The organism is Actinomadura kijaniata (genome assembly GCF_014138665.1).
Classification (GTDB): Bacteria; Actinomycetota; Actinomycetes; order Streptosporangiales; family Streptosporangiaceae; genus Spirillospora; species Spirillospora kijaniata.
Window position 1 is genome coordinate 225442 of sequence record NZ_JACJIA010000012.1, and the last position, 55411, is coordinate 280852.

59 protein-coding genes and 1 tRNA gene (2 of these 60 running past the window's edge) are annotated in these 55411 nt (G+C 71.4%); 29 read left to right on the top strand and 31 right to left on the bottom strand.

The features are described from left to right. On the bottom strand, positions 1–107 hold the start of the coding sequence (locus HNR61_RS36110) for an SDR family NAD(P)-dependent oxidoreductase (protein WP_182847627.1). 652 nt of this gene lie to the left of the window's left edge; only the first 107 of its 759 coding nucleotides appear in the window; the start codon lies at positions 105–107; the stop codon falls past the left edge of the window. A gap of 172 nt (positions 108–279) precedes the next feature. Between HNR61_RS36110 and mshA the strand changes: the two genes are divergently transcribed. From mshA to HNR61_RS36125, 3 genes are all read left to right on the top strand, one after another. Continuing rightward, positions 280–1590, top strand: a complete 1311-nt coding sequence (gene mshA, locus HNR61_RS36115; protein ID WP_182847628.1) for a D-inositol-3-phosphate glycosyltransferase — start codon at positions 280–282, stop codon at positions 1588–1590. A gap of 82 nt (positions 1591–1672) precedes the next feature. Next, positions 1673–2164 carry a type III secretion system chaperone family protein gene (locus tag HNR61_RS36120; RefSeq protein WP_182847629.1) on the top strand — a complete coding sequence of 164 codons (492 nt, stop codon included), beginning with the start codon at positions 1673–1675 and terminating at the stop codon, positions 2162–2164. A gap of 36 nt (positions 2165–2200) precedes the next feature. Then, positions 2201–2953 (top strand): phosphoglyceromutase, encoded by a 753-nt coding sequence (locus HNR61_RS36125; protein ID WP_067816865.1) that lies wholly within the window; start codon positions 2201–2203, stop codon positions 2951–2953. Positions 2954–3007: 54 nt separating this feature from the next. Here HNR61_RS36125 and HNR61_RS36130 read toward each other — a convergent pair whose 3' ends face one another. The 3 genes from HNR61_RS36130 to phoU all read right to left on the bottom strand — a co-directional run bounded on the left by HNR61_RS36130 (position 3008) and on the right by phoU (position 6080). Continuing rightward, on the bottom strand, positions 3008–4687 hold the full coding sequence (locus tag HNR61_RS36130; protein WP_182847630.1) for an alpha/beta fold hydrolase: 1680 nt from the start codon (positions 4685–4687) through the stop codon (positions 3008–3010). A gap of 73 nt (positions 4688–4760) precedes the next feature. Beyond that, positions 4761–5315 carry a TetR/AcrR family transcriptional regulator gene (locus HNR61_RS36135; RefSeq protein WP_182847631.1) on the bottom strand — a complete coding sequence of 185 codons (555 nt, stop codon included), beginning with the start codon at positions 5313–5315 and terminating at the stop codon, positions 4761–4763. Between the two features lie 102 nt (positions 5316–5417). Then, positions 5418–6080 carry a phosphate signaling complex protein PhoU gene (gene phoU / locus HNR61_RS36140; protein WP_182847632.1) on the bottom strand — a complete coding sequence of 221 codons (663 nt, stop codon included), beginning with the start codon at positions 6078–6080 and terminating at the stop codon, positions 5418–5420. A gap of 201 nt (positions 6081–6281) precedes the next feature. Here phoU and HNR61_RS36145 point away from each other — a divergent pair, with 201 nt between their 5' ends. Next, positions 6282–7439, top strand: a complete 1158-nt coding sequence (locus HNR61_RS36145) for a sensor histidine kinase (RefSeq protein ID WP_312898268.1) — start codon at positions 6282–6284, stop codon at positions 7437–7439. A gap of 64 nt (positions 7440–7503) precedes the next feature. Then, the gene (locus HNR61_RS36150) at positions 7504–8175 is read left to right on the top strand and encodes a winged helix-turn-helix domain-containing protein (protein ID WP_501162088.1); all 672 of its coding nucleotides are present in this window, start codon (positions 7504–7506) and stop codon (positions 8173–8175) included. Here HNR61_RS36150 and HNR61_RS36155 read toward each other — a convergent pair. Further along, the gene (locus tag HNR61_RS36155; protein ID WP_182847633.1) at positions 8157–9074 is read right to left on the bottom strand and encodes a LysR family transcriptional regulator; all 918 of its coding nucleotides are present in this window, start codon (positions 9072–9074) and stop codon (positions 8157–8159) included. The two genes, HNR61_RS36150 and HNR61_RS36155, sit on opposite strands and share 19 nt — an antisense overlap. 75 nt (positions 9075–9149) lie before the next feature. On the opposite strand from HNR61_RS36155, the gene HNR61_RS36160 reads away from it, so the two are divergent. Continuing rightward, positions 9150–9788, top strand: a complete 639-nt coding sequence (locus tag HNR61_RS36160; RefSeq protein ID WP_182847634.1) for a DUF6152 family protein — start codon at positions 9150–9152, stop codon at positions 9786–9788. Positions 9789–9791: 3 nt separating this feature from the next. After that, positions 9792–10265 (top strand): hypothetical protein, encoded by a 474-nt coding sequence (locus tag HNR61_RS36165; protein ID WP_182847635.1) that lies wholly within the window; start codon positions 9792–9794, stop codon positions 10263–10265. Positions 10266–10353: 88 nt separating this feature from the next. Here the strand turns inward: HNR61_RS36165 and HNR61_RS36170 are convergent, their stop codons facing one another. Further along, entirely contained in the window at positions 10354–11337 is a 984-nt protein-coding gene (locus tag HNR61_RS36170) for a copper chaperone PCu(A)C (RefSeq protein WP_182847636.1), read from the bottom strand. A 122-nt stretch (positions 11338–11459) separates the two neighbouring features. Continuing rightward, positions 11460–12206: a hypothetical protein gene (locus HNR61_RS36175; RefSeq protein WP_182847637.1), complete on the bottom strand. Its 747-nt coding sequence runs from the start codon at positions 12204–12206 to the stop codon at positions 11460–11462. Positions 12207–12561: 355 nt separating this feature from the next. On the opposite strand from HNR61_RS36175, the gene HNR61_RS36180 reads away from it, so the two are divergent. Together HNR61_RS36180 and ispF are read left to right on the top strand one after the other, a co-directional pair. Beyond that, positions 12562–13044, top strand: coding sequence for a CarD family transcriptional regulator (locus HNR61_RS36180; protein ID WP_067816896.1), 483 nt, complete (start codon positions 12562–12564; stop codon positions 13042–13044). Between the two features lie 23 nt (positions 13045–13067). Beyond that, a complete protein-coding gene (ispF, locus tag HNR61_RS36185) occupies positions 13068–13538 on the top strand; it encodes a 2-C-methyl-D-erythritol 2,4-cyclodiphosphate synthase (protein ID WP_067816898.1) in 471 nt (156 codons plus the stop codon). Positions 13539–13555: 17 nt separating this feature from the next. Here ispF and HNR61_RS36190 read toward each other — a convergent pair whose 3' ends face one another. After that, a complete protein-coding gene (locus tag HNR61_RS36190; RefSeq protein ID WP_182847638.1) occupies positions 13556–14476 on the bottom strand; it encodes a DUF2637 domain-containing protein in 921 nt (306 codons plus the stop codon). A gap of 221 nt (positions 14477–14697) precedes the next feature. Here HNR61_RS36190 and HNR61_RS36195 point away from each other — a divergent pair, with 221 nt between their 5' ends. The 6 genes from HNR61_RS36195 (at position 14698) to HNR61_RS36220 (ending at position 19098) form a co-directional block, all read left to right on the top strand. Then, on the top strand, positions 14698–15468 hold the full coding sequence (locus HNR61_RS36195; protein ID WP_182847639.1) for a DUF6585 family protein: 771 nt from the start codon (positions 14698–14700) through the stop codon (positions 15466–15468). A 35-nt stretch (positions 15469–15503) separates the two neighbouring features. Beyond that, entirely contained in the window at positions 15504–15890 is a 387-nt protein-coding gene (locus HNR61_RS36200) for a PPOX class F420-dependent oxidoreductase (protein WP_182847640.1), read from the top strand. Positions 15891–15927: 37 nt separating this feature from the next. Continuing rightward, entirely contained in the window at positions 15928–17322 is a 1395-nt protein-coding gene (gene cysS, locus HNR61_RS36205) for a cysteine--tRNA ligase (RefSeq protein ID WP_182847641.1), read from the top strand. A gap of 71 nt (positions 17323–17393) precedes the next feature. Continuing rightward, positions 17394–17963 (top strand): Clp protease N-terminal domain-containing protein, encoded by a 570-nt coding sequence (locus HNR61_RS36210; protein ID WP_182847642.1) that lies wholly within the window; start codon positions 17394–17396, stop codon positions 17961–17963. A gap of 86 nt (positions 17964–18049) precedes the next feature. After that, positions 18050–18967 carry a 23S rRNA (guanosine(2251)-2'-O)-methyltransferase RlmB gene (gene rlmB, locus HNR61_RS36215; protein WP_182847643.1) on the top strand — a complete coding sequence of 306 codons (918 nt, stop codon included), beginning with the start codon at positions 18050–18052 and terminating at the stop codon, positions 18965–18967. A gap of 58 nt (positions 18968–19025) precedes the next feature. Continuing rightward, a tRNA-Thr gene (locus tag HNR61_RS36220) sits at positions 19026–19098 on the top strand. 80 nt (positions 19099–19178) lie between these two features. Here HNR61_RS36220 and HNR61_RS36225 read toward each other — a convergent pair. The 15 genes from HNR61_RS36225 to HNR61_RS36295 all read right to left on the bottom strand — a co-directional run bounded on the left by HNR61_RS36225 (position 19179) and on the right by HNR61_RS36295 (position 32110). Then, the gene (locus HNR61_RS36225; RefSeq protein WP_182847644.1) at positions 19179–20489 is read right to left on the bottom strand and encodes a site-specific integrase; all 1311 of its coding nucleotides are present in this window, start codon (positions 20487–20489) and stop codon (positions 19179–19181) included. Next, complete coding sequence (locus tag HNR61_RS36230) at positions 20489–20674, bottom strand: helix-turn-helix domain-containing protein (RefSeq protein ID WP_182847645.1); 186 nt, start codon at positions 20672–20674, stop codon at positions 20489–20491. The genes HNR61_RS36225 and HNR61_RS36230 overlap by 1 nt, the downstream gene beginning before the upstream one ends. After that, a complete protein-coding gene (locus HNR61_RS36235) occupies positions 20671–22026 on the bottom strand; it encodes a replication initiator (RefSeq protein WP_182847705.1) in 1356 nt (451 codons plus the stop codon). The genes HNR61_RS36230 and HNR61_RS36235 overlap by 4 nt, the downstream gene beginning before the upstream one ends. Before the next feature lie 142 nt (positions 22027–22168). Further along, complete coding sequence (locus tag HNR61_RS36240; protein ID WP_157419849.1) at positions 22169–22324, bottom strand: hypothetical protein; 156 nt, start codon at positions 22322–22324, stop codon at positions 22169–22171. A gap of 13 nt (positions 22325–22337) precedes the next feature. Next, complete coding sequence (locus HNR61_RS36245; protein WP_182847646.1) at positions 22338–22622, bottom strand: hypothetical protein; 285 nt, start codon at positions 22620–22622, stop codon at positions 22338–22340. Then, positions 22622–23014: a hypothetical protein gene (locus HNR61_RS36250; RefSeq protein WP_182847647.1), complete on the bottom strand. Its 393-nt coding sequence runs from the start codon at positions 23012–23014 to the stop codon at positions 22622–22624. Before HNR61_RS36250 ends, HNR61_RS36245 begins: the two co-directional genes overlap by 1 nt. 18 nt (positions 23015–23032) lie before the next feature. Next, entirely contained in the window at positions 23033–23821 is a 789-nt protein-coding gene (locus tag HNR61_RS36255) for a DUF2637 domain-containing protein (protein ID WP_182847648.1), read from the bottom strand. Further along, positions 23818–24009: a hypothetical protein gene (locus HNR61_RS36260; protein WP_182847649.1), complete on the bottom strand. Its 192-nt coding sequence runs from the start codon at positions 24007–24009 to the stop codon at positions 23818–23820. The genes HNR61_RS36255 and HNR61_RS36260 overlap by 4 nt, the downstream gene beginning before the upstream one ends. A gap of 199 nt (positions 24010–24208) precedes the next feature. Next, complete coding sequence (locus HNR61_RS36265; protein WP_182847650.1) at positions 24209–25561, bottom strand: FtsK/SpoIIIE domain-containing protein; 1353 nt, start codon at positions 25559–25561, stop codon at positions 24209–24211. 11 nt (positions 25562–25572) lie between these two features. Beyond that, positions 25573–25935 carry an SCO3933 family regulatory protein gene (locus HNR61_RS36270; protein WP_182847651.1) on the bottom strand — a complete coding sequence of 121 codons (363 nt, stop codon included), beginning with the start codon at positions 25933–25935 and terminating at the stop codon, positions 25573–25575. Between the two features lie 131 nt (positions 25936–26066). Continuing rightward, positions 26067–26891, bottom strand: a complete 825-nt coding sequence (locus HNR61_RS36275; RefSeq protein WP_182847652.1) for a protein phosphatase 2C domain-containing protein — start codon at positions 26889–26891, stop codon at positions 26067–26069. A gap of 12 nt (positions 26892–26903) precedes the next feature. After that, positions 26904–27746, bottom strand: coding sequence for a sigma-70 RNA polymerase sigma factor region 4 domain-containing protein (locus HNR61_RS36280; RefSeq protein WP_182847653.1), 843 nt, complete (start codon positions 27744–27746; stop codon positions 26904–26906). Positions 27747–28140: 394 nt separating this feature from the next. After that, positions 28141–28536, bottom strand: coding sequence for an ATP-binding protein (locus HNR61_RS36285; RefSeq protein WP_246444598.1), 396 nt, complete (start codon positions 28534–28536; stop codon positions 28141–28143). Positions 28537–28614: 78 nt separating this feature from the next. Continuing rightward, a complete protein-coding gene (locus HNR61_RS36290) occupies positions 28615–29424 on the bottom strand; it encodes a Scr1 family TA system antitoxin-like transcriptional regulator (RefSeq protein ID WP_182847654.1) in 810 nt (269 codons plus the stop codon). A 217-nt stretch (positions 29425–29641) separates the two neighbouring features. After that, positions 29642–32110: an nSTAND3 domain-containing NTPase gene (locus HNR61_RS36295; RefSeq protein ID WP_182847655.1), complete on the bottom strand. Its 2469-nt coding sequence runs from the start codon at positions 32108–32110 to the stop codon at positions 29642–29644. A gap of 724 nt (positions 32111–32834) precedes the next feature. Here HNR61_RS36295 and HNR61_RS36300 point away from each other — a divergent pair. After that, positions 32835–33377, top strand: a complete 543-nt coding sequence (locus HNR61_RS36300) for a hypothetical protein (protein WP_182847656.1) — start codon at positions 32835–32837, stop codon at positions 33375–33377. Positions 33378–33497: 120 nt separating this feature from the next. Here HNR61_RS36300 and HNR61_RS36305 read toward each other — a convergent pair whose 3' ends face one another. Both HNR61_RS36305 and HNR61_RS36310 read right to left on the bottom strand, forming a co-directional pair. Further along, positions 33498–34337: a phenylalanine 4-monooxygenase gene (locus HNR61_RS36305; RefSeq protein ID WP_182847657.1), complete on the bottom strand. Its 840-nt coding sequence runs from the start codon at positions 34335–34337 to the stop codon at positions 33498–33500. Between the two features lie 44 nt (positions 34338–34381). After that, positions 34382–34975, bottom strand: a complete 594-nt coding sequence (locus tag HNR61_RS36310) for a hypothetical protein (RefSeq protein WP_182847658.1) — start codon at positions 34973–34975, stop codon at positions 34382–34384. Between the two features lie 73 nt (positions 34976–35048). On the opposite strand from HNR61_RS36310, the gene HNR61_RS36315 reads away from it, so the two are divergent. Then, positions 35049–35699: a dihydrofolate reductase family protein gene (locus HNR61_RS36315; protein ID WP_182847659.1), complete on the top strand. Its 651-nt coding sequence runs from the start codon at positions 35049–35051 to the stop codon at positions 35697–35699. Position 35700: 1 nt separating this feature from the next. Here the strand turns inward: HNR61_RS36315 and folP are convergent, their stop codons facing one another. Then, on the bottom strand, positions 35701–36609 hold the full coding sequence (folP, locus tag HNR61_RS36320; RefSeq protein ID WP_246444511.1) for a dihydropteroate synthase: 909 nt from the start codon (positions 36607–36609) through the stop codon (positions 35701–35703). Positions 36610–36667: 58 nt separating this feature from the next. Next, complete coding sequence (locus tag HNR61_RS36325) at positions 36668–38335, bottom strand: FAD-binding dehydrogenase (RefSeq protein ID WP_182847660.1); 1668 nt, start codon at positions 38333–38335, stop codon at positions 36668–36670. Positions 38336–38412: 77 nt separating this feature from the next. Between HNR61_RS36325 and HNR61_RS48600 the strand changes: the two genes are divergently transcribed. The 6 genes from HNR61_RS48600 to HNR61_RS36355 all read left to right on the top strand — a co-directional run bounded on the left by HNR61_RS48600 (position 38413) and on the right by HNR61_RS36355 (position 45568). Continuing rightward, positions 38413–39552, top strand: a complete 1140-nt coding sequence (locus tag HNR61_RS48600; RefSeq protein WP_312898270.1) for a hypothetical protein — start codon at positions 38413–38415, stop codon at positions 39550–39552. Between the two features lie 366 nt (positions 39553–39918). Then, on the top strand, positions 39919–40398 hold the full coding sequence (locus tag HNR61_RS47015; protein WP_246444513.1) for a DUF485 domain-containing protein: 480 nt from the start codon (positions 39919–39921) through the stop codon (positions 40396–40398). Continuing rightward, complete coding sequence (locus HNR61_RS36340) at positions 40386–42101, top strand: monocarboxylic acid transporter (protein WP_218009687.1); 1716 nt, start codon at positions 40386–40388, stop codon at positions 42099–42101. Before HNR61_RS47015 ends, HNR61_RS36340 begins: the two co-directional genes overlap by 13 nt. Before the next feature lie 171 nt (positions 42102–42272). After that, positions 42273–42731, top strand: coding sequence for a hypothetical protein (locus HNR61_RS36345; protein ID WP_182847662.1), 459 nt, complete (start codon positions 42273–42275; stop codon positions 42729–42731). A 216-nt stretch (positions 42732–42947) separates the two neighbouring features. After that, the gene (locus HNR61_RS36350; RefSeq protein ID WP_220510208.1) at positions 42948–45149 is read left to right on the top strand and encodes a S8 family peptidase; all 2202 of its coding nucleotides are present in this window, start codon (positions 42948–42950) and stop codon (positions 45147–45149) included. 101 nt (positions 45150–45250) lie between these two features. Beyond that, positions 45251–45568, top strand: a complete 318-nt coding sequence (locus HNR61_RS36355; protein WP_220510209.1) for an SHOCT domain-containing protein — start codon at positions 45251–45253, stop codon at positions 45566–45568. Between the two features lie 22 nt (positions 45569–45590). Here the strand turns inward: HNR61_RS36355 and HNR61_RS36360 are convergent, their stop codons facing one another. Continuing rightward, a complete protein-coding gene (locus tag HNR61_RS36360; RefSeq protein ID WP_067816989.1) occupies positions 45591–46160 on the bottom strand; it encodes a MarR family winged helix-turn-helix transcriptional regulator in 570 nt (189 codons plus the stop codon). Positions 46161–46496: 336 nt separating this feature from the next. On the opposite strand from HNR61_RS36360, the gene HNR61_RS36365 reads away from it, so the two are divergent. The 3 genes from HNR61_RS36365 to HNR61_RS36375 all read left to right on the top strand — a co-directional run bounded on the left by HNR61_RS36365 (position 46497) and on the right by HNR61_RS36375 (position 48762). Further along, positions 46497–46817 (top strand): DUF3263 domain-containing protein, encoded by a 321-nt coding sequence (locus HNR61_RS36365; protein WP_182847663.1) that lies wholly within the window; start codon positions 46497–46499, stop codon positions 46815–46817. A 19-nt stretch (positions 46818–46836) separates the two neighbouring features. Further along, the gene (gene otsB / locus HNR61_RS36370) at positions 46837–47658 is read left to right on the top strand and encodes a trehalose-phosphatase (RefSeq protein ID WP_182847664.1); all 822 of its coding nucleotides are present in this window, start codon (positions 46837–46839) and stop codon (positions 47656–47658) included. Between the two features lie 135 nt (positions 47659–47793). Continuing rightward, positions 47794–48762, top strand: a complete 969-nt coding sequence (locus tag HNR61_RS36375; RefSeq protein ID WP_182847665.1) for a hypothetical protein — start codon at positions 47794–47796, stop codon at positions 48760–48762. 161 nt (positions 48763–48923) lie between these two features. On the opposite strand, the gene HNR61_RS36380 is transcribed toward HNR61_RS36375, so the two are convergent. Next, entirely contained in the window at positions 48924–49532 is a 609-nt protein-coding gene (locus tag HNR61_RS36380; RefSeq protein ID WP_182847666.1) for a PadR family transcriptional regulator, read from the bottom strand. Between the two features lie 190 nt (positions 49533–49722). Between HNR61_RS36380 and HNR61_RS36385 the strand changes: the two genes are divergently transcribed. After that, positions 49723–50973, top strand: coding sequence for an FAD-dependent oxidoreductase (locus HNR61_RS36385; RefSeq protein ID WP_220510210.1), 1251 nt, complete (start codon positions 49723–49725; stop codon positions 50971–50973). Between the two features lie 33 nt (positions 50974–51006). On the opposite strand, the gene HNR61_RS49560 is transcribed toward HNR61_RS36385, so the two are convergent. After that, positions 51007–53061 (bottom strand): serine/threonine-protein kinase, encoded by a 2055-nt coding sequence (locus HNR61_RS49560; protein ID WP_376770294.1) that lies wholly within the window; start codon positions 53059–53061, stop codon positions 51007–51009. A 125-nt stretch (positions 53062–53186) separates the two neighbouring features. On the opposite strand from HNR61_RS49560, the gene HNR61_RS36395 reads away from it, so the two are divergent. Beyond that, on the top strand, positions 53187–53738 hold the full coding sequence (locus HNR61_RS36395; RefSeq protein WP_067817007.1) for an RNA polymerase sigma factor: 552 nt from the start codon (positions 53187–53189) through the stop codon (positions 53736–53738). A 101-nt stretch (positions 53739–53839) separates the two neighbouring features. Continuing rightward, entirely contained in the window at positions 53840–54847 is a 1008-nt protein-coding gene (locus HNR61_RS36400; RefSeq protein ID WP_182847668.1) for a sulfotransferase family protein, read from the top strand. Between the two features lie 235 nt (positions 54848–55082). On the opposite strand, the gene HNR61_RS36405 is transcribed toward HNR61_RS36400, so the two are convergent. Then, on the bottom strand, positions 55083–55411 hold the 3' portion of the coding sequence (locus HNR61_RS36405; RefSeq protein WP_182847669.1) for an SEL1-like repeat protein. Its footprint extends 853 nt past the window's final position; the window shows 329 of its 1182 coding nt (coding positions 854–1182); its start codon lies beyond the right edge, outside the window; it ends in the stop codon at positions 55083–55085.

Below are 55411 nucleotides of genomic sequence, written 5' to 3' on the forward strand. Positions count from 1 at the left end.
CGCCGCCGGGCCGCCAGCACGACGTTGAACCCCTCGGCCGCCAGGCGCCGCGCCGTGGCCGCGCCGATACCACTGCTCGCTCCGGTAACCACCGCCGTCTTCCGCATGCGCACAGCTTTCCAGAACCGCCGCGACGGCCCGCGCACCGGGGTCAACCGCAGGTCATCGCGGGGTCAACGCGGGTGATGACCGTCACGCCCGGCCACCGCGACGGTTGATCGCCCACGTGCGGGAACACCTGACACCCTGGATAGGTTGCACTACCGGAGGTGGTGTCCGGTGTCGCGTCGTATCAGCCGGGTTGCGACGATCAGTGTTCATACTTCGCCCCTCGACCAACCGGGCACGGGCGACGCGGGCGGGATGAACGTCTACGTCGTCGAGGTCGCCAAGCGCCTCGCCGACCGGGGCGTCGAGGTCGACATCTTCACCCGGGCCACCTCGCGCGCCCTGCCGCCGGTCGTCGAGCTGGTCCCCGGCGTGCTCGTCCGCAACGTCGTGGCGGGCCCGTTCGAGGAGCTCGACAAGGCCGAGCTGCCGCGCCAGCTGTGCGGGTTCACCTCCGAGGTCCTGCGCACCGAGGCCGCCCACGACCCCGGCCACTACGACCTGCTGCACACCCACTACTGGCTCTCCGGCCAGGCGGGCTGGGCCGCCAAGCAGCGCTGGGGCGTCCCGCTCGTGCACTCCATGCACACCATGGCCAAGGTCAAGAACGCCGCGCTGGCCGAGGGCGACAAGCCCGAGCCCGCCGAACGCGTCCTCGGCGAGGAGCAGGTCGTCGAGTCCGCCGACCGGCTGGTCGCCAACACCGCCAAGGAGGCCCGCGAGCTGATCGGGCTGTACGGCGCCGACCCCGCCCGCGTCGCGACCGTCAGCCCCGGCGCGGACCTGTCGCTGTTCCAGCCCGAGTCCCTGATCGCCCGCAGCACCGGCCTGCTCCCGCACCGCACCGCCCCCGCGCGCCGCCGCCTCGGCCTGCCCCGCGACGCCTACGTCCTGCTGTTCGTGGGCCGCATCCAGCCGCTCAAGGCCCCCGACGTCCTCCTGCACGCCGCCGCCCGCATGCTGCGGGCCGACCCGTCGCTGCGGTCGCGGCTGGTCGTCGCCGTGGTCGGCGGCCCGTCCGGCTCCGGCCGCGAACGCCCCGAGGGCCTGCAACGCCTGGCCGCCGAGCTGGGCATCGCCGACGTCGTCCGCTTCGAGCCGCCCTGTCCCCAGCGCGAGCTGGCCGACTGGTACCGCGCCGCCGACGTGACGGTCGTCCCCTCGCACAACGAGTCGTTCGGCCTGGTCGCCGTGGAGTCCCAGGCGTGCGGCACCCCGGTCGTCGCGGCGGCCGTGGGCGGCCTGTGCACCGCCGTCAACGACGGCGAGTCCGGCCTGCTGATCAAGGGCCACGACCCGGCCGACTACGCCGCCGCCCTGCGCCGCCTGCACGACGAGCCCGGCCTGCACGCCCGCCTGGCCCGCGGCGCGGTCCGCCACGGCCGCGCGTTCGGCTGGGACGCCACCGTGGACCGCCTGCTGGAGGTGTATACCGGGGCGATGGACGAGAGGACCTCCCGCGTCATGGAGATCTCCGCGTGAGCGCGCTGGAAGGGCGAAACGATCACAGCGACGGGGGAAGGCGGCGCCTTGGAGCGCCCTGGAAGCGAGCGGGAGGCACCGCGTGAGTGAGTACGGCGAGATCATCGAGGCGGCCCTGAAGTCCGCCGAGCTGGAATACGACGAGCCGCGTCCGGGCGCGTTCTTCGTCAAGCTGCCCGGTCAGCACAAGCTCGCCACCATGACGTGGCTGATCGTGGGCGACCACAGCCTGCACGTGGAGGCGTTCTTCTGCCGCCGGCCCGACGAGAACCACGCGGAGTTCTACCGCTTCCTCCTCGAACGCAACGGCCGGATGTACGGCGTCTCGTTCGCCCTGGACGAGACCGGCGACGTCTACCTGGTCGGCAGGCTGCCCCTCGCCGCCATCACCGCCGACGAGATCGACCGCGTCCTCGGCTGCGTGCTGACCTACTCCGACGAGAACTTCGACAAGGCCCTGGAGCGCGGCTTCAAGACCTCCATCCAGAAGGAGTGGGACTGGCGGGTGAAGCGCGGCGAGAGCCTGGCGAACCTGCGGGCGTTCGCGTCCTTCGCGGACCCGGCGAACCGCTGACCGGGGTTCGGGACCGGGACCGATAAGCTCTGGGCCATGGCGACCCTGGTATTGCTCCGGCATGGCGAAAGCGTGTGGAACGCGGAGGGCCTGTTCACCGGCTGGGTGGACGTCGACCTGTCCGCCAAGGGGGAGAGTGAGGCGACCAAGGGCGGCGACCTGCTGCTCGACGCCGACATCACTCCCGACGTGGTGCACACCTCGCTGCTGAAGCGGGCGATCCGCACCGCCAACATCGCGCTCGACGTGGCCGACCTGCTCTGGATCCCGGTCCGGCGCTCCTGGCGGCTCAACGAGCGCCACTACGGCGCGCTGCAGGGCAAGAACAAGGCCCAGACGCGCGAGGAGTTCGGCGAGGAGCAGTTCATGGTCTGGCGCCGCTCCTACGACACCCCGCCGCCGCCGATCAAGGACGACGACCCGCTGTCCCAGGTCAACGACCTGCGTTACGCGTCGCTGCCGTCCGAGCTGATCCCGCGCACCGAGTGCCTGGCCGACGTCGTGGACCGTCTGCTGCCGTACTGGTACGACTCGATCGTCCCCGACCTGGCCGCGAACAAGACCGTCCTGGTCGCCGCCCACGGCAACTCCCTGCGCGCCATGGTCAAGCACCTGGACAACGTCTCCGACGAGGACATCGTGGGCCTGAACATCCCCACGGGCATCCCGCTGGTGTACGAGCTGGACGACGACTTCGCCCCGCTGAAGCGCGGCGGCGAGTACCTCGACCCGGTCGCCGCGAAGGCCGCCATCGAGGCGGTCAAGAACCAGGGCGCCAAGAAGAAGTGACCCACCGACCACGATCGGACGGCCCCGCACCGAAAGGCGCGGGGCCGTCCGCGTTCAGGGCCGCCGGGCGGACGTCCCGGCGGCTTCGTCGAGGGTCCGCGCCACGGCTTCGGGCGCCGTCAGGTGCGGGCAGTGGCCGCCCCCGGGAACGGTGACGATCCGGACGTTCCCACCGGGCGGGGGAGCGTCGGAGCCGCCGGTGACGACGGTCACCGGGAGATCCAGTGCCGCGAGGGCCCGGCGGGACGCCTCGGGGGCGCGGTTCGCGGCGCGGACGGCCGCCGTCGCCCGGCGGAACGCGCCGGGGCGGCGCAGCAGCGCGGCGGCGGTCTCCACGGCCTCGTCGCGGGGGACGCCCAGGGCGGCGGCGAGGCGTTCGGGGGCGGCCCGGCGCGGGACGGCGGGCGCGCGGACGAGGAACGGCGGGGCGACCAGCACCAGGCCGCCGATCCGTTCCGGATGGCGCCGCGCGTAACGCAGCGCCGGTGCGCAGGCGGAGGCGTGCGCCGTCAGGACCGGCCGGTCCAGCGGGGCCAGCAGCGCGTCCAGCCAGGCGTCCGCGGACGTGCCGGCCGCGCCGGAACGCCCCAGGCCGGGCAGGTCCGCCGTCAGGAAGGCGCCCTCCAGGCGGTGTGCCACCCGCGCCCAGGAGTCGGTGGTCAGCGGCGCGCCCGGCAGCAGCACGTGCGCAGGGCGCGTCCGGTCGCCCGCCATCCAGGTGCGGGCCCCGGCGACGTCGTGGAAGCCGTGCGGGACGTCGGGCGCGGGGACCGCGCCGAACCGCGTCGCGACCAGATGGTCGGCCCAGTCGCGCAGCACCCGCTCGACGGGCGGCGGAGTCAGGCCGTGGAACTCGGCGAACAGGTGCGCCGGGCCGGTCGGGTAGCGCTCCTCGGACAGGAACGGCAGCGTCTCCGGATCCGCCCCGGTCAGAGCGCGCGGCAACGCCCGCAGCAGGCCCACCGGAACGTGGCCGCGCGGCGCGCGCACGCCCGTGTGCCCGGCGAGCAGCCGCAGCAGGCCGGGCAGTTCGGGGGTGTCCTCGTCGAGGACCCAGTAGGCGCCGCCCGCCGTGCCCGGGTCCTCCGGCAGCGCCGCCAGGAAACGGGCGAAGTACTCCAGTTCGACGACGGGCACGAACGTGCGCGGCCCGCCCGGGGCCAGCGGCAGCCGCCCGTTCCACAGGTCGGCGACCACCGAGGCCAGGCCGATGTACTGGCCGGGACCGGCGATCGTGGACGGGTTGGCGACCGTCAGCGGGAGGCCGAGTTCGGCGGCCAGGGCCCGCACGGCGGCGTCGCCCTCGCGCTTGGTGGCCTCGTAGGCGCCCAGCCGGGCCCCGTCGTCGTCGCGGGCGCTCACCCGGTAGCCGCTCAGGTGGACCAGCCGGCGCGGGGCCCGGCGTCCGGCGGTCCAGCGCGCGGCGTTGAGCGCGCCGGTGACGTTGGCGGCCCGCGCCTCGGCGAGGTCGAGCCCGAACGCGTAGCGGGCCGCGCAGTTGTAGACGTCGCGGACGTCGGGCAGCCCCTCGATCCCGAGGCCGGGCCGGGTGATGTCGGCGGTGACGACGGTGAGGCCGCCGGTGTCCACGCCCTGTCCGGCCAGCCACGCGCGCAGCGGCCCGTCGGAGCGGCGCACGGCGGCGGCCACCGTGCGGCCCTGGCGCAGCAGTTCGGCGACGAGCGCGCGGCCGACGAAACCGGTCGCGCCGAGGACGAGCGAGTCGGGGGACATGGAACTCCTTAAATAGACCGGTCTACATATTTTGAGGACGAAAAAAGGCCCGCCCCCACGGCGGGCGGGCCGGTCAGAGCAGGGCGGAGACCGCCTTCGCGGCCCGGTCCAGCGGCGTGCGGCTCTGGTGGGCGCGGGCCAGGACCAGCGCGCCCTCGACCAGTGCCAGGATCGCCGTGGCGGTCTCGGCCGGTGCGGGGTGGCCGTCGGCGGCGAGCCGACCCGCCAGCGCGTCCTCCCACCCGGCGTACACCTCCGAGCACGCCGCCCGCAGCTCGGAGCTGGTCGCGGCCATCTCCAGCGCCACGGTCGCCACCGGGCACCCCTTGCGCCAACCGGACGCCTCCAGCCGGTCGCCCAGGATCCCCAGCAGGGCCGTCATGCGTTCGGCGGTGCCGTCGCCCGGCAGGTCGGCCATCAGGCGGGTGATCTCCCGGCCGCCGCGCCGCACCGACTCCTCGACGAGCTGGTCCTTGCCGCCGGGGAAGTGGAAGTAGAGCGAGCCCTTCGGGGCGCCGCTGGCCGCGATCACCTGGTTGAGCCCGGCGTTGAAGTAGCCGCCGGACTCGATGAGGTCGCGCGCGGCGTCCAGCAGCCTGGCCCGGGTCTGCTCGCCCTTCTGTCCCATGCCGAGAAAAATAGACCGGTCGTCATATTTCCACAAGCCGGGATGAGGCGAGGGCCCGGTCCCGGTGGGCCGGGACCGGGCCCTCGCGGGCGGGAGGAAGGTTCAGGAATTTTCGATGATCTCCTGCGGGCGCTGGCCCGTCACCAGGTAGACCACGTGCTCGCCCACCGTCACCGCGTGGTCGGCGAACCGTTCGAAGTAGCGCCCGGCCAGCGTGATGTCGATCGCGGGCTCGACGCCGTGCTTCCACTTCGGGGACAGCAGGATGTCGAACAGCTTGCGGTGCAGGCGGTCCATCGCGTCGTCGTCGGCGTCCAGCTCCAGGCCCATCTCGACGTCCTTGGACGCGATCACGCTGCCCGCCTTGGCGACCATGCGCTCGGCGATCTGCCCCATCTCCAGGACCGTGGACTGCAGCTCCGGCGGGACGGCGGTCTCGGGGTGGCGGCGCCGCGCGGTCTTGGCGATGTGCACCGCCAGGTCGCCCATGCGCTCCAGGTCGGCGCTCATCCGCAGCGTCGTGATCACGGTGCGCAGGTCCCCGGCGACCGGCTGCTGCCGGGCCATCAGATCGAAGACCGTCTCCTCGATCTCGGTGTCGATCTTGTTGATCTGCTCGTCGGCACTGATGACCTCCTCCGACAGCCGCAGGTCGGCGTCCAGCAGCGCGGTCACCGAACGGGCCATGGCGGAGCGGACCAGCCGGGTCATCTCCACGAGCTTGTCGGAGAGGGCGTCGAGCTCCTCATGGTAGGCGTCGCGCAATTTCGAGTGTCCCTTGGTGCGAGTGGTGACGGTGAGGTCGTTGCGGTCGAAGGGGGATCAGCCGGGCGTACTCGCCCACGCCACAGCCTGCACCATGGCCGTGAACTCGCCCGGATGGCAAGGTGAACTTTGGGCGAACTGGGTCGCGTTATGCCCGCCTGTGGTGCGGGAACATCCTGTAACGCACTTACGATCCCATGTGTGGAGGTCGAGATAGTCGCAGGTCTGACCGCCCTCGCCGGGTTGGCCGTGGGACTTGCGACGGGATTGGCGGTGCGTGTGAGCGAGCGGGCCCAGCAGGCCGTACCCACGGCGACGATCCAGGGCGGTCTGCCGCCCGGGATCGCGTCGGTACTGAGCGTGCTGCGTTCCTCGGCCGTGGTCGTGGACGGGGAGGACCGCGTCGTCCGCGCGAGTTCGGCCGCCCGCGCGTTCGGGATGGTCGCCGGCGACCGGCTCGTCGTCGACGAGCTGCTCGCGCTGGCCCGCCTGGTCCGCCGGGACGGCGAGATCCGCGAGACCGAGATCCAGGTCGTCCCGTCGCCCGCCCGGGGCCGCACCGAGGGCCGCTGGTTCGCCGTGCGCGTCGCGCCGCTCGGCTCGCACGGCCTGGTGCTCGTGCTGGCCGAGGACCTGACCGAGATGCGCCGCGTGGAGGCCATCCGCCGCGACTTCGTCGCCAACGTCAGCCACGAGCTGAAGACCCCGGTCGGCGCGCTGTCGCTGCTGGCCGAGACCGTCGAGAACGCCGCCGACGACCCCGAGGCCGTGCGCCGCTTCGCCGGGCGCATGCAGCACGAGTCGGTCCGGCTCACCAACCTGGTGCAGGACCTGATGACCCTGTCGCGCGTGCAGGGCGACGAGCCGCTGCCCGACATGCGCGCGGTCTCCCTCGACGAGGTCGTCGCCGAGGCCCTCGACCGGGCGCAGACCAAGGCCGCCGCCCGCGACATCGAGATCGTCACCGGGGGCCAGGACGGGCTGACGGTCCGCGGCGACGACGACCTGCTGGTCACCGCCGTGCGCAACCTGATCGACAACGCCGCCGCCTACAGCCCCGAGGGCACCCGCGTCGTGGTCGCCACCCGGCAGACCGACGACGGCCAGGTCGAGATCAACGTCACCGACCAGGGCATCGGGATCCCCGAGGGCGACCTGGAACGGATCTTCGAGCGCTTCTACCGGGTCGATCCGGCCCGGTCCCGCCAGACCGGCGGCACCGGACTCGGGCTCGCCATCGTCAAGCACGTCACCACCAAGCACGGCGGAGAGGTCACCGTCTGGAGCAAGGAGGGCTCCGGCTCGACGTTCACCATCCGGCTGCCGCTGCTGAACCCGCCGACCCCCCCGAACCCCTGACCGCGGCCCCACCCCACCCGGTTGGCCGCTCGAAGAACCGCCAGGAGGCAACACCGTGACCCGCGTGCTCGTCGTGGAAGACGAGGAGTCCTTCAGCGACGCACTGTCGTACAACCTCCGCAAGGAGGGGTTCGAGGTGGCCGTCGCGGCAACCGGCCCCGACGCGCTGGACATCTTCGACCGCAACGGGGCCGACCTCGTGCTGCTCGACCTGATGCTGCCCGGCCTGCCCGGCACCGAGGTCTGCCGGGAGCTGCGCGCCCGCTCCAACGTCCCGGTGATCATGCTGACCGCCAAGGACAGCGAGGTCGACAAGGTCGTCGGCCTGGAACTGGGCGCCGACGACTACGTCACCAAGCCGTTCTCCACCCGGGAGCTGATCGCCCGGATGCGCGCGGTGCTGCGCCGCCAGGGCGACGTCGAGGAGCTCGCCCCGGCGGTGCTGGAGGCGGGCCCGGTCCGGATGGACGTCGAGCGCCATGTCGTCAGCGTCAACGGCGGGCCCGTGCAGCTCCCGCTCAAGGAGTTCGAGCTGCTGGAGGTGCTGCTGCGCAACGCGGGCCGCGTGCTGACCCGCATGCAGCTGATCGACCGCGTCTGGGGCGCCGACTACGTCGGCGACACCAAGACCCTCGACGTCCACATCAAGCGCCTCCGCGCCAAGATCGAGGAGGCCCCGTCCACCCCGCGCCACATCGTCACGGTGCGCGGCCTGGGCTACAAGTTCGAGCCCTGACCGGCCCGCCCCGCGTCCGCGCCCGGACGCGGGGCCACCGAACGGAAGCCCCGCACGGCGGGGTTCGGGTCGCCGCGCCGCCACGCCAGGTGCAGCGACACGCCGTGGACGTCCGGGGACAGCCGCCGGAAGACCACGTCGTCGCGGCGGGACCCCGCGGCGACCGCCCACGGGACGATCGACACCCCGATCCCCGCGGCGACCAGGCCGACGATGGTCTGCATCTGCACGGCCTCCTGCACGACGCGCACCTCGAACCCGGCGGCGCGGGCCGCCCGCGTGATCGCCGCGTGCAGCGCCGTCCCCAGCTCGCGGGGGAACAGCACGAACCCCTCGTCCGCGAGCGCCGGCAACGGCAGCGGGTCGCGGTGGGCGTGCGGGTGGGTGCGGGGGAGCGCCGCCAGCAGCCGCCCCCGGAACAGCTCGCGCGTCTCCAGCCCGTCCCGGTGGACGGGCGCGTACAGGACCCCGACGTCCAGGGTGCCCTCGGCCAGCTCCTCGGCCTGCCGGGCGCTCGGCAGCTCCCGCAGGTCCAGCTCCACGCCCGGATAGCGGTCCCGGAACCGCCGCAGGACCGGCGGCAGCAGGGTGTGGGCCGCCGACCCGACGAACCCGACCACCAGCCTCCCGCTCTCCCCGCGGCCGAGCCGCCGCGCCGCCAGCACCGCGCGGTCGGCGTGCTCCAGGCTGCGCCGGGCCTCGGCCACGAACGCCTCGCCCGCCGGAGTGATCCGCACCTCCCGGGTGGTGCGCTCGAACAGCAGGACGCCCAGCTCCTCCTCGACCCTGCGGACCTGCCTGCTGAGCTGCGGCTGGCTCAGCCCGCACCGCTGCGCCGCCCGCGCGAAGTGCAGCTCCTCGGCGAGCGCCACGAGGGAACGGAAGTGGTCGAGATTCATGGCCGATCCGCATCACGTCATGTCCACCGGGCGATGGTCGCGGCCCGGGGGCGCCCATCGTTGATCTTTTGCAGTATGCGTCATGTCGCCCTCGCGGCCGCCCTCGCCGTCCTCACCCTGTGGACGGGGCCCGCCGCGCTCGCCCACCACGGCTGGGAGGAGTTCCAGACCTCCCGGCCGCTCTACCTCTCCGGCACCGTCACCCAGGTCCGCTGGGGCAACCCCCACCCCGAGGTCCGGGTGCGGCCGGCCGTCCCGGTCACCCTCCCCGGCTCCCTCGCCACGCGCCCCATCCCCCGGGAGCTGGAGGAGATCGGCGGCCGGGACGTGCTGCGCCGGACCACCGCCCACCCCGGCCCGGCCACGGAGGTCACGCTGATCCTCGCGCCGCTGGAGCGGCTCTCCGCCTGGGGGATGCCCGACCGGGTCCGCCCCGGCGAGCGGATCGAGGTCGTCGGCTACCCGCACCGCGAGGAGGAGACCGAGTTCCGGCCCGAACTGCTGGTCCGGCAGGACGGCCGCGCGATCCGCCAGCGTTCGGTGCCCCTGCCCGGCACCGACGGCGCCACCACGGGCGACTCCACCACGGGCGGCTCCGCACCCCGCCCGGACGCCTCGTCCGGCGGGGCCGTGAACCCGGTCCCGTGGATCGTCGGCGGGCTCGGCGTGCTGGCCGCCGCGGGCGGCGCGGCGTACCTGGTCCGCAGGGGCTGACCGGTGGACCTCCTGCGCTGGCTGGAGCAGACCGCGCCGGCCGAGGCGGTCCGCTCGACGCCGTGGGCGTACTCCTCGCTGGAGATCGTCCACCTGGTCGGCCTCGCGCTGCTGGTCGGCCCGGCGGTGACGTTCGACCTGCGGCTGCTGGGGGTGGGCCGCCGTCTGCTCGCGGTCCCGGCGGCCGCGCGGCTCCTGCTGCCGACGGCGCGGTGGGGCTTCGCCCTCGCGGCGGTCTCGGGGGCCGCCATGTTCGCGTCGGGGGCCGTCGAGGTCGCCGGCAGCGGCGCGGCGCCGGTCAAGTTCGCCCTGCTGGGGGTCGCGCTGGTGAACGTCCTGGCGTTCCACCGGGGCGTCTACCGGACGGTCGGCGTCTGGGGCGACACCGCGCCCGCCGCGGCGCGGGCCGCCGCCGTCGTCTCCCTCGCCACCTGGGCCGGGGTCGTCGCCTGCGGGCGGCTGATCGCCTACACCTGAGGCGGAACGGCCCGGAGAAGCCGAACGGCCCGCGCGGCGGATGCCGCGCGGGCCGTTCGGCGTGCGGTCGCTCGGCGACCCCGGTGGCTCAGTGGCCGGCCGGTGCCCCGGGCGCCGGAGACGACGGGGCCGGAGTGCCGCCGTGCTCCGGCTTCTGCTCCTCACCGCGGGGGTGGTGGCCGCCCCCGTCGGTCTTCTCGGACTCGGCGGACGCGCCCGGGAGCGGGGTGCCGTTGGACACCGCGGCGTAGGAGGCGTACTCGTTCTGCTGCGGGATGACCGGGACGGTCAGCGTGATGCTGCCCGCGTTCTGGAACCGCAGCGTGACCTTGATGGTCTCACCGCCCAGCAGCTGGCGCTTGAGACCGGTCAGCACCACCAGCGGGGCCTTGCCCGGAGACGGCACCGGGGCCGGCTCCGCCGCGGGGGAGGCGGTGTTGGACGAGGGCGCCGACGGGGAGCCGCTCGCGGTCGGCGTGGCGCCCTGGCCGGTCGGCTCCGGCGTCGCGGCCGGGCTGCCGTTGCCGGTCGGCCTGGCCGTCGGGCTGCCGGTGGCGTTCGGGCTGCCGGTGGTGTTCGGGCTGGGCGAGTCGCCCGGCTTGGCGGACTTCTTGTCCGTCGGCTTGGCCGAGCCGGACGGGGAGCCGGACGGGGAGGCGGCCGCGGCGGCCGAGTCGCCCACCAGCGTGGTCAGCACGCCCTCACCGGACGGGCGGGCGGGCGGCAACGTCACGGCGCCACCGGTGATCTTCACCTGCTCGAAGTCCGGGGCCTCGACACCGGTCAGCTGGTCCTGGGCCTTCACCTGGTTGATGAGCGCGGCGTACAGCGGCAGGTCGCTGCCCGACCCGAACGACTGGCCGGGCTTGGGGCCGAGCACGAACAGGTTGCGGATCTCGATGTGCGCGTTCGCCGGCTTGTCGGCCGGCACGTAGGCGTTGACCGCCTCGGTCAGCCGGGTGGGCGCGGCGGTCTGGGGCTCCTGGCCGGCGCCGCAGCCGGAAAGCACCGGCGCGATGGCGACGGCGCCCGCGATGGCGAACGCGACCACTCGACGGCTGTTTCGGATCACGGCGTCGATTCTCCTCGCGAAAGGGTCTTGGGAAGAGGTGTGGCATTTCGGCGAGAGAAACGCCAGGGGAAGCGTAGCGAGACCTGGCGGTCCCCCTGACGGCGGGGCTGGTTTTGCCCCGGTCAGCTCTCCGTCAGCTTCTTGATCTTTGCCTGGAGCTCGGGGGTCGGGCGGGCGTCGCGGACGATGTCGGTGACCGTTCCGACCGTGTCCACCAGCACCAGGGTCACGCCGGTGGGACGGCCGGGCGCGTAGGCGCCGGCCAGCAGCCCCCGGTCGTCGCGGACGCGCTGCATGGATCCGGCGTGCACCTCCCGTCCGAGCGTCTGGAGCTCCCGGGACATCCGCTCGCCGGTGACCCCGCCGTAGGGGTGGCCGACCAGCCAGAAGTTGAGCTGGAACGGCTGGGTCCGCGCGGCCAGGTCGGCGATGGTGCGGGCGCACCCGCAGCCCGGCGCGGCGATCCCGATCACACCGGGGTGGATCGCCTCGCGCGCGGAGACCTCGGTGGGGCGTCCCTCCACGACCGTGACCCTGCCCTCCGGCAGCGGCCCGCCGACCTCGCCGGGCTTGCCGGTGGGGTGCGGGTTCAGCAACGCCGCCGTCGGCCGGGGCATGGGCCGGGGCCCGAACGTCGTCAGCAGCACCCCGCTGACCAGCGCGACCAGCAGCGCTCCCGCGATGATCGGGATCGCCACCCCGAACCGGGTGACCGGGCCGAACACCCGGCGCAGCCGGGCCCGCCGCCGGTCGCGGCGCCGCTCGCGGTGGTAGGCGAGCACGTCGCGGTGGAGATCGCGGGGGTCGTCGGGCACCACGATGTCGACATGGGGGAGCCCGTAGTCGTCGGGGTCGCCGTCTGGCCTCACGCCGCACCTCACCGTCCCTGCGACCGGTCCGCGCCCGTTCCGCGTCTGTTCCGCGCCCGTCCTCTGCCCGTTCCGTGCCCTCCCGGGCGCTTCGTACCCGCGCGGTCCGGCATGTTCACCTTCCAGTATGGGCCGCCCGCGGGCTGCGGTCAGGGGGTCGGCGGGAAGCGCCGGCCACCCCCTTAACGATCATTGTGCGATCTTCATATCCTGCTGAAACGAGTCCCAGACGCACCATTAATCGCCTTTGTCAAGACCCCAATTAGGGGGTTGACCTGCGCATATGTCGTGAACGCCGGTGCGGTCACCGGCGAGCCCGTGCTATCCTGGGTGTAGCGGAAGGGGTACTTGTCACATGACTTTCCAGGTCGGCGACACCGTCGTCTACCCCCACCATGGGGCTGCTCGGATCGAGGCCATCGAGACTCGCACCATCAAGGGTGAGGAAAGGACCTATCTGGTCCTGAAGGTCGACAAGGGCGACCTGACTGTTCGCGTTCCGGTCGAGAACGTCGAGGACGTGGGTGTTCGCGACGTCGTCGGCCAGGAGGGCCTGGACAAGGTGTTCGAGGTGCTGCGCGCACCCTACACCGAGGAGCCGACCAACTGGTCGCGGCGCTACAAGGCCAATCTGGAGAAGCTCGCCTCCGGTGACGTCAACAAGGTCGCCGAGGTCGTCCGGGACCTGTGGCGGCGCGACAAGGAGCGCGGCCTGTCGGCGGGCGAGAAGCGCATGCTCGCCAAGGCGCGCCAGATCCTGGTGAGCGAGCTCGCCCTGGCCGAGAAGACCAACGAGGACAAGGCCGAGGCCCTCCTCGACGAGGTCCTGGCCGGCTGAGCTTGCGCGCACGGCTTCCACGGGTGGGCGTCGGAACCGACGTCCACCCGTTCGCTTCCACCGACCGTCCCCTCTGGTGCGCGGGCCTGGAGTGGCCCGGCGAGGGGCCGGGGCTGGAGGGCCACTCCGACGGCGACGTGGCCGCCCACGCGGCCTGCGACGCCCTCCTGTCGGCCTGTGGCCTGGGCGACCTGGGCGCGGTCTTCGGCACCGCCGACCCGCGCTGGTCGGGCGCGTCGGGCGTCACGCTGCTGCGCGAGGTGGCCCGCCTGGTCGACGAGGCCGGTTACGAGATCGGCAACGTCGCCGTCCAGGTGATCGGCAACCGCCCGAAGATCAGCAAGCGGCGCGCCGAGGCCGAGAAGACCCTGTCGGAGGCCCTGGGCGGCGCGACCGTCACGGTCTCCGGCACCACGACCGACGGCCTCGGCCTGACCGGCCGGGGCGAGGGCCTGGCCGCGATCGCCAACGCCCTGGTCGTCGCCCGCGCCTGAGCGCGCCGGCCGCCCGGTCAGTCGCCGGGCGGCGTCGGGGAGCTGCGCAGCGACTCCGACGGCGGGTTCCAGTCCCAGATCGGCAGATCGTCCGCGGTGTCGCCGGCACCGCGGCGGTGACGGCCGCGCCCGCCGTGGTCGGCGTCGCCCCCGTCGGGATCCTCGGCACGGTCCACCGCCGGAACGTCGTCATCGTCGTCGTCCGCCGGCGTCGCCGGCGGCGGCGGCACCAGGTCCGGCCGCGTCGCGCTCGTCACGGGGACGAGTTCGTCGGTGTCGTCGTCGGCGTTGTGATCGGCGTCATGGTCGGCGGAGGTCTCCGGGGCCTCGGGGGCGTCCGGGGCGTGGCCGTCGCGGACGAGTTCCACGTCCGTGGGCAGCGACGCGGGGGGCGGTGACGCGGGCGGCCTCTCCGGCTCGGCGCGCTCGACGATCCGCACATGGGCCCCCTCGACCGGGGTGGGGCGGATCCGGCCCGACGGGCGCGGCAGCCGCAGATGCCTGATCATGGTGAGCCAGAGCCAGACCGCCAGCACCAGCGCCGCGTGCGGCGCGACCGCCACGCCCGCCCGCAGCCGGTCCTGCGGCAGCGACGCGAACCCCCACACCGCGTGCTGCACGCTGAGCGCCGCGCCGCCCGCGAACAGCGCCACCAGCACCAGCCACCGCAGCGCCCGCGACCACCACGGGGCGTGCCGCGCCACCAGCAGCGCCAGCACCACGACCACCAGCAGCACGTCCGCCATGACCGGGTAGACGGGGGCCCAGCGTTCCCCGACCCGGCCCGCCACGGCCAGGTCGCGCAACGCGTCGTAGGTCACCGCGAACGAGCCGGCCGCCACCACGGCGACGGCCGTCCCGGTGACGGCGGTGAGGACCCGGCGCTGCGCCGGGGTGTGCCGGGAGCCCTCCTGCGGGCTCGACGGGTCAGGGGACATCGCGCACTCGTCTCGGGGGGAAGGCGGCTACGGGACGTTACGGAAGGGAGCGTAACCACCTTGCCCGCGGATTACTCCTGTCGCCCGCACGGTCGTGCGTTATGGACCGATACGTCCCGTCGGAACGGTCGTCGTCCCGCAGACCGGCGTCCCGGATCGGTCAGCCGAGGCTGTCCTCTTTCGGGGATTTTCGACCGTGTCGCGCGGGTAGGCGGTTGTTCGTGCCTACTCCGCGCAGCCTTCCCGGCCGGGCGGTCGGGCCGCGGCTCGGCACCCTGGTGCGGGAGTTCGACGCCCGGCCCGCCCGCCGCCGCGCGCTGGCGTGGCTGACCCTGCTCGGCCTGGCCGGGATCGCGCTGGTCCCGGCCGCCGCGGTGTACCTGACCTCCGGGCGGCCGCTGCTGGGCGTTCCGGCGGCGCTGCTGGCGGCCGGCTACCTGGGCGCGGTCGCCTGGATCCTGGCGCGCGGCGCGCTGCGGGGCCGCGACACCGTCGTGCGCCTGCACGAGGGCGGCCTGACCGTGACCGGATCCGGTCTGCGCGGCGCGTACCTGTGGGACGAGCTGACCGAGGTGACCGTCTCGGGCGTGCGCCGCTCCCACCGCGCCCGCACCCGCTGGCGCTGCGTCCTCACCGCCGTCGACGGGCGGACGCTGACGCTCGGTGACGGCCTGCCGGACGTCGGCGACCTCGCCGGGACGGTCGTCGCGGAGGTCGCGCGCCGCCTCGTCCCCCGCGTGCTGGGCGTGGTCGGGTCGGGCGGGACCGTGCGGTTCGGCCCGTTCGCGGTCGGCCCGGACGGGGTGGCCAAGGACGGGCGGCGGCTGCCCTGGCCCGCCGTCCGCGAGGTGGTGGTCGGCAACGGCCTGGTCGTCGTCCGCTCCCACGACGGCACCGGCGACCTGGTCGCGATGGCCGGGGAGACCCCCAACGCCGTCGTGCTCGCCGAGGTCTGCCACCGCCGCGCCCGGTCGCCCCGCCGCATGGGATGATCTCCCCGACGGCCACGACGACCAGGGGGACGACCATGGCGGACGCGCTGAACGACAAGGCCCGCGAGCTGTTCGACGGCACCAACTTCGTCACGCTCTCGACGATCGAGCCCGACGGCCACCCGCAGTCCAGCGTGGTGTGGGCCAGGACGGACGGCGACGACGTCGTGTTCTCCACGGTCAAGGGCCGCCGCAAGCACGGCAACCTCACCCGCGACCCGCGCGTGACGCTGTGCGTGTTCGACCAGGAGAACCCCTACGCCTACGCCGAGGTCCGGGGCACCGCCACGATCGTCGACGACCCCGAGGGCGCGCTGATCCAGGAGCTGTCGCACAAGTACACCGGGCAGCCCTGGAAGGAGCACGGCCCGGCCGAACGCGTGATCGTGCGGGTCTCGCCGGTCAAGGTCTACACGCGTTAGAACGCGCGTCCCGGCGCGGATCCAATAACCTGAACCCGTGAGCCTGCGCCTTTACGACACCAGCACCCGTACCGTCCGCACGTTCGAGCCCCTGGAAGAGGGCCGCGTGGGGATGTACGTGTGTGGTGCGACGCCGCAGGCCGCCCCGCACATCGGCCACCTCCGCTCCGGCGTCATCTACGACGTGCTGCTGAGGTGGCTGCGGCGGTCGGGATACGGAGTCACGTTCGTCCGCAACGTCACCGACATCGACGACAAGATCATCAACGTGGCCGCCGAGACCGGCGCGCCGTGGTTCGCCGTCGCCGAGGGCAACCTGCGGGTCTTCACCCGCGGCTACGACACCCTGGGCTGCCTGCCGCCGACCATCGAGCCGCGCGCCACCGGGCACGTCCCGGAGATGATCGTGCTGATGCGGCGGCTGATCGAACGCGGCCACGCCTACGCGGCCGGCGGCGACGTCTACTTCGACGTCCCGTCCTGGGCCGAGCGCTACGGCGCGCTGTCCAACCAGAAGATCGAGAACATGCGCGACCCGAAGGACGTGCCGAACTCCGACTGCAAGCGCAGCCCGCTCGACTTCGCGCTGTGGAAGGGCGTCAAGCCCGGCGAGCCCTCCTGGGAGACCCCGTGGGGCGACGGCCGTCCCGGCTGGCACCTGGAGTGCTCGGCGATGGCCACCAAGTACCTGGGGTCGACGTTCGACATCCACGGCGGCGGCATGGACCTGATCTTCCCGCACCACGAGAACGAGATCGCCCAGTCGCAGGCGGCCGGGGACGGCTTCGCCCGGTACTGGATGCACAACGGGCTGCTCACGGTGGACGGCGAGAAGATGAGCAAGTCCGTCGGCAACGTCGTGCTGCTGACCGACCTGCTCGACCGCGCCCGCCCCGCCGAGGTCCGCTACTACCTGGCGTCGGCGCACTACCGGTCGCTGATGGACTACACCGACGCGGCGCTCGCCGAGGCGGTGACCGCCTACCAGCGGATCGAGGGCTTCGTGACCCGCGCCGCCGAGGTCGTCGGGGCCGGGACGCCCGGCGAGCCGCCGGCGGCGTTCGTCCAGGCGATGAACGACGACCTCGGCGTCCCGCAGGCGCTGGCCGTCGTGCACGAGACCGTCCGGGAGGGCAACAGCGCCCTGGCGTCCGACGACAAGGACGCCGTCGCCCGGCACCTGGCGGCGGTGCGCGCCATGACCGACGCGCTCGGCCTGGACCCGCTGTCGCCGCAGTGGGCCGGGGCGGGCGAGGACGACCTCAAGCCGGTCGTGGACGCCCTGGTCCGGGTGGCCCTGGAGCAGCGGCAGGCCGCCCGCGCCCGCAAGGACTACGCCGCCGCCGACGCCATCCGCGACGGCCTGACCGCCGCCGGGATCGTCGTGGAGGACACCCCGCACGGCCCCCGCTGGGAGCTCAAGCGAGGCTGACTGGCCGGGTGGGGGATCGGCGCGTACGGTCGAGGGACCGGCCCACGTCGATCCCCACGAGGTGGTCACCAGTGTTCGAGCGGTTCACCGACCGTGCCCGGCAGGTCATCGTGGCGGCCCAGGAGGAGTCCCGGCTGCTGGCCCACGCCCACATCGGCACCGAGCACCTCCTGCTCGGGCTCTGGCGCGACCCGGACCCCGCGTTCGCCGAGGCCCTGCGTCCCGCCGAGGTCGATCTGCCGACCCTCCGCGCGAGGGTCGAGGAGCTCGTCGGCCGGGGCGAGGCGGCGGCGCCCGACCACGTCCCGTTCACGCCGCGCGCCAAACACGTCCTGGAGCTCAGCCTCCGCGAGGCCAAGGCGCTGCGCCACGACTCCATCGACTCCGGGCACATCATGCTCGGCCTGCTGCGCGAGGCCAACGGCGTGGCCGCGCGGATCCTCGGCGGGCTCGGCGCGGACCTGCCGTCGGTGCGGGACCGGATCATCCTCGCCCTGGGCGGCGGCCGGCCCACGGCGTTCCGGCAGCCGTTCCGGACCCGCGACACCGACCGGCGCCTCACCGCGATCGAGGAACGCCTCGCCTCCGTCGAGTCCCTGCTCCACGAGGTCCTCAAACGCCTGGAGTCTCCGCGTCAGTGACGTCGCACTCCCCGGCGCCCCATAAAATCGGATGTTTGGGGGCCGTCCGCAACGGGGGCGAGCCGCAACCGTCGCGAAGGACGAACATGGCCAAACGCAAGGGCAAGGGACCCACTCCCAAGGCCGAGGACCGGCACTGGCACGGCAAGCGCCAGAAGGCGCGTGCCGCCAAGAACGCGCGCCGCACCGGCACGACCACCGCGGGGCCCGCCGCCCGCCAGGTCAAGGACGACAAGCCGGTCCGTTCGGGCCGTCCCGCCGGCGCCCGCCGCGCCAACGGCGAGGTCCCCGAGCTGGTCACCGGCCGCAATCCGGTCGTCGAGGCCCTGCGCGCCAAGGTCCCCGGCACCGCCCTCTACGTGAGCGAGGGCCGCGACGACCGCGTCCGCGAGGCCATCCAGATCGCCACCGACCGGGGCATCCCGCTGCTGGAGGCGGGCAAGCCCGAGCTGGACCGCCTCACCGACGGCGCGGTCCACCAGGGCATCGCGCTCCAGGTGAAGCCCTACCGCTACGCCCACCCCGACGACCTGACGCGCGGCACGGCCCCCCTGATCGTCGTGCTGGACGGCATCACCGACCCGCGCAACCTGGGCGCGATCGTGCGTTCCGCCTCGGCGTTCGGCGCGGCCGGCGTGGTCATCCCCGAACGCCGCGCGGCGGGCGTCACCGCCGGCGCGTGGAAGACGTCCGCGGGCACCCTGGCGAGCCTCCCGGTGGCCCAGACCACGAACCTGTCCCGCCAGCTGAAGGCGTACCAGAAGGCGGGCTTCTTCGTGGTGGGCCTGGCCGCCGACGGCACGGCGACGGTCGCCGACGTCGAGGTGGCCACGGGCCCGATCGTGCTGGTGGTGGGCTCGGAGGGCAAGGGCCTGGGCCGCCTGGTCTCGGAGACCTGCGACCTGCTGGTCAACATCCCGATGCCGGGCCACGCCGAGTCCCTGAACGCCGGGGTGGCGGCGGGCATCGCCCTCTACGAGATCTCCCGCCTCCGCACCTCCTGACCGACCCGATTCCGAGAAGCGCCGACCCCCCGTCGTCGACTACCATGCCTTCGGGCCCGCCGGCGTAGCTCAATTGGCAGAGCACTTGTCTTGTAAACAAGGGGTTAGGGGTTCAAGTCCCCTCGCCGGCTCTCCAGCACAGAGCCCCCTTCCGATCAAGGAAGGGGGCTCTTTTGGTCCTCGTACAGCAGCGAAGTACAGCTACAGCGGCTTATCCGTCCTGCTCAGCGGACCACCCGAGGTGCTCGCCGAGCTGCTTGAGCGCCGCCCGCGTGCTCTCGGACGGCACCTCGGTGTAGACCTCCATCGTGATGCTGATCTTGCTGTGCCGGAGGATCTGCATGGCCACGCGCGGGTGAACGTCCAGCGCCGCCAGGAGCTTGCCGCACGTGTGCCGGGTGTCGTGGACCCGGATCACCTTGACGCCCGCAGCGACGCACCGCGAGGCGAAGGCACGGTTGACGTTGCGCGGCTCCACCGGACGACCGGTGCGCGTCGTGAAGACGAAACCGCCCTCGTCCCACTCCTTCCCGGCTGCTTCCCTGGCGGCCTTCTGCTGTTCCTGACGGACACGCAGCGCCGTCGCGCACAGGCCGGGCAGCGGCAGAACATCGGTCGAACCATCGGTCTTGGTCCGCTCCTTGTGGATCAGAACGCCCCGAACCCGCTGGAGCTGCCAACCAATGGCCAATTCCTCCCGGTCGAAATCGACCTCATCCCAGAGAAGCCCGAACACCTCGCCTTTGCGCATTCCCATCACGAGGATGAGGACCCACGCGGCATACAGCGGATCATTGACCTCCCGCGTGTATTCAAGAAAACGGCGAGCCTCCTCCACGGTCCAGGTCGACGCCTTCCGGCCCCGCTTCCGCGTGGCCGGGACCTTGGCGAGGCCCGCGACGTTGCGGGAGATGATCTCCTCGGACATCGCGTTGTTGAGCGCGTTCCGCAGTGTGTTGCGCGCCAGCCTGATGGTCTGGCGGCTGGGGAAGTCCTCGCAGCACTGGCCCAGGGCGCAGCAGCGTTGCCGTCTGCGCGGGTCCTTGTGTTCCTTGGGACGCTTCGCGTCCTTGCCCTGCGCGCAGCACTGGCAGGTACTGGGGATCTTGTTGAGCCAGGTCTGAACGTCCCGCACGTTGAGCTTGTCGAGCCGCTTCCTGCCCAGACCCGGGATGATGTAGAGCCGGGACATGGTCTCGTAGTTGTCGTAGGTGGCCGGTTCGCGGTTGGGCTTGACCACGTCCCGCAGCCAGTACGTCAGGTATTCGGCGACGGCCGGCACCTTCGTGGGGATGGGGCGCGTCTTGGCTTCCGCGAGGAGCTTGACGTACTTGTCGTGGACCTCTTCACGGGTCTTGCCGTAGACCCACCGGCGCTTTCTCTCCCCGGCGGGAGTGGTGACCCAGATGTAGGCCGCGTAGCGACCCCGGTAGGGGAAGATCGACCCTTCACCGTTGGCACGGCTCCGGCGGCGAGGCTTGCCCTTCTGCGCGGCCTCCTCCGGTTCTTCCGTCTTGGTCATCAGGCGGCCTCTTCCATGTCCATGAACTCTGCGAGGCAGGCGGCGAGCGCTTCGGCGGGAACGAGACGGCGGCGGCCGATCCTGATCGTGCGGAGCTGGTTGGAGCGGATGAGGTTGTAGATCGTCCAGCGGCTCACGCGGAGGCGTTCGGCGGCTTCGTCGACGGTCAGGACGAGGTCGTTCATGCGGTGTCCCTTCGGTCGGTAACCAGCTCTGGGAGAGGCGTTCCGGTGAGGGCAGCGGTCAGGAGGGCGTCGCCGGGTGAGAGGCCGTGTCCGGCGTAGCGCCAGTGCGCGACGACGAGGACCTGGTCGTCGTCCTCGAAGGGCAGGCGGCCGGTGGTGATCTCGCGTTGTTGCTGGTTGTGGGCCATGCGCGCTTGGCGGAGTGCGCCCAGGGTGGTGGAGTAGCGGCGCGACTTGGTGGAGAAGTGGCCCCGGAAGCCGAGCATGTGTGCCCACTCGGCCAGCCGCAGATCAGCCAGCTCCTCTAGGCCGCCCAGACGCAAGCATTCGGCGATGAGCCGTCGAGCGTGGGTGGTGACCGGGAGGGCATCCAGGTTGTCGGAGGGGTGGATGCGCCGGTCCAGGGTGCCGACGCATTCGGCGGCTTTGGTGGCGTACTTGGCGATGTAGCCCGCTACCGCCTGGTCGGTGAGATCCCCGCTGCTGGTGATCGGGCGGATGTCGATCTGTGTGCCCCAGGTCAAGGCGCGGGCGGGGACGCCGGGTGCGGCCGGGGTGGGGACGGTGACGGCGCGGGCGGCGTGGTCGACGGCGTGGGCCAGGTGCTCGAAGGTGGCCCACGGCGGCGGGGTGGAGGTGGGTCCGTGGGGTCCGTCCAGGCGGACGACGGCGTGGAAGTGGACCACGCCGCGCCGTTGGTATTCGGCGACCTTGGCGAACGAGACCGTCAGCACCTCGCGCAGCTCGGTCAGGGTGAGTCCAGCGGTTTTGGCGATGCGTCGCCGCAGCGCCATGGTGAAGCGCCGCCACAGCTCCGGCGCCAGAGCGTTGAACAGCACCGAGCCGGTGTAGTCGTAGCAGTCGCCGCACAACGGCTGCCCCAATGCCGGGTCGTCGGCGGCGTGCCGGGTAGTGCACGACAGCGGCCGTCCGTGCGGGCAGGTTCCGGCGTTGCGGCGCGGGTGACAGGGCATCACCGCGCCGCTCTTCTCCCGTCGCGTGTGGACCGGGCCGAACGAGGGTGCGGTGAGGGTGACGAACGCGGCCGGGTGGGTGGTGACCGTCTGGGGGACGCCTTTGCCGCCGACCAGTCCGGCGCGCACGAGTTGATAGGTGTCGGCGCGGTAGGTCTCGGCGCAGGCGGGGCAGCGCGAGGCGCGGCGGGTCTTGCAGGCCACCCGCAGCACACCGCCGGGTTCGGCGTGGGTGCTGTAGCGGTGCAGCAGCGCACCAGTCAGAGCGTCGATGTGGTCGATGTGGCCCCGTAGCCGGATCGGCTGGAGGCAGCCGCCCAGGGCGCGGGTGCGGGCGGCCCAGCGGGCGAAGTCGGCTCCGTTGAGGCGGGTGGCCATCTGCCGGACGGCGGCCGGGTTGTGCAGGGAGGCGATGGGAGCAGGGGACACGGGCGGCAGAACTCCTGTCGATTGGTGGGCGGGGTGGCCCTGACGCGGCGCGGGGAAGCCGCGCCAGGGCGGGAGCAGGCCGGGGCGGGGGTCAAAAGGCGGAGACGAAGCGGCTCAGGCCGTCGGCGATGGTCATCAGCAGGCCGAAGGTGGCTTTGACCGTTCGGGCGGCTCCGTTGGGGTCGCGCAGGGCGAAGAACAGGAGCGTGGCCGCCAGGGCGTAGTAGCCGAGTTTGCGCAGCAGCATCAGGGACCTCGTTTCAGCAGAAGCCCGCGCCCAGGCAGGCAGGGCAGGTGTTGGCGAGGGAGTCCAGGCCGGTGCCGCCGCAGTGGCAGCACGTGTAGCGCTGCACCGGCGGGATCAGCGGGCGGGGCAGCCGGACGGCAGCCCGGGTGGCGAGTTCGTAGAGGGTGATCTCTTCGCAGCCGCAGGAGTTGCAGGCGGCCCCGGTCAGGTCGGCCGGAAGGGCGAGCCAGTCCGAGGCGCGGGAGTGGCCGCAGGACCGGCACCGGTACCAGAACCGGGGCGCGGGCTTGCCGGTCATCAGGCGGCCCGCCCCGGCTCGTTCCGGCCGTTGGCGTGGAAGTGGTCGGCGTAGCTCATGAGCGCCTCGTGCTCTTCCATGCGCCGGGCGGGGATGTGGCTGATCTGGTAGACGATCCGACCGAAACGGCGGAACGCCTGGTAATGGCCGCCGGGAGTGGTGCAGGGCTCGACGTCCAGGAGGGCGGCCACGCGGTCGACCTCGGCGCGCTGGTGGGCGTCGGTCTCGGCGTTCTGGCTGACTCCCTGAGCGACTCGGAGCGTCCAGCCGTACTCGCAGACGGGTACCTCGGGGTTGGCCTCCAGGAAGTCGGCCAGGGCACGGAGGCCGGTGATGGTCTGGTGGCGGGCGAACAGGTCGCCGGAGACGATCGGGGAGTTCTGCTCGGGCATGGCGGTCTCCTCGTTGGGTCAGGCGGGGACGTGGTCGCGGACTTGGCGCAGCAGCTCGGAGGCGAGCTGGTTGGACACCCCGAGACGAGCCCGAAGGGCGTCGCGGGTGATGGGGCGTCCGTGGGTGGCCTGGTGTTCGGCAGCGACACGGCGGGCGAAGGCCACCAGCGGAGCCGCCGGTTCCGGTGATCGGCCCTCGGCAGCGGGGCCGTTCTGGTCGGGGACGGGCAAGGCGGTTTGCTCGCTGACCTCGGGAGCGGCGGGGGCGGCAGCCGTCAGCCCAGGACGAGGACCGTCCTGAATCTCGTGAGACGGGGACGCTGTCGAGGATGGCGAGGACGGTCGGGACGAGGCCGAGGGGCGGCCGAAGGACGGCGGCGGGGCCATCTCGCCGGAGGCGGGCGAGGCCGGTTCGGCAGGACGGACGGCCGCCGCGCGGCGTTCGAGCATGGAGACCGCGACCAGGAACGCCGCCGCCGGGGTGCCGGCCACGATCCAGCCCCAGACGGAGGGTTCGGCTTGGGCGAGGTTGGCCGCCAGGGAGAGCAGGATGCCGCCGGCCAGCACCAGCGTCGGCCAGGAGGGACCGGAGGAGTGGCGGCCGGTGTGCTTGTCGCGTTGGCGTTCGCGGGCGGCCATGACGCAGGTCAGGTCGATGCACACCGCCACGGCCCAGGCCATCCAGCCGTGCTGTCCGTGGTCGATGGCGGTGTCGCGGATGTGGGTGAAGGACCCGGCGGCCGCGATGACCGCCAGGACCAGCACCGGGGCGACATCGACCAGCCCGCCCCACAGGCGCCGACTCACGCCGCCGCCCGCACGCTCAGCGAGGCCAGCAGCGCCACCAGTTCGGCATCACACCGGTGCGCGGCGGCCCAGGTGTCGGCCTGGTCGAAGGTGGTGGCGGTGAAGGTGTCCACGCAACGCGAGCAGCGGGCGAGGTAGAGGGCTCGGACGGCGTCCCAGTCGATACGCACCGAGCCGAGGACGGCCATGGCCGACGATCGGGACGAGGACGGCGACCGGCGGGACGAGGACGACAACGAGGACGAAACGGATGCGGAGCCGGAGACGGAAGGGGGGCGAAGGGCGATCACTCGGACGGTCACGATGCCTCCAGAGCCGGTTTCGGGCATGGGTCGGGTAGGGACGTGGCGCGATCAGGGCTCACGCCGGGCGGGTGGAGAAGGAAGATCAGGCGGCGGCCGAGCAGCCGGGACCGGTGGTGAGGGAGGAGCCGGTCAGGTCGTTCCAGTCGGGGGTCAGGTGCGCGTGGTCGCGGGCGGCGGTCTCAGCGGCTTCCTCGGAGACATAGACCGAGCGAGCGCGGTGCCAGGAGCCGTCTTGACCGGCGACGATGCAGACGCCGGGGGTTTCGGCGGGGATGGCGCGGGCGGCGTCCAGGGCGGCCGGGTCCATGTCGCCAAGGGTCATGTTGGCGGTTTCGGGGTCGTTGACGCGGTGGCAGACGCGCCCGGAGAGCTGCGCCCGCAGCGCGGTGACGCCGGGACCGAGGTCCGAGCCGATGCGCTGGCCGCACACCACCAAATGGACGGCGAACGCGCGGCCCAGTTGGGCGACCCGCAACAGTGCGGTTCCGGTACGAGCGACCTCATCCTTCTCGGACTTGTCGGCCATCAGGAACAGCTCGGCCACCTCGTCGATCAGGACGACGATCGGGACCGGGCGCAGCTCTTCAGGCAGACGCCACACGTTGCGTGCGCCGTGGGAGCGGCACTGTTCCATGCGGTCTTCCAGCTCGGCCACCAGGTCATCCAGCAGGGCGCGGCACTGCGTGCGGGTGGTGGCCAGCGCTGACAGGCGAGGGGCGTACGGGGTGAACTCCACCCCACCCTTGAGGTCGAACCCAACCAAGGCGACCGGTTGCGGGGCCAGGGCCTTGATGATGGCGTTGGCTAGGTTGGATTTGCCCGACTGTGTGGCTCCGGCGTTCAGCCAGTGCGGCACGACCCGGAAGTCGATGATCCAGTCTTGGCCGTTCTCCAGCTTGCCCGGACGCACCTTCAGCAGCTCCTCGGTTTCCGGCGTCACCTCCACCACCGTCAGTGGGTCACGCATGGTGGCCCACAGGGTGACGTGACCAGGCGTGACGTCGACTACCCGCACCGAGTGCACCCGCCAGGCGTGCGCGATGCGTTCGGCCGCCTTCTCGTAGTCGGCGGGAGCCTGCCCACCGCTCAGCCGCAGCCGTACCCGCCAGCCCAGCCGGGTCGGCCGCGGCAGCCCCAGCCGCGGAGCCTTCTCGACGCCCACGCGGCGAAGCTGGCGTTTGTACTGCACGACCGTTGCGGCGTTGCGGGCGGCCGGACCGACGACCGGCAGGGCGTCCAGGGTGTACCGCCAGCGCTGCCGGGTGCGGGTCAGGCCGCAGCCGGAGGCGACGTGACTCCAGGTCAGGTAGACCAGCGCCACCCGGGCGGGGAAGGCGACGCCGTACCAGAACGAGTCCGGGTGCCAGCGCCGCCAGGCCCACAGCCCGACCGCGAGGCCGACCAGGGCGCCCAGGAAGACATAGAAGTCCGTCATGACCGTTCTCCTCAGGCCGCATCCGTGGAAGTGCCAGCGGGCGGAACGGCCGCCAGGGTGGCCACCACGATGTCGTCGGCGCGGTAGGCGATGCCCCAGCGCAGCCGACCGTTCATCTGCCGCTCCCAGGGCATCGCGACCAGGCCGACCACGCGCACGACCTGTCCGAGGGTGATGCCGGGGTCCTTGGACAACGCCACACTCAGCAGGTCGATCCGGCCCATCTGGTCGGCGGCCGACAGGCCCACCGTGAACACGGCGTTGCCGTCACGGTCCACCTTGACCTCTCCGGTCTCCTGGCTGACCAGCTTGGGACGGGGCGGAGCGACGCACACGAAGGTCAGGCCGGTGACGTCGACGGGGATGTTGCGCATGAGTCCTCCAACTCGTTGTCCACCCCTCTAGACACCGGGCGGATTCGTTCACTTGGCTTGTCTAGGGGGGTGGACAGTAAGGTATGGCCTAACGGAGCGACTGTCTAGGGGGGTCTACAAAATTGCCAGGCTCACTCGTGAGGCCGCCAGTAGACGACGCTGGCATCGTCCGACGCCTTGCCTCGTGGCCAGCGCGAGCCGTCCGGGTCGCTGGCTTCGACCTCGCGCGTTCGGGCGATCAGCTCCCTGGGACCTTCCTTGCGCAGCGCGGCCAGGAGCTCATGCCACGTCGCCAGTCCGAAGCGGTCGGTAAGCCGACTCGCCCCATCGCTGAGAAGCGCGACAGCTCCCAGACCTTCCAGCGGAACGGAGCCCGTGAGCGCCTGCCCGGCCGCCTCAGGCTTGGTGCTGGCGACCCAGAAGCCGCCCGGTTGATTGCGGTACAAGGCGAGCTTCTGTACACGGCTGAGCAGCCCGGCGGCATGCTCATCCGTCCCGAGCGGTGGCCGTTCATCCGGATCGTCCAGCTTGGCGATCACACGACCCAGCCGGTCATCGGTGACGACCAAGGGCTCATCGTCCGCCTGGTCGAGCACCAGCACCGAGTCGGACAGCACCAGGTACTCTAGATGATCACCAGCCACCCGCGCCATGACCACCGTGGCAGACGGGGACCCGGGATGCGCGAGGTCGCAAACGTCCTGATGAAGGGCGTTGACCCGCTCAATGGCCACGGCCAAGGCTTCGGGAAGGGAAGCCCCCGTGTTCACGGCCTCTGCGAGCAGCAGACCGCCCAGGGACCGGGCATACCAGGAGACCGAGTGCGAGCACCCCGACTCCAGGCCGGCAGGAGCGCCCGCCCCATCAACGACTAGCAGGACACCAGATGCCGCCGCCGCGAAGTCCTCGTTGTCCCGTGCAGGGTTTCCCGGTTCGGTAGCGATCAGCACGCGCATCCATGTCTCCCGTCAGGCCGCCTCGTCGTGTCGGTAGACCGGAGTCAGAAGCTCGGTACGCAGCGGCTCATGGGTCCTCGGGTCGTACTCGGTGCCGACGATCGCCGAGAAACGGCTGTCTGCCACCTTGCCCCACAGGCTGCTGATGTCGCTGGTCAGGAAGTGCACGACACCTAGCGAACCCTCGGGATGGATACCGGCGATGGCGAGGATGCTGCCGTTGCCGTCCGGACGGGGAAGCCGCCCCAGGTACCCGATGTCATACGGGCGTTGCGGCTCCTCCTCCTGTCCCGAACGGAACTCCTTGCCGGTCTGCTTGTCTCGCAGGAGCCAGCCGACATCGTCGCGCTCCCACTCCAAGACCGGGTCCTTCTCGTACGCTTCCCGCATCGCAGGGGACATGCGGGGACCGCAGATCACCAGCAGTCCCGGACGGTTGAGGTCGATCTCACCGTTGAGGCCCACGTGGTCGTACCCGACCGACAGATCGAAGGTCCGCGCGAGGTCTTCCAGCCGCTTGCCGGTGGTGAGGTCGTCCAGGGCAACGTACGTCCGGTCGCTAGCCGGGTCGGGCCGCAACGGGGTCACGACGGTCACCGCGCCGTTCCCCAGGAACGCGCCCTCAGGAGCCGGTCCCGTGTGCCGGATCTGATGGATCCGCCCGCGGCTCAGCCCGGCGGCCTGGGCGATCTGCGCGTACGACATGCCTTGCGCATGAAGGTCTTGGATCAGCCGCCGTCGCAGGCGAGCCAGCTCGGTGACCTCCTGCTGAGCCTCCGCCAGGCGTGTGGTCGCCGCGCGCAGGAGTTCGTACGGGTCATCGATCTGCGCGATGCGCTCGAACTCGCCTGGCATGCCATCCCCTCCGGTCTCTGCCTGCGAGTCTAGGACTCTAGACAAAACGGCGGGAAGCTCCATGCCGGTCGAAGAGCTCACAGCACGCAGCCGCCGACGACGCCGGGGCATGGGAGGCCCGCTCAACGCCGACCGGATTCCTTCCTGCGCCAAGGCCGGGGGAACTCGACGCCTTCCTTGGTCAGCTCTTCGGAGTACAGCGCGGCGTAAAGATCGGGATGGATGAGCGCCAGTCGGCTCAGAGCCCGCCCCCGGGCACGCCGACGAGCGAGGTTCGTGGGACCGCGCATGTACTTGTTGACCGCTTCCTGGCAGGCCTCACACGCGGCCTCGCCGCGCCGTCGGTGCGCGTTGTAACCGGCCCGGGTTCCACACCGGGCAGGCGCCCTGACCATCAGAGCGCCTCCGCCAGCTCAGCCCAGACGCGCAGGCCCATCCGGACCGGCTCGCACCCCCACGCTTTGGAGACGTGCTGGACGATGTGCAGCCCGCGCCCATCCTGCGCGAACTCATCGGCAGACTCGTCGGCAACCCGGGGACGACCCCGAGACCCCATGTCGACCACGCTCACCCGAACGCAGTCCTGCGCAACGTTCAGCTCCAGGACGAAAGAGCCGCCGACCTCGCCGCTCTCGGTGTGCTCCACCGCGTTCGTGGCGAGTTCGCTCACCACCAGTTCCGCAGTTTCGGCCAAGAGGTTGTCGCCGAGGAGCGCTCGCGTGAGTCGGCGAGCCTCACCAACCGACCCGGGTCCGCCCGGGAAGAGCCGGGACCAGCGCGTCATCTGCATCACCACCGCGCGTCTAGGGGGCTAAACACCCCGAGGGAGACGCAGCGTATGACAGATCTAGGGGGCTATTCAATACGTTCAGTGAATAGCCTTCAAGGTGCGTCGCACGTCCGCTGCCGCCTGCTCCACCAGCCCCCGCGCGGACTCCCCGAACACCGCAGCCCGCTCAACCTGCGTGAAGACCTCTGCGTACGCCCGCACCTCACGCTCGTCGGTCAGGCCGATCTCACGAGTGAACGTCTCTACCGTGACCGCAGCCTCATCCACCAGCGTGAACCCATGCAGAGCCACATGCCCCAGCCCCACCCCACGGAGCTGCACATCAGGCACCACGCCCAACCGCACATGCGGCAACCCCGCTACCTCCGCCACCCGCGCAAACTGCTCCTCCATGCACTCGCCCGACCCAGGCCAAGTGCGCAAGACCCCTTCCGCCAGCACCACAACCACCTCACGCCCAGGCTCATGCAGCACCGACCTCCACTCAGCCACCGCACCCAGCCCAGCCGCAGCCGCATACCCATCCGTCCGCAGCAAGCGCGGCATCACCGCCGACTCCCACACCCGCACCCGCCGAGCACCCCGGACCAACTCCACCCCAGCACCAGGCCGAAACAGAACCCCCGCATCCAGCCGCCGAGGAGCAGTCTGCGCATACGCCTCCTGCACCAACGACTCCAGCCGCTCAGCCTCAGCAGCCCCGACCCCCAGCACCTCGAACAGTCGCAGCACGACAACCGGATCAGAGACCCGCCGCCCCATCTCCACACGAGACACCGTCGGCTGTGGCACCCCCACCAACCGAGCCAGCCCACTGCCAGACAGCCCAGCCGCAGTCCGCAGCCGCCGCAGCTCCCGCCCGACCTCCACCAGCCACTCATCACCCATAACCGAGCGTTCTACCAGCCCCAGGCACCAGCGACCCGACTCGTGACCAACCTCAGTGACAGCAGAGACAACCGAGCCGGATGAGAACTTTCTCTACGTCTTCAAGGGCGACGCTCCGCGCCGCCGGCCGGTCCGGCCGGTCCGGGCATGCGGCCTCTCCGGGCCGACCCACCCCGGCCAACCGGCCGCGCAGCAGGGCTTGTACAAGCAATCAATCTCAATCGGGAGATTCGGCATCGCCCTCCTTCGTCTTGCTTGATACGCCCGGAACCAAGATGCTCGCGGCTTTGCGAAGGGCGCTCAAAGAGAGGTCTCCGACAACAACGTGTTTGGGAGCCGGTTCCTGCCTGGGTGTCGGCAAATTCTGAAATGAAGGCGGTTGAATCGCTCTCATTCGAGCCTCAATTCTCGTCCGCAGCTCCGAAAGATCCTCAATTATATCAAGTCCAATCATAGAAGCGGCTTCGTCAAAGTCATTTATGAAGTACCGCAGATCGATTTCAGACCAGAAACATACCTGCTCGCTCGGCGAATAATTCCTTGCGGCATTGCGAAGTTTATCGCCAAGTAGCATTGATTCATTGGGGCGTCCAATCAGATTTAGGTAACGTATTGCTGCTATGAAATCACTCCCCTCTTTGAGGTGGCGAAAAAGGAGTGGCTCGGCTGATTCGATGAGATTACCAATAGCATCAACCCAAGTGAGTGGAGCCTTTCTTTGTAGTGTCTCGAAAACTTTCACGAGACGCACAGGGTCATTGGTGGAGTAATCTAGGTTGGACTTGCATGCGTCTGCAAGGCGATGAGCAAGATCGCTGTCGTCGGCTAGGTCAAGAGCTTCGACTACGGCCAAGACTATCTCTAGGCGATCGACCATATACACATGCGTTTTCATCCATCGTTTGGGAGTATTCCCAAACGATGGATGGTTAGAGTAGTGGCCCACGCCAAGCGTTCTAACTACAGCATCCCGTATTGCCGTTTGCAACCTCTCATGCTCCTCCTCGTTTATCGACCAAAGGCGAGTGTGGCCGACAATTTCTCTTTCGTAGTCCTCAAGCCAGTCCTCTATATCAAAGCTGCCAGAGTCTGTCTCGCGAGGTGGCAATCGACCGGCAATTAGACGAAAGATAATTTCAACCTGTTCAAACAGGACGGCGTGATCCAGAATCCTTAGTACCGTTTCAAGCTCCATCGCCAATCGATATGACACATAGCTTGAGATTGAAGCATTAGCAAAATTCGAGGCTGTCTGGCCTTTGCGATCAGTGTAAGTGGAAATAAAATCACCATCGAGAATACGAATCTCCGCCCGCCATTGTGTTTCTGTAGGAGAGAACGTAGAGCTACAGGCCCAACTTGCAGTCAGCACTATAAGGTCTTCAACGACCACAGAAGATGGCATCGTTACCAAAGTCTGAAGTAGATAACGCTGAGCATCTGTTAGATGATCGTCGTAGATCGTGCGCCAGAGTTCAGATGGATCATCCAATGCTTCGACAAATCCAATGATAAAATCTCGAATACTTTGAGCTTCCATTTTCGCGGGCAGCATCCGAGCACAAGCCTCCATGTATAGGCGCATCAGCCGTGGATTAAAATCGCGATGCCCGATAATGGGAAGCCAATCATCGACTGAAGTTGGCTGGTCGAGTATGAATCGGTATGGCGAGTGGTAGATGCGTCGATAGGCCATCTCGGCTCGCTCATATGCATCAAGTTCAGTCGCGTCGATTAGTAGTCTACTTATATCGAAACGGCTCTGCAGCAGACGTGGATGACTTTGCCGAGCTGCAGCAAGCACGTACTCTCGAGTTGTCAGTACAACCTTAAGATTTTGATCTTCTGAAGCTGTTTCAAGTAGTGCCAACAGACGAGCATCCTCGTTCTTTCCGTCTAGGAATGCAGTATGAAGCGAAGCCCCCAAGAAGTCGTCATAGTAGACAACTTGCTTGGCATGGGGGTCGCGCAACCTTTCGGCGTCATCGATTCTGTCGCTCGCAACAATTAGCTCCCATCCTTTTTCGATTAGATCTGCAATCAAAAGATGTGCCGTACTTGTTTTCCCTACGCCAGGAGGGCCTGCAATTATGACACTTCCCTCTTCTTTTAGAATTTGTTCGGCAGCATGAAAATGTCGAGTCTTAACAAGAAGCGGAGCCTCTCTGGAAATGCTTTCGATCACATGTCGCTTTAGGCCGAGTTCTCTCTTGTTAAGTGCCGAGGTTAGGGTTATCGTGTCACTGATCCAGAGTCGAAAGTGGCGACGCTCTACTTGTTCGTGACGCGCAAGGAGGGCCTCTAGGTCCTCTCGACCGAAAATATCGCGAGGATGCAGCGGTGGATTGAATAGCGAAGCAATAGCCTCCTTTCCGGCCAGGGTCATCTTTGCTGTCGTTACGACTAGGTACCGAGTGACCGAATTTCTATTGTTGCGGTTGGCCTCCTTTTTGAAAGCAGTCTTTAGTCGCGAAATGGAGGCATTGGGATAGTGTTTCACCTGTCCGATAATTGAATCGGTTGGCTCGAGGTTCAGGGGTGGCCCGGAAGGGCCAAATACGCGTAGGTCAACACCTCGATCGGGTCCTCTTCGAAATGTTTCAACATGTACGCCCCACTCTGCGCTGAGGAGATCTCTCACAAGGACCTCGACATCGATATCAGAAAGGGCTTCCCAGTTAGCCACACGTCTAGTATCACAGAGAACGTCACGACTCTGTAGACCCTTGGTGGACTCTGCTGGAGATTTCGCTGGTTGACCACAAGTTTCAACGCGGGACCGCTGACATGATGGAACGATCCATTAATTTGGATCACCGCCTTGCCTCCTGCTGCTGAGGATCTCGTGATGCTAACGCTCTTGCTAACAAGGCCCCTGGACGGCCTCGGACGATTGCGCATGTAGAAGTCGTCTGAGCGCAGGTTAGAGGGCAGACTCGGGTGCGTATGGATGCCTCTGGCCTAACTACGGATCAGATGCTCAGCGCAGATCACGACAACCGTCGGTGTAGTTGAGTGTCTTCTGGGGACAGAGCGATCGGCTGACGCGCCGCTTCCGGTGCTCGCTTCGCTGCGCTCCGGGTCGGCTTGTCCTCGAATGACGTGGTTCTGTCCCAGGTCAGAGCGGTGGCTGTACAGCAGGGGAGTACAGCTACGGAGGCTTACGACTGCTGGCGGACGCAGGCAGTGGCACACGGAGTGAGCTGGGGCGGAGTGCTTCCGGTGGGTGGTGCCGGTTTCTTGTAAACAAGGGGTTAGGGGTTCAAGTCCCCTCGCCGGCTCTCCAGCACAGAGCCCCCTTCCGCTCGCGGAAGGGGGCTCTGGTGGTCTCTGGTTGGTTGTGTGCTTGACCTTCTTTCCTGGGCGCCAAAGAATCCGTTCTGGGTGTGGTGGCGGAAGGGGCGTTCGGTATGGGGTTCGTGGTCGAGCGGGAGCAGCGGACGATGCTCCTGCACCGGGTGAACTTCGTTGGACGTCCCTCGTCGGGTAACACGGTCACCTGGGATTACGAGGGCCGGTTCTGGCTCGTTGACAGGCCCGAGGACGGGAGTCCGGCGCATCGGCGTTCCGTTCGGTGCCCGGTGTGCGAGAAGACGTTGAACTTCACCGTGCACAGTGTCGAGGCCACCTCCGGCAGGCGGACCCGCCGGTGGGTCTGGGCCGCCTGCGGTCTCGCCGTCGCTGTGCTCACGCCGTTCGCCCTGCTGGTCACCGGTTTCGGCACCATTCAGTTCACCGTCGTGCTGGTGGTCGCCAACCTGGCGTTCCTGTTCGCGTACCTCTCCGCCTATATCGCCGCACGCGAGACGGGCTTCGCGGGGCACGGGGTGAGTTGGCCGATCATTCCCAAGCACGTGGCGGCCCTGCCCCAGCGCGACCCCCATACCGGCCGGATCGAGTACTCCCGGGAGCCCATTCCGTTCAAGCGGGAGCGACCTGCGGACACCATCTGAAGTGGGCTGTCCCGTGTTCTTACCGCTTCAGCCCCGAGACCTGGGCTGAGCCTGTTCGAAGAGTTCGGCGGCCAGGGTGCGGGTTTCTCCTTGTTGGGATTCGTGCCAGTTGGTGTGGGTTCATGCCGCGTGGGCTGTTTCGGGCAGGGTTTCGAGGTAGGCGGCCAGTGCGTCGGTCAGGTGGGTCAGGGAGCGGGCGCAGAACAGGAGCGGCTGGTAGCCCGAGATGTCGTAGTCGGTGCGTGCCATGGTGGGGACGTCCAGTTCGTGGATCTGGCGTCCGGGCCAGTCGAGCTCGCCGTACGAGGAGAGCAGCGCCGCGCCGAACGCCTTCGGGGCGCCGTTCTCGGCCAGCAGCCCGCATTCGAGGGTGAACCAGTACACGCGGCTGATCGCGTCCAGGGTCTCCGGGCCGTCCGCCCGGACGGCGGCGCGGCCGATCATCCGGTAGATCTCCGCGATGGCGGGGTGCGACAGGTGGATGCCGTGGCCGAGCACGTCGTGGATGACGTCCGGCTCGGGCGTGTACAGCGGAACGGCCGGATGCCGGACGAACTGCACCGCGTGGAAGTGGCCCCGTGCCATCGATCCGAGGAACCGCCTGGTGGGTACGACTCCTCCCGCCAGGGTGAAGCTGAACCCCGTCAGGCGTCGGAGTTCCGCTCCCACCTCCTCGTGCTGGGGGATCCGGTCGGCGGGGACCGGGGCCTGCTCGCGGGCTTCCAGGACCTCGCGGCACGCGTGGCGGCGGTGCGCCCGGGTCAGCGCGCGGTGGACCGTCCGCCAGGTGGCGTGCTCCTCCTCGGTGTACCGGACCGTGGGAGAGGGCTGCCCGACCTGGTGCCCGCGGGCGAGGGCCGCGAAGGCGCGTCGCCGCCGCAGGTAGCGGGGGTCGCTCATGCCGGGATGGCGGTCGGCCGGCCCCAGCCGACCATCGGGTGTGATCGGTGTGGCTCTCATGCCTCCTGGTCTACCCGGTGTGAATGATCTATTCCGGAACGTGGTCAGACGATGCCGCGTTTCCTGCGTTCGATGTCGATGAGCTCGTTGGTGAGTTTCTCCGGGTCCACCGCGCAGCCGGGGTCATGGAGGGCGTCGTAGTCGCGGGTGCTGAGGGGGAGGCCGAGTTCGGCGAGCTGGTCGGCCAGCTGGGCGAAGGCGAGGTGTTCGTCGGGCTCATCCTGGTAGCGGGCTCGTTCGCAGGCGCACGCTTCGGCCAGGTTGCGGCCCGCCAGGGACCAGTACGTGAACTCGGTGTCCAGCTCGATGACGGGCGGGGGTCCCTCCGGCTCGTCGGGGTGCATCCAGTAGCCGACCCAACCCTTGCCGCCTTCCGCGACGAGCTTGGCGTACTTGGCGATCTCCGCGACGGCGGCGTTGATGGCCTGCATGCCGGGATCGGCGAGTTCCCGTTCGCTGAGGTAGCTGGTGTCGAGCAGCGGGCTCGGCTCTCCCGGCTCCAGGAACGTCAGGTCGAGGAGGTACTGGAAGTCGGTACGGCCCTCCCACTGCGCCACCAGCATCGTGCGCAGGTCGTCCGGGATCGGACGGCCGTCCAGGCGCTCGCGGGAGAACTCGGCAAGCCGTTCTTCGTGCATGGGTCCGCCTCGATGATCGGGTTCCGGATGATCGTAGCGACGGCCGCTGACAGCGCTCGCGTACGGTTTCCGTATGGAGATCGAGGAGCTGGCCGGTGCCTACGACTATCCGGAGGACTCGCCCTGGCTGCGGGCGAACATGATCGCCACCCTGGACGGGGCCATCCAGTACAAGGGGAACACCGGGGCCATCGGGTACGAGACCGACTGGCTGCTGATGCAGGAGCTCCGGAAGCGCGCCGATGTCGTGATCATGGGGGCCTCGACCGTCCGGGAGTACGACGAGTTCCCCTCGGCGACGCCGCTGGTCGTCGTGTCCCGGAGCCTGGACCTGGACTTCGACGGCAAGGTCTTCGCCGGGGCGCGGAGCCGGCCGATCGTCGTCACGTGCGCGGCCGCGCCCGCCGAGCGGCTGCGGGCCGCCGGGGAACGCGCCGAGGTCCTCGTCTGCGGCGACCGGTCGGCGGACGTCGGGCTGATGCTGGAAACGCTGGCCCAACGCGGTCTCCGCCGCATGCTCTGCGAGGGCGGCCCGACGCTCCTCGCCGAGGTCGCCGCCGCCGGGTGGCTGCACGAGCTGTGCCTGACGATGAGCCCCATGGTCGTCGCCGGGACCGCCAAGCGCATCCTGGACGGCCCCGTCATCGACATCCAGCGCATGAAGCTGCGCCACACCGTCCAGGACGGCGACTACCTGTTCCTCAGGTACCAGGTCGAGCGGTAGGTCACAGGTTGTGGCGGGTGTGGGCCGGGGGGCGCCAGCCGAGGATGCCCTCGGTCATCCGCACCGCCGCGACCGTCTCGCGGACGTCGTGGACGCGCACGATCCGCGCCCCCTGCAGGATGCAGAACACCACGGCGGCGATCGTGCCCTCGACGCGTTCCCGCTGCGGCCGGTCGATGGTCTCGCCGATGAAGTCCTTGTTGGACACGGCCGCGAGCATCGGGTAGCCCACCGCGGCGATCTCCGCCAGGCGGCGGGTCAGCTCCAGCGAGTGGTAGGTGTTCTTGTTCAGGTCGTGGCCGGGATCGATGATGATCCGATCCGCCGGGATGCCGCGGCCGAGCGCCGCCTCGACGCGGTCGCGCAGGAACGCCGCGACCTCCCCGGCGACGTCCTCGTAGGTCGGGCGCGGGTAGCGCGTGCGCGGGGCGGCGAGGCTGTGGGTGATGATGACGTGCGCGCCGGTCTCGGCGACCACGTCGGCCAGGGCGAGGTCGTGCAGGCCGGTGACGTTGTTGATGACGTCGGCCCCGGCGGCGACGGCGGCGCGGGCGACCTCGGGGTCGTAGGTCTCGACGGAGATCACGGCGTCGGTGCGGGCGCGGGCCGCCTCCACCAGGGGCAGCACCCGGTCCATCTCCTCCTGCCGCGACACCGGCGGGGTGTCGGGGGAGAAGGGGACGCCGCCGATGTCCAGCCAGTCCGCCTCGTGGGACAGCGCGTCCTCGACGGCCCGCACCGCGCTGTCCAGGGCGAACGTGCGCCCCCGATCGTGGAAGGAGTCCGGGGTCCGGTTGATGATGGCCATCACCGCGACCTGGCGCGCGAAGTCGAAGGTCCGCCGACCGATCGTCCGCTTCGGGCTGACGAGGTCGGGAGTGAACAGCTTCGAGCCTGCTGCTTCGGTCAAGACTGGCCTGCCTCGCGGTGATTGCCCCGGTGATCCCGGCCAGCATAACGCTCTGTTCCTAGCGCGTCTCCTGCGCGATGGCGCGCCCCGCGACACGCCCTCCGAACAGGCAGTTGCCCAGGAACGTCCCCTCCAGCGACCGGTAGCCGTGGACGCCGCCGCCCCCGAAGCCCGCCACCTCGCCCGCCGCGTACAGGCCGGGGAACGGCGTCCCGTCGGCGCGCAGCGCGCGGGCCGACAGGTCGGTCTGGACGCCGCCCAGTGTCTTGCGCGTCAGGATGTGCAGCCGGACGGCGATCAGCGGCCCGGCCTCCGGGTCCAGCAGCCGGTGCGGCGCCGCGGTGCGGATCAGCCGGTCGCCCCGGTAGCGGCGGGCGTTGTGGACCGCCATGACCTGGAGGTCCTTGGTGAACGGGTTCGCCATCTGGCGGTCGCGGGCGACGATCTGCCGCTCCAGCTCGGCCGGGTCGATCAGGGGCTCCTTGACCAGGTCGTTCATCGCGGCGGCCAGCTCGGGCACGGTGGTCGCGGTGACGAAGTCCGGGCCGTGGTCCAGGAACGCCTGGACCGGTGGGGGCGCGCCCGCCCCCACCCGGCTCAGCAACTGCGGGATGCTCCGGCCGGTCAGGTCCGGGTTCTGCTCGGAGCCCGACAGCGTGAACTCCCGCTCGATGATCTTGCGGGTGAGCACGAACCAGGAGTGCTCGTACCCCGAGTCCATGATCGTCTTGAGGGTGCTCAGGGTGTCGAAGCCGGGCAGGCAGGGGGCCGGGAGGCGGCGGCCGCGGGCGTCCAGCCACAGCGAGGACGGGCCGGGCAGGATGCGGATGCCGTGGTGCGGCCAGATGGGGTCCCAGTTCTGGACGCCCTCGGTGTAGTGCCACATGCGGTCGCGGTTGACCAGCCGTGCGCCCGCGTCCTCGGCGATGGCCAGCATGCGCCCGTCCACGTGCTCGGGAACGCCCGCGATCATGTGGCGCGGCGGCCCGCCGAGCCGCGGGGGCCAGAAGGCGCGGACCATGTCGTGGTCGCCGCCGATGCCGCCGGAGGTCACCAGGACGGCCTGCGCCGACAGCTCGAAGTCGCCGGCCGGCGTCCGGGAGCTGGACACCCCCCGGGGCGCGGTGCTGGGTTCGAGGATCGTGCCGCGGACGCCGGTGACGGTCCCGCCGGTGACGACCAGCCCGTCGACGCGGTGCCGGAAGCGCAGGTCCACCCGTCCGAGCTTCTCGGTCTCGAACACGTGCCGCACGAACGGCGTCAGCAGCCCGGGCCCGGTGCCCCAGGTGATGTGGAACCGCGGAACGCTGTTGCCGTGCCCGTCGGCGAGGTGGCCGCCGCGTTCGGCCCACCCCACCACGGGGAAGAAGCGCACCCCGAGCCCGTGCAGCCAGGAACGCTTCTCGGTGGCCGCGAACTCCACGTACGCCTCGGCCCACCGGCGGGCCCAGTGGTCCTCCCCGGAAGGGTCGTCGACGCCCCGGTCGAACGCCGCGCTGCCCAGCCAGTCCTGCCAGGCCAGCGCGTGCGAGTCGCGGATCCCCATGCGCCGCTGCTCGGGCGAGTCCACGAAGAACAGCCCGCCGAACGACCAGTACGCCTGCCCGCCCAGGTTGGTACGCGGCTCCTGGTCGAGCAGGATCACGCGCCGCCCGGCGGCGATCAGCTCGGCGGTCGCGACCAGCCCGGCCAGCCCCGCCCCGACCACGATCACGTCAGCGTCCATGTCCCCCTATCTACCGGAACGGGCGGCTCCTCAACCCCGCCCGGCGCGGCCGGTCCCGGCTGTGATCACATAGGGGCGTGACGAACGTGCGCGACGAGGTCGAAGCGGTCCTGCGGGCCTGGGACGCCTACGAGGTGAAGCGGGGCGGCGACCCCGTCATCGACTTCGACCTGCTGCCGGGCGGCCCCGATCCCGAGCCCGCCGCCGACCGGCTCGGCGTGTACCGGCGGCTCGCCGAGCTGCGCGGGGACGCCGAGGGACCGGTGCGGGAACGCGTCGACGCCGACCTGGCCTACCTGGGCGCCCTCCTCGGCGAACGCCCCCCGCTCGACGAGTACGTGCGCGCCACCCAGGGCTGCGGCGCCGTCGGCTGGTCCCCCGAGTACGTCGAGGAACGCCGCCGGGTCGCCGTCGCCGCGCTCGCCGAGGTCGGTGTCGCGTGGGGGCCGGAGGCCAACGCCGAGCTGCGCCGCGTCGAGGGCCTGCTCGACGTCGCCGACGCGCCCGACGCCATCCGCGGGGCCGTCGCCGAGCTCGAACCCGCCGTCCGCGAGCTGACCGGCAGCGACGCCCCCTACCGCCTCACCGTCGAGACCGCCGAGGTCGAGGCCTACTGGGCGTTCTGGCTGGACGGGGCGGGCCGGGACGTGCGGCTGCGCCTCAACCTGCCCAACGTCGAGTTCACCCGCGCCGGGGCCCGCCAGTTCGCGCTGCACGAGGTCCTGGGCCACGGTCTGCAGAGCGCGAGCCTGCACGCCCGCGCCGCCGACGCGCCCTGGGTCCGGCTACTCTCCGTGCACGCCCTCCAGCAGGTGATGCTGGAGGGGCTCGCGCAGGCGTGGCCGCTGTTCGTTACGCCGGACGACGCCGTCCTGGCCGCGCGCATCCGCCTCGACCACTACGTGCAGCTCGTGCGCGCCCGCGCCCACCTGGACATCAACGCCGGAACGCCGGTCCTCGACGTCGCCGGCCGGATGCGCGCCGCCGTCCCCTGGTGGGGTGACGACCGCGTTGCCGCGCAGCTGGCCGACCGGGGGGCGAACCCGCTGCTGCGCTCCTATCTGTGGGCTTATCCGGCCGGTGTGGATTGGTTCGTCTCCCTCGCCGAAAAGGGGGGAGAGGCGACCGGAAACGTATTGCGGACAGCTTATCGAGAGCCGCTGACCCCCGCCGGGCTGGCCGCCCTGTGGCCGGAAGGACCGCGGATCGGCGGCTGAGGATTCCGCCTTACCTGGTCCATTACCGGCTGTCATGTACGGAGCGTAACCTTCTGGTCTTGGTCGTCCTCCCCATCGGGCATGGCCGCATTCCCGGACAGGGCTCCGACATTTCGGTTTCGGAAGTGGACATTGGGCGTGATGGGGTTGCCTGGGGGTCAGGTTGGCCTCGCCCTGGCGGCTTTTTCTTGCTTTCTCGCCAACCGGCCACTACCCGCTCCCATTCTTTGATCTCATAGTGATGAGACCACTACTGAGGGTCACTATGAGTCAGGGGAGGGCCGGATGGTCTGGGACTCAAGACCACCCCAGCCGCGCGGGGGGCGCGGCCGTGCCCGGCAGGGCACCGGCGTTCGATACGCCGCCATGGCGCATGATGAGCGGTTCCTTTTGCTGCGATCCCGGTTCCGGCGGCTCGCCGCCGCGATCGTCGCCTCGTTCATGGGGTGGTATCTGCTTTATGTCTTGTTGTCGGCGTTCGCGCGCGGGTTCATGGCCCAGCCGCTGTTCGGCAACGTCAACGTGGCGCTGGTGATGGGCGTCCTGCAGTTCGTCTCCACGTTCTCGCTGGCCTGGTGCTACGCCTCCTACGCCCGCAAGACCCTGGACCCGCTCTCGGCCGAGCTGCGGGCCGAGGCCGACCCGGCGCCCCATCCGCCCGGCCACGCCGCCGTCCGCCCCGAGCCCGAGGCCGCCGGCGCCCGGGCCGAGGACGCCGCGGCCGAGCGGAGCCCGCGCCCCGTCGACCCCTTCGCCGCCCACGAGCGGGGCGCGTCCGTCGAACGCCCCCGGGACACCGAACGCGGCTGGCCCGGCGTCCGCCCCGACCCGGGGTGGCTCCAGTGAGGGCGGCGGCCGTGCGGGCCGGGACGCTCGCGGCCGAGGCGGGGGGCGGCCGCGCGCTGACGTTCGTGCTGTTCCTGGTGTTCATCGGCATCACCCTCGGCATCACGTTCTGGGCCCGCGCCAACACCAAGGGCGCCGTCGACTTCTACGCGGGCGGCCGCAGCTTCTCCGGCGCCCAGAACGGCACCGCGCTCGCCGGCGACTACATGTCGGCGGCGTCGTTCCTGGGCATCGCCGGGATCATCGCGCTGTCGGGCTACGACGGGTTCCTGTACTCGATCGGCTTCCTGGTGGCGTGGCTGCTGACGCTGCTGCTGGTCGAGCTGATGCGCAACGCGGGCCGCTTCACCATGGCCGACGTGCTGTCCTACCGGGTGCGCCACCAGGCCCCGGTGCGGACCGCCGCCGCCGTCTCCACCGTCACCGTGTCGGTCTTCTACCTGCTGGCGCAGATGGTCGGCGCGGGCGCGCTGGTGTCGCTGCTGCTGGGCATCCACGCCGGCGAGACGTTCATGGGCATGTCCGCCGACACCGCCCGCACCCTGGCGATCATCGGCGTCGGCGCGCTGATGATCGTCTATGTGAGTTTCGGGGGGATGAAGGGCACCACCTGGGTCCAGATCGTCAAGGCCGTGCTGCTGATCTTCGGCGCGGCGGTGCTGACCCTGCTGGTGCTGGCCCGGTTCGGCTTCAACCTGTCGTCGATGCTGGGCGCGGCGGCCGACTCCAGCGGCCGGGGGCAGGCGTTCCTGCAGCCCGGCCTGAAGTACGGCCGGGAGGTGCCCGACACCGCCCAGACGCTGATCAACAAGCTGGACTTCATCAGCCTGGCGCTGGCGCTGGTCCTCGGCACCGCGGGCCTGCCGCACATCGTCACCCGGTTCTTCACCGTGCCCGACGCGCGCGCCGCCCGCACCTCGGTGAACTGGGCGATCGGCCTGGTGGGCGCGTTCTACCTGATGACGCTGGCGCTCGGCTTCGGCGCGGCGGCGCTGGTCGGCCGCGCCGAGATCGTCGCCCAGGACCCGGCGGGCAACACCGCCGCCCCGCAGCTGGCGCAGGCGGTCGGCGAGATGGTCGGCGGGCGGATCGGCGGCGAGATCATGCTGGCGTTCATCGCGGCGGTCGCGTTCGCCACCATCCTGGCGGTGGTGTCGGGCCTGGTGCTGGCCTCCTCCACCTCGCTGGCGCACGACTACTTCGGCCACGTGCTGATGCTCGGCCGGCCGCGCGAGTCGCAGGAGGTCGCGGTGGCGCGGTTCGCGGCGTTCCTGATCGGGTCGCTGGCCATCGTGCTCGCGGTGATCGCCAAGAACATGAACGTGGCGTTCCTGGTCGCCCTCGCCTTCGCGATGGCCGCCGCCGCGAACCTCCCGGCGATCACGCTGTCGCTGTTCTGGCGGCGGTTCAACGCGCGCGGCGTGGTGTGGGGCATCTACGGCGGGCTGCTGTCGTCGCTGGTCCTGGTGTTCTTCTCGCCGGTGGTGTCGGGCAAGGTCGATCCGGTGACCGGCGCGAGCCTGTCGCTGTTCCCCGCCGGGGTGGACTTCCACTGGTTCCCGATGGAGAACCCCGGGCTCGTGTCGATCCCGTTCGGGTTCCTGTGTGCGGTGGTCGGCACGTTCCTGGGCCGCGAACGCGCCGACCGCGAGAGGTACGACGACCTGTCGGTGCGCTCCCTGACCGGAGCGGGCTCCGCCTGAGCGGACCGCCGGGCGGAGATCGCAGGGCACGCCCGCCTGGACCGGCGGGTGGAAGGAGGGCCCCTCCCGTGCCGGGGAGGGGCCCTCGTTCCGGTCAGGACGTGGTTACGTGGGCGGACTAACAGCCCTGGCAAGCGCCAGGTTACTGGCGAGTACGGCATTCTGGAGCGCATGAAGTCCACGTCCCTGCTCGCCATCGCCGGCGCGGTCGGCGGCACCGCGCTCGCCGCCACCGGAGCCGCCGTCCTCCTGCTGGGCGACGGCGAGGCCGACGCCCGCCCCGCCGCCACCGCCGCCGCCCACCGGGACGCCGGGGGGATCGGCAGGGCCCTGCGCGCCGCCGGGGCGACCGGCTGCGTCGCCGAGCAGACCCGCGTCGAGTGCCGTTACGAGGGGCGCTACGTCGCCGCCGCCGTCTTCACCCCCGACACCGGCATGACCGTCGACACCGCCCTGGAGAGCTGGAAGAGCGGCGTCGGCCAGGGCGCCCTCGGCGAGCAGGGCGCGTTCTCGCTGCTGCGCGGCCCGAACTGGCTGGTCACCGGCCCCCGCGCGATGGTGGACAAGGTCCGTCCCGAACTCGGCGGCGACGCGCTGCACTGCGACCGTCCCTTCGGCGCCTGCGCCTGATCCCGGTGGGGCGGGGAAGATCCGCGCTGTCCCGTCCCGTGCCCTAATGTGCCGAGTGCCCGGGCGGCGTCGGCTTCGCGTGGCAGAATGCGGGATGCGCCCTCCGTGCTCGGTGGGGTGCTGATGAGGGGGTGAGCCCGCCCGCGACGGCCGCGACGTCCGGGGCGCGTGTCGCCCCGTCGAGCACGGCCGACTTGCCGGGAGGGGGTGCGTGGCGTGACCCGTGCCGCCCGACGCCGCCGCGAGCCCGCCGCCCGCCGCCTCGCCGTCCCGGTCACGGCGGCCCTCACCGGACTGACCCTCGCCGCCTCCGTCGCGGTTCCCGCCGTGCTCGCCCCCGAACGCCCCGCCGACCGTTCCCCCTCCCGGCCCGCCCCGGAACGCACCGTGCGCGGCGCGGCGGCCGGGGCGCTGCGCGCGGCCCGCACCGACCAGATCCGCGCCCGCCAGTGGCATCTGAACGACATGCACGTGACGCGCGCCTGGCGCTGGTCGCGGGGCGCGGGCGTCACCGTCGCGGTGCTGGACACCGGCGTCGACCGCCGCCACCCCGACCTGGCCGGGCGCGTCACCGCCGGCCCCGACCTGACCGGCGGCACCCGGCGTCCCGGCGGCAAGTACTGGGGCCTGCACGGCACCTCGATGGCCAGCATCATCGCCGGGCACGGCCACGGCCCCGGCCAGCAGGAGGGCGTGCTCGGGCTCGCGCCCCAGGCGCAGATCCTGTCGGTCCGCGTCACCTGGGAGAACGACGACCCGATGCGCCGCAACGGCGGCGAGGTCGGCCGCAACCGCGACGCCGTCGCCCAGGGCATCCGGTACGCCGTCGACAACGGCGCCCACGTCATCAACATGTCCCTCGGCGGCGGACGCCAGTTCTACAACGGCAGCCAGGCCGAGGAGTCGGCGATCAGGTACGCGCTGTCCAAGGGCGTCGTGCTGATCGCGTCGGCGGGCAACGACGGCTCCTCCGCCAACCGCAAGAACTTCCCCGCCGCCTACCCCGGCGTCATCGCCGTCGGCGCGCTCGACCGGCGGCTGCGGCTGTGGAAGGACAGCAACCGGCACCCCTACGTCACCGTCTGCGCGCCCGGCGTGGACATCGTCAGCGCCGACGCGGGCACCGGCTACGTCGTCGGCACCGGCACCAGCCCGTCGTCGGCGATCGTCGCGGGCGTGGCGGCGCTGATCCGGTCGCGGTACCCGAAGCTGACCCCCGACCAGATCCGGCAGGCGCTCGTCCAGGGCTCCCCGCCGCGCCGCCAGCCGACCGGTTCCGAGACCTGCCGGGGCCCGCTGGACGCGGCGCGCGCGTTGCAGGCCGCCGCCCGGCTCAGCAAGGCCCGGACGCTGTCGGGCGCGGCGCCGGCGCCCGCCGACCCGCGCCCGATGTCCGCGCCCGAGGAGGACGAGGAGCCCGACACCCTCCTGTTCGCGATCCTCGCCGGCGGGGGCGTCCTGGTCCTGCTGGGCCTGGTGCTCGGCTGGCGGCAGCGCCGCCGTCCGGGCGACGAGGACGACTTCGCCTACGAGCCGCCGCGCGAACCGGTCGGCGCGGTGGCCCCCTCGGGCCCCGTCGCGGAGCCACCGGTGTGGCAGAGCCGGGACGTCTCCCTGTCGGGGACGAGCGCCGACCTGTCCATCCCGCACGGGACCCCGGCCGACAAGCCCGTGTGGCCGCCGAGCGGGGACCGGCCGGAGCGCGACCGCCACGAGCCGGTCGAGGGCCCCCCGTACGCGGCCCCCGGCCACCGGCCCGCGTACGCGGACCCGCCGTACGGTCCGGGAGCGGCGGCGTACGGTCCCGCGGATGCCGCCCCCGTCCCGTACGACCCGGCCGAGACGGCGGCCGACCGGGCATACGGCGACCCCGCGGGCACCGCGTACGACGCGGACCCGCCCTACGGCCCCGCGTACGCCGCCGACCGGCGGGAACGCGCCGAAGAGCCCCCGGTGACGCCCGACATCCACGACCCCCTGGGCGTGGGCGATCCTCCCGAGGTCCCCGGCGTCGGCTCCCCGCTCTACGGCGAGGGCCCGCGGCCCGGCCGCGACCCCTGGGACACGGGCGCCCCCGACCCGTTCGACGGCGGTGGCCCGCCCGCGCCCCCGGGGGTCCCCGCCCCGGACGCCGACACGACCGCCACCGACGGGTACCCGACGTTCGACGACGACGAGTGGGACCGGTTCCGGCGCAGCGCCCTGGCGGAGCCGGGAGCGGACGCGGGCGGGTTCCCGTCCGAGCCGTCGCCGGGGCTCCCGGCGGACGGGTTGCCCGGCGGCGCGTTCCCGCCCGTCCCGCCGCCCGGTCTGGCCGACCGGCCCAGCACCGTGGACCCGCTGGACGAGGACCCGCTGCGGCGGGGACGCCGGTCCCGGCCCGCCGACGAGGACGACTACCGGCCGCCGTGGTGGTGACCGGCGTACTCCGCCGGGCGTAGCGCGGAAGCCGCCTGACGTGGGATTACAGGCCCGGTGCCGGCCGCCGACCATCGACTTGTCCGCACTGGAGGAGGTCGATGGAGATGATGACCGCGATGACCGCGCTGACCACGTTGGCGGCCCACCCCGGGCCCTGGCGCGACGGCCCTCACGAAAACGCCTACGACGCGCCCGCCTGGTGGCCGGTGTTCCCGATCGGGTTCGGGCTGTTCTGGCTGGCGGTGCTGGCCGGGGCGTTCTACCTGCTGCGCCGCCGGGGCTGGGCCCGGCCCGCGACGGCGGCGGCCGACCCGCTGGCGCAGGCGCGTTCCACCCTGGCCGAGCGGTTCGCCCGCGGGGAGATCGACGAGGACGAGTACCTCACCCGCTCGGCGGCGCTGCGGCAGGACGCCTGACGGGGAGGGCGGGGTCCGGGCGCTACTCGGACTCCGCCTCCTCGAAGATCCGGTCGACCCCGTCGGGGTCCATCGGGGAACGGACGGCCGCGTCGGCGAACCGGGCGAGCAGCCGCGCGAACTCGGTCCGCTCCCCGGGCGTCCAGTCCGCCATCAGCTCGCGCATGTAGTCGAGGCGGAACCGTTCGGCGACCTGCTTGACCCGCGCGCCCGCGTCGGTCAGGCCCAGGTTGGCGCGGCGCGCGTCCATGGGGGAGGGGCGGCGGGACACCAGGCCCGCGTCGATGGCGTGGCCGACCAGGCGGCTGGCGGTCGAGGGGTCGATCTCCAGGCGTTCGGCGACCGCGCCGACGGTGACCTCCGGGCCGTCCGCGCAGTCGCTGAGCGCGGCCACCGCGTGCACCACCATCAGGTTCGACAGCTGCAACGGCCGCCCGCCCGGCCCGCCGGAGGTCTGGGCCCGGATACGCTTCATCAGGTCGGGCTTCGCCCACACCCGGCGCAGGTGGAACAGCGCGAGGGCGATGTCGTTGAGCACCGGGTCGTCCACCGGGTCGACCGGGGCCCCGGCGGTGGGCCTGTCCGTCGCCATGCGCGTTCTCCGTTCCTCTCGGACGCCGTCTCGCCGCCCGGATGGCCGGACGATTACGAATGTACTATGCATACTTTAACGCGTGCGGTCCGGGAGAGTTCCGGATCCGCGTGGCGGGTTCCCCCGGCGCCGCCGACACGGATGTGGTGCACTGGGCCTGCGCGTTCTCATGGGACGGCGGGCACCGGCCTTCCCCGCGAACCGCCGGACGGCGTCGGTGCGGCCGACTAGCATGGCAGCGGCCGAACCCGGATGACCCGGGATCAGTGACCACAGAGGGGATTCCGTGCCAGGGCGACAGGGCCCCGGCGACGCTCCCGTTACCTGGACGGCAGCATGAACGATGACCCAGTACCCGAGCCGCTGACCATCGGTCTGGACGAGGAGGAGCACGCCTTCCCGGCCGATCTGCTCTCCGAGCGCGACCGCCAGATCCTCGCCTTCGAGCGGCAGTGGTGGAAGTACGCCGGAGCCAAGGAGCAGGCCATCCGCGAGCTGTTCGACATGTCGGCGACGCGGTACTACCAGCTCCTCAACATCCTCATCGACCGCCCCGAGGCGCTCGAACACGACCCCATGCTCGTCAAGCGCCTGCGCCGGATGCGGACCCAGCGGCAGCGGCAGCGCGCCGCGCGTCGGCTGGGCATCCGGCCCTGAGGTGACCAAGACTGGTCCCGTGATCTCACCCCCTGCCACGACGGCCGCCGGTGCGAGCGGCCTGGACGCGATCCGTGACAACCCCGCCGAGGCGGTCCTCGGGTTCGACTTCGACGGCACCCTGGCGCCGATCGTCGCCGACCCGGCGGCGGCCCGGGCCCATCCCCGGGCGGCCCCGACCCTGGCCCGCCTGGCCCCGCTCGTCGGCTCCCTGGTGATCATCACCGGGCGGCCCGCCGCCACCGCCGTCGAGTACGGCGGGTTCGACGGCCTCGACGGTCTGGTCGTGCTCGGCCAGTACGGCCGGGAGCGCTGGGAGTCCGGCGTGCTGACCGCGCCCGAGCCGCCGCCCGGCGTCGCCGAGGTCCGGGCCAAGCTGCCGGAGGTCCTGAAGGCGTCCGGCGCGCCGCCCGAGACCTACGTGGAGGACAAGGGGCAGGCCCTCGCGGTGCACACGCGCCGCTGCGCCGAGCCGGAGAAGGCGTTCCAGCGGCTGCGGGGCATCATGGCCGCCCTCGCCGAGCGCACCGGCCTGGTCGTCGAGCCCGGCCGCTACGTCCTGGAGCTGCGCCCGCCCGGCATGGACAAGGGCCAGGCGCTCCGCTCCCACCTGGCCGAACGCGGCCGGGCGCCGTCGGCGGTGCTGTTCGCCGGGGACGACCTGGGCGACCTGGCGGCCTACGACGCGATCGAGGCGCTGCGCGCGGAGGGCGTGCCCGGGGTGAAGGTGTGCAGCGCCTCCACCGAGGTGACCGTGCTGGCCGAACGCGCGGACGTGACCGTCGACGGTCCCGAGGGCGTGGTGGCGTTCCTGGAAAGCATGATCAATGATCTTTCCTGAACGGCGTTGACCTGCGCGTTCCGTGCAAACCTACGGGCCGGATGTGAGCTCTACGGCTAATTGCGCCAAAATACGGTGAATTGCGGTACTGGAGCGACCACAGGGGACCGGGGTCGAGAGCGGGGAGCTTGCACGGTGGAGAACCGGACGGGAATGCCTGGAACGCCACGAGGGCCGGAGGAACCGGGAGTCACCGGTCCCCAGCCGTACGCGCCGCACGCCGAGCCACCGGCCCCCGCCGCGGGCCCCGCCCAGCCCCCGCCGTACCCGTCCGAGGCGACCGGCGGCCCGATCCCCGGCCCGCCCTCGGGCGGCGCGGCCCGGCCCGACACGGTCCTGGACGGCCCCGCCGGGATGACCGGACGCGAGACCAGCGGCGTCCAGGTGCGGATCAGCTCGCGCCGGGCGCGCAACCGGGCGGCCCGCGAGGAGCCCGCCCGCAACGGCCGGCGCAACGGGATCGTCGCGGCCGCCGCCATCGCGACGGCGGCGGTGCTGGTCACCGGCGGCCTGCTGCTCATGCCGGGCTCCGACGAGAGCGGCGGCCCGGCGCCCCGGGCCGGGGGCGAGGCCACCTCGTCCCCGGCCCGGGCGAAGCTGCCCCGCGCGGGACGGCCGCTGGAGGTCGGAACGGCCGACGGGTCGCGCTACCGCATCGCGGCGGTGGGCGTCGGCACCGCCGCAGGCGCCGCCCCGCAGTCGGGCTCGCAGGCGCAGGCGGGCGGCAGGCGCGCCTACGTCGAGTACGTGCTGAGCAACCCGAGCCGGCAGAAGGCGCTGCTGGACTTCCCCGGCGACGTGTTCGTCCGCCGCGCCCTGCTGCCGTCCGCGTCCCGCGCCCGCTGCGTGTGGCAGACGGGCGTTCCCGAGGACATGTGCACCCCGCCGATCAAGAGCGAGGTGGTGCGCCCGCTGGCGGGCGGCCCGCTGCTCGCCGGGGACGGCGACGACAGGTACCTGCCGCCGGGCGGCGCGTACCTGGTGCGGGCGACGGTGGACGTTCCCGTCCTCAAGGGCCTGAAGGCCCGGGACCTGCGCCTCTACGTCTGGAAGAAGCTGTACGTGGAGGACCAGGTCGCGCGGCGGGCGCCGTTCCCGTCCTGAGCGCCCGCCCTCGCCGGCGAGCCCCGAACGCCGCGGCGGCCGATCCGCCGGTGACGACAGAACGCGCCCGGCTGCGGAGTCGCAGCCGGGCGCGTCGACGGGGGACGCGCACGGGCCGTGGTGCCGCGCGGTGGCGGCGGGCGCGTGCCGTCCGGTGACCGCTACTCGGCCTCGGGGTCATCGGCGAGGATGCCGTAGAGGCGGCGGCGGGCGTCGTTGACGACCTCCAGCGCGCGAGCCTGCTGGGCCTCGCTGCCGACGTGCATGACCTGGTGCAGCGCGCCCATGAGCTGGCCGATGGCGTCGCGGGTGCGCACGGCGCTCTCGCCCGCGGACTCGGCGACCTCCTCCCAGGGGGCGGTCTCCTGGCGCGCGGCCTCGGCGGTCCCCTCCTCGGTGAGCGAGAACAGCCGCTTGCCGCCCTCCTCCCGGCTGGTGACCAGCCCCTCGTCCTCCAGCATCTGGAGCGTCGGGTAGACCGAGCCGGGGCTCGGCCGCCAGACGCCGCCGGTGCGCTCGTCGAGCTGCTGGATCATCTCGTAGCCGTGCATGGGGCGCTCGGCGAGCAGGGCCAGCAGGGCGGCGCGCACGTTGCCGCGCCGCGTCCGGCCGCGTCCGCCGCGGCCCCGCCCTCGACCGCGTGGGCCGAACCCGGGACCGGGACCGGGGCCGAAGCCGCCGAACGGGTCGCCGCGCCGGGCGCGCTCCTCGAAGAACGGGTGTCCCTCGCGCTGCGTCGGATGACGGTGTCCGTGGTGGTGGTGACGCATCGTGTCTCTCCTTCGATCGGTTGCCGATGCATTAACGATATATCGGTGAACACTCGCGATGCAACTGCCATTCCCCTGCGGGACGGGCGCGCCCTCCGGTGATCACTCTGTGTGCCGTAAAAGATCTATCCCGTGACCTCTTGACGTGGAAATCAACGCATGATGAATTAATGGGCAGGAGGTGGTACCCATGACCGAAGCCACCATGACCACGACCTGCCTCATCGCCGGCGGCGGTCCTGCGGGCGCCGTCCTGGGGCTGCTGCTGGCGCGCGCCGGGATCGAGGTGACCGTGCTGGAGAAGCACGGCGACTTCCTGCGCGACTTCCGCGGCGACACGATCCACCCGTCCACGCTGGACGCCCTGGACGAGCTCGGCCTCGGCGACCGCTTCGAGCGGCTGGACCACCGCAAGCTCGCGAAGCTGAGCCTGGTCACCGACGAGGGGGAGATGACGATCTCCGCGCTGTCGACGCTGCGCGGCCCCCACCCCTACATCGCGATGGTGCCGCAGTGGGACTTCCTCAACATGATCACCGAGGAGGCCGCGCGCTACCCGACGTTCCGGTTGCTGATGAACGCCGAGGCCACCGGCCTGCTCCGGGAGGGCGACCGGGTGACGGGCGTGCGCTACCGCGACGCCGACGGCGCCGAGCACCGGATCCGCGCCCACCTGACCGTCGCCGCCGACGGACGCCACTCCATACTGCGGCGCGCGGCCGGGCTGCGCTCCAGGGAGTCGGGCGTGCCGATGGACGTCGCCTGGTTCAGGCTGCCGCGCCACGCCGGCGACCGCGAGGACGCGTTCCTGCGCGTGAGCCGGGGCCGCATGGCGGCCGTCATCAACCGCACCACCTACTGGCAGATCGCCTACCTGGTGCCGAAGGGCCGGTACGCGGAGGTCGAGGCGGCCGGGGTGGAGAGCTTCCGCCGTTCGGTGGCCGAGCTGCTGCCGTTCCTGGCCGACCGCGTCGGGACCATCGACATGGCCGACGTGCGGGTGCTGGACGTGCGGGTGGACCGCCTGCTGCGCTGGTGGCGTCCGGGCCTGCTGTGCATCGGTGACGCGGCCCACGCCATGTCACCGGTGGGAGGCGTGGGGATCAACCTGGCCATCCAGGACGCCATCGCCACGGCGAACCTGCTGGACGGCCCCCTCCGCCGGGCCGCCGTCACCGAACGGGACCTCGCCGCCGTCGAGAGGCGCCGCACCCCGCCCACCAGGATCGTCCAGGGCTTCCAGCTCGGCATCCAGCGGGCGGCGATCGCCCCGATCATGCGCGGCGCCGTCCCCCTGCCCATCCGCCTGCTGAACCGGCTGCGGGGCGTCGGCCCCCTGCCACGCGTCACGGCCCGGATGGTCGGCTACGGCCCCCGCCCCGAACACGTCCGCACCCCGCAACGGACGACCCTCGCCCCGGAACCCCTCACCAGGGCCTGACCGATGCGGTCCGGGATCCGGCCGGGGCGCCGGTCAGGGGGCGGCGATCTTCAGGCTGTCCAGGATGGGCTTGACCAGGTCGCGGTTCGGGTCGGTCTCCTTGATCCGGATCCAGGCGCCGAACTTGTTGGTGCGGTCCTTCAGGCCGATCTCGGCGATCTTCGGGGTGCCGACGGTGCAGTTCGTGTAGCGGGTGATGGTTCCCGACAGGGACTTGTCGGGAGAGGTGTAGTTCTCCGGGGCGCCCTTGGTGCACTGCGCGTGCGCGGTGAACCGCGCCGGGAGCGGGCCCGAGGTCAGGTCGGTGGTCAGGCCGACGAAGACACCCGCGCCCTTGCCGTTGCCCTTGAACGCGACGACGCTCGGCGCGGCGCGCAGCACCGGGCGCGGCCGGGCGTCGGCGGGCAGGCCCTGAGCCGAGGGCGTCCAGGTGCTCTCGGCGGTGCCGAGCGGCCACGCCTTGGGCACGCCGACCTGGATCTTCTTGCTGGGGTCGGCGACCGTGGTGAAGTCGGCGGGCAGCGCCGGGGGCTTCGGGCCGTCGCCGCCGGGATCGTCCTCGCCACCGGAGAACAGGTTGCCGAGCAGCAGCCCGCCGATCACCGCGACGGTCAGCAGGACCGTGCCGATGATCAGCGGCAGCATGGTGTTCCTGCCGTCGCCGGAGCCCTTGCCGGAGCCCTTGCCGGAGCCGAGGCCCTTGAGCCGGCCCATCGCGTTCTGCACGGGAGACGGCCCCTGCCGGCCTTGCGGCGGCCCCTGCTGCCCCTGCGGAGGACCCTGTGGTCCTTGCGGAGGGCCCTGTGGCCCCTGCGGGGGACCCGGGGGGCCTCCCGGTCCGCCCGGGGGCGGGAAGCCTCCCGGCGGGCCGTACGGCTGGCCCCCCTGCGGCGGCGGGCCGTATTGGCCCTGGCCAGGAGACTGGAAGACGGCGGTCTTGCCCTCGCCGGCCGGCGGCGGCCCGCCCTGGGGACGCATGTCCGGCGCGGGCAGGGAGACCGTGCGTTCGGCGTCGGCGTCGGCGTCGCGGCCCGTGGTCGACGGCCCGACGGGACGCCCGGCCGGGCCCGTCGGGTCGCGGGGCGAGGCGGGGCCGGGGTGCGGGTACTGGGCGTTGTGCGGCTGGTCCACAATCGTTTGGTCGCCGTCCATGGCCGGATTGTTCGCGGCGGGGGCGTCCTCCCGCGTCGGCGGCTCCGGCTGGACCTGGTGCCCGGCGGACGCCCGGGGCGGCGCGTGCGGCGGGCGTCCCGTGTCCTGCGGCGGGGGCGGCGCCGGGCGCCGCGGCGGCTCCCGGCCCTCGTCGCGGACGGTCTCCTCCAGCTCCGGCGGCCCGGTGGCCGGGGCGGGCGCGTCGCCCGACAGCGTCGGCCGCAGCGTGGCCAGGGCCTCGGCGAACGCCTCGGCGGTCGGCCAGCGCCGGTCCCGCTCGACCTCCAGCGCCCGCAGGATCACCTGGTCGAGCGCGGGCGGCAGCCCCTCGCGCAGCTTGCTGGGCGGCGTGCGGATCGGGGCCGGGCCCGGCGGCTTGCCGGCGAGCATGTGGTAGGTCAGCGCCCCCAGCCCGTACACGTCGGCGCGCACGTCCAGGCCGCCGCCGAAGCGGGCCTGCTCGGGCGACATGTACCCGGGGGTGCCGACCGGCAGCGTGAACGCGCCCGAGGCGTGCGCCAGCGCCTTGGCCAGCCCCAGGTCGGCGATCAGCAGTTTCTCGCCGCCGTCGGCGGTCGACTGGAACAGCACGTTGGACGGCTTGAGGTCACGGTGGATCACGCCCAGCGCGTTGATGACCTCGACGCCGTGGGCGATCTCCTCGGCCAGCACCAGGGCCTCGCTGACCGGAAGTGGCCGCTCCCGCATCCGGTCGGCCAGGGTCCCCCGGTCGGCGTAGGACATCACGAAGTAGGGGCGGCCGTCGGGCAGCTCCCCGATGTCGTGCACGCGGACGAGCCGCTCGGAGTCGGCGCGGCGCAGGATGCGCGCTTCCTCCAGGAACCGGTTGCGCACATCCAGATCGTCGATCAGGCTGCCGGAGAGGACTTTGATGGCGACCTGCGAGTCGAGCGCCTCGTCGTGCCCGAGCCACACGGAGGCGAACGCCCCGGATCCGAGGACGCGATCGATTCGGTAACGGCCGACAGTCGGTGGGAAGGACACTCCCGTATCATGCCCATCAAACGGGGTGTGTGCGAACGAGCTGTTAAGGCGCGGCGATGGCATTCGATGCGATGACCGAGGATTTGGCCGTCAAGGCCGCCCAGGGCGACAAGAACGCCCTGGAAGCGCTGCTGCGCAGGATCGAGCCCGACGTGCTGCGGCACAGCTCGCGCTACCTGCCCTGCCGCCAGGACGCCGAGGAGGCATGTCAGGACGCGTTGATGCAGGTCGCGCGGAACATCCACCGGTTCGAGGGCCGCTCGCGGTTCTCCACCTGGCTGCACGTGGTGGTCTCGAACTCGGCCCGCTCCACCTACCGGTCGCTCAAGCGGCGCTCGGTCGAGCAGGCCGGGGAGCTGCCGCAGCAGCGGCCCGACCCCCGCCGGACCAGCGTCATCGCCGGTTCCCGGGTGGACATCCTGGACGCGATGGAGGAGCTGGAGACCCGCAAGCCGGACCTCATCCAGGCGCTGGTGCTGCGCGACGTGTCCCAGCTGGAGTACTCGGAGATCGCCGAGCACCTGCAACTGCCGCTGGGCACGGTGAAATCGCGTATCCACGAGGCCCGCAAGCAGGTCCGGCAGACCCTCGGCGAGCACTACACCTGAGCCCGGAACCGGCCGGGCCGCGTCAAGGCTCGGCAACGCGCGGGCAAGAACACCGTCGGTGAGCGGCGGGCGACCGGGCGTGTCGGACAGCATCGGCTGTCATGGCCATCCCTTCCGACCGCCCGATCTTCGTCATCGGCTGTCCCCGTTCGGGAACGACGCTGCTGCAGTTGATGCTGCACTCGCACCGGCGGATCGCGATCCCCGCCGAGACCCGGTTCCTGCTGCCCGCCTATACGTCGCGGTGCGAATTCGGTGACCTGGAGGACACCGAGAACAGACGGGCACTCGCGGAGTGGATCACCGGCCGGAAGACCACCAAGTTCCGTGATCTGGGGCTGGACGCCGCCGAGGTCAGCGAGGAGATCGTGCAGGGTCCGCCGACGATCGGCTCGGCGCTCGGCATCGTGTTCCGCGCCTACGCCCGCAAGCACGGCAGGCCGCGCTGGGGCGACAAGCGGCCCAGCTACTCCAAGCACGTCGGGACGCTGCTGCGGATGTTCCCCGACGCCCAGTTCGTGCACCTCATCCGGGACGGCCGGGACTGCGTGGCGTCGCTGACCGAGATGCCCTGGTACAAGCAGGACGTCTACCACGCGATCTCCGCCTGGCGGGAGGCGATCGACAACGGCCGCCGCCACGCCGCGCGCCTCGGCCCCGACGCCTACTACGAGCTCCAGTACGAACGCCTGGTCGCCGACCCGGCGGGCGAGCTGTCCAGCCTGTGCGCGTTCCTGGGGGAGGACTTCGACCCGGCGATGACCGAGCCGCAGGACATCGCCAGGAAGACCGTCCCGCCGCAGAAGAGGTGGCACGACCGCACCCGCGCCCCGGTCGACAACGCCCGGGTGGGGTCCTGGTCGACCCGGCTGGAGCCGTGGGAGATCGGCCTGGCCGAGGCGGTGTTCGGCGACCGGCTGATCGAGTACGGGTACGAGCCGAGCGGCGCGCCGCGGCCGACGGCGGCGCAGCTGGCCCGCTTCGCGCGGGTCAGCACCCACCGCCGCATGGCCTACCGCAAGGCTGACCTGCGCGAACGCTGGCAGCGCCGCTACGAGCCCAACCCGGTGGAGTGCCGGCTGGGCTCCATGGAGGCCGTCGAGATCTGACGGTTCCGGAGCGGCGCCGGGCACCGGAACCCGGCGGCTGCGGTCCAGGCCATCGGCGGGCCGTCGAAGCCCGCGTCGATCAGGGGGCGGGGGCTTCACCGGCACGACGAGCGGCATGGCGCAGGGGGCCACAGGGGGGTCCGTCACCGGGGGCACCGTTCCTGCGGTGCGCCCAGCGGCGGGCCCGCACAGCGGACGGGAGGCGACCCCGTCCCCGTCTTCCGGTGCGGCGCCGCTACGGGCGACGGGTGATGTCGGCCTCGGCGAAGGCGGCGACGTCCAGCTCGTGCCGCGCGCAGGGGTGACCGTTGGCGGCGGCGCGGCGGAACAGCTCGTACCCCAGCCACAGCTCGCCGCTCTGGACGTGGTGGAGCCCGGCGCGGTAGGCGGCCTCGACGTGGCCGTTGGCGGCGGCCCGCTCGAAGAACAGGACGGCCGCGCGGATCATCTCGGCGCTCTCGTAGCGCAGCCCGATCCGGTAGGCGGCGACGGCCCCCCGCGCGAAGTAGGGGACGTCGGCGTCGTCCGCCAGCCCGCGGGCCCCGGCGTGCCCGGCCTCGGCGG

Excerpts from the sequence above, each read along its gene's own strand:
- HNR61_RS36230 (WP_182847645.1), bottom strand. The coding sequence starts at position 20,674 with ATGAACGACCTCGTCCTGACCGTCGACGAAGCCGCCGAACGCCTCCGC.
- HNR61_RS36130 (WP_182847630.1), bottom strand. The coding sequence starts at position 4,687 with ATGTCCCCCGACTCGCTCGTCCTCGGCGCGACCGGTTTCGTCGGCCGC.
- HNR61_RS36300 (WP_182847656.1), top strand. The coding sequence starts at position 32,835 with ATGGGGTTCGTGGTCGAGCGGGAGCAGCGGACGATGCTCCTGCACCGG.
- HNR61_RS36225 (WP_182847644.1), bottom strand. The coding sequence starts at position 20,489 with ATGACCAAGACGGAAGAACCGGAGGAGGCCGCGCAGAAGGGCAAGCCT.
- HNR61_RS36315 (WP_182847659.1), top strand. The coding sequence starts at position 35,049 with ATGGAGATCGAGGAGCTGGCCGGTGCCTACGACTATCCGGAGGACTCG.
- HNR61_RS36305 (WP_182847657.1), bottom strand. The coding sequence starts at position 34,337 with ATGAGAGCCACACCGATCACACCCGATGGTCGGCTGGGGCCGGCCGAC.
- HNR61_RS36385 (WP_220510210.1), top strand. The coding sequence starts at position 49,723 with ATGACCGAAGCCACCATGACCACGACCTGCCTCATCGCCGGCGGCGGT.
- HNR61_RS36200 (WP_182847640.1), top strand. The coding sequence starts at position 15,504 with ATGGCGGACGCGCTGAACGACAAGGCCCGCGAGCTGTTCGACGGCACC.
- HNR61_RS36310 (WP_182847658.1), bottom strand. The coding sequence starts at position 34,975 with ATGCACGAAGAACGGCTTGCCGAGTTCTCCCGCGAGCGCCTGGACGGC.
- HNR61_RS36395 (WP_067817007.1), top strand. The coding sequence starts at position 53,187 with ATGGCATTCGATGCGATGACCGAGGATTTGGCCGTCAAGGCCGCCCAG.
- HNR61_RS36190 (WP_182847638.1), bottom strand. The coding sequence starts at position 14,476 with ATGTCCCCTGACCCGTCGAGCCCGCAGGAGGGCTCCCGGCACACCCCG.
- HNR61_RS36360 (WP_067816989.1), bottom strand. The coding sequence starts at position 46,160 with ATGGCGACGGACAGGCCCACCGCCGGGGCCCCGGTCGACCCGGTGGAC.
- HNR61_RS36325 (WP_182847660.1), bottom strand. The coding sequence starts at position 38,335 with ATGGACGCTGACGTGATCGTGGTCGGGGCGGGGCTGGCCGGGCTGGTC.
- HNR61_RS36160 (WP_182847634.1), top strand. The coding sequence starts at position 9,150 with ATGCGTCATGTCGCCCTCGCGGCCGCCCTCGCCGTCCTCACCCTGTGG.
- HNR61_RS36270 (WP_182847651.1), bottom strand. The coding sequence starts at position 25,935 with ATGCGCAACATCCCCGTCGACGTCACCGGCCTGACCTTCGTGTGCGTC.
- HNR61_RS36240 (WP_157419849.1), bottom strand. The coding sequence starts at position 22,324 with ATGCTGCTGCGCAAACTCGGCTACTACGCCCTGGCGGCCACGCTCCTG.
- HNR61_RS36400 (WP_182847668.1), top strand. The coding sequence starts at position 53,840 with ATGGCCATCCCTTCCGACCGCCCGATCTTCGTCATCGGCTGTCCCCGT.
- HNR61_RS36285 (WP_246444598.1), bottom strand. The coding sequence starts at position 28,536 with ATGCAGATGACGCGCTGGTCCCGGCTCTTCCCGGGCGGACCCGGGTCG.
- HNR61_RS36250 (WP_182847647.1), bottom strand. The coding sequence starts at position 23,014 with ATGCCCGAGCAGAACTCCCCGATCGTCTCCGGCGACCTGTTCGCCCGC.
- rlmB (WP_182847643.1), top strand. The coding sequence starts at position 18,050 with ATGGCCAAACGCAAGGGCAAGGGACCCACTCCCAAGGCCGAGGACCGG.
- HNR61_RS36380 (WP_182847666.1), bottom strand. The coding sequence starts at position 49,532 with ATGCGTCACCACCACCACGGACACCGTCATCCGACGCAGCGCGAGGGA.
- HNR61_RS36180 (WP_067816896.1), top strand. The coding sequence starts at position 12,562 with ATGACTTTCCAGGTCGGCGACACCGTCGTCTACCCCCACCATGGGGCT.
- HNR61_RS36355 (WP_220510209.1), top strand. The coding sequence starts at position 45,251 with ATGGAGATGATGACCGCGATGACCGCGCTGACCACGTTGGCGGCCCAC.
- HNR61_RS36155 (WP_182847633.1), bottom strand. The coding sequence starts at position 9,074 with ATGAATCTCGACCACTTCCGTTCCCTCGTGGCGCTCGCCGAGGAGCTG.
- HNR61_RS36125 (WP_067816865.1), top strand. The coding sequence starts at position 2,201 with ATGGCGACCCTGGTATTGCTCCGGCATGGCGAAAGCGTGTGGAACGCG.
- HNR61_RS36135 (WP_182847631.1), bottom strand. The coding sequence starts at position 5,315 with ATGGGACAGAAGGGCGAGCAGACCCGGGCCAGGCTGCTGGACGCCGCG.
- HNR61_RS36365 (WP_182847663.1), top strand. The coding sequence starts at position 46,497 with ATGAACGATGACCCAGTACCCGAGCCGCTGACCATCGGTCTGGACGAG.
- HNR61_RS36345 (WP_182847662.1), top strand. The coding sequence starts at position 42,273 with ATGAAGTCCACGTCCCTGCTCGCCATCGCCGGCGCGGTCGGCGGCACC.
- HNR61_RS36260 (WP_182847649.1), bottom strand. The coding sequence starts at position 24,009 with ATGGCCGTCCTCGGCTCGGTGCGTATCGACTGGGACGCCGTCCGAGCC.
- HNR61_RS36290 (WP_182847654.1), bottom strand. The coding sequence starts at position 29,424 with ATGGGTGATGAGTGGCTGGTGGAGGTCGGGCGGGAGCTGCGGCGGCTG.
- HNR61_RS36275 (WP_182847652.1), bottom strand. The coding sequence starts at position 26,891 with ATGCGCGTGCTGATCGCTACCGAACCGGGAAACCCTGCACGGGACAAC.
- HNR61_RS36235 (WP_182847705.1), bottom strand. The coding sequence starts at position 22,026 with ATGGCCACCCGCCTCAACGGAGCCGACTTCGCCCGCTGGGCCGCCCGC.
- HNR61_RS36265 (WP_182847650.1), bottom strand. The coding sequence starts at position 25,561 with ATGACGGACTTCTATGTCTTCCTGGGCGCCCTGGTCGGCCTCGCGGTC.
- HNR61_RS36280 (WP_182847653.1), bottom strand. The coding sequence starts at position 27,746 with ATGCCAGGCGAGTTCGAGCGCATCGCGCAGATCGATGACCCGTACGAA.
- HNR61_RS36245 (WP_182847646.1), bottom strand. The coding sequence starts at position 22,622 with ATGACCGGCAAGCCCGCGCCCCGGTTCTGGTACCGGTGCCGGTCCTGC.
- HNR61_RS47015 (WP_246444513.1), top strand. The coding sequence starts at position 39,919 with ATGGCGCATGATGAGCGGTTCCTTTTGCTGCGATCCCGGTTCCGGCGG.